At 59.3% G+C, this 57671-nt stretch carries 57 protein-coding genes and 1 riboswitch (2 of these 58 running past the window's edge); of the genes, 23 read left to right on the top strand and 34 right to left on the bottom strand.

What is annotated here, in order from left to right; translation table 11 throughout:
• Positions 1–29, top strand: the 3' portion of a protein-coding gene (locus tag AC13QY_RS14755; protein ID WP_113354586.1) for a retropepsin-like aspartic protease family protein. The gene continues 673 nt to the left of window position 1, outside the view; 29 of the gene's 702 nt are visible here — the last part of the coding sequence; the start codon falls outside the window, past its left edge; the stop codon is at positions 27–29.
• 94 nt (positions 30–123) lie between these two features.
• Entirely contained in the window at positions 124–1029 is a 906-nt protein-coding gene (locus tag AC13QY_RS14750) for a DMT family transporter (protein WP_113354585.1), read from the top strand.
• A 30-nt stretch (positions 1030–1059) separates the two neighbouring features.
• Here the strand turns inward: AC13QY_RS14750 and AC13QY_RS14745 are convergent, their stop codons facing one another.
• The 6 genes from AC13QY_RS14745 to AC13QY_RS14720 form a co-directional block, all read right to left on the bottom strand.
• Positions 1060–1584 (bottom strand): GNAT family N-acetyltransferase, encoded by a 525-nt coding sequence (locus AC13QY_RS14745; protein ID WP_113354584.1) that lies wholly within the window; start codon positions 1582–1584, stop codon positions 1060–1062.
• Positions 1585–1586: 2 nt separating this feature from the next.
• Positions 1587–2918, bottom strand: coding sequence for a bifunctional folylpolyglutamate synthase/dihydrofolate synthase (locus AC13QY_RS14740; RefSeq protein ID WP_113354583.1), 1332 nt, complete (start codon positions 2916–2918; stop codon positions 1587–1589).
• A 77-nt stretch (positions 2919–2995) separates the two neighbouring features.
• Positions 2996–3757, bottom strand: a complete 762-nt coding sequence (locus AC13QY_RS14735) for an ABC transporter permease (RefSeq protein ID WP_113333066.1) — start codon at positions 3755–3757, stop codon at positions 2996–2998.
• Complete coding sequence (locus AC13QY_RS14730; protein ID WP_113354582.1) at positions 3754–4680, bottom strand: ABC transporter ATP-binding protein; 927 nt, start codon at positions 4678–4680, stop codon at positions 3754–3756. The genes AC13QY_RS14735 and AC13QY_RS14730 overlap by 4 nt, the downstream gene beginning before the upstream one ends.
• Before the next feature lie 386 nt (positions 4681–5066).
• The gene (locus AC13QY_RS14725; protein ID WP_113333064.1) at positions 5067–5321 is read right to left on the bottom strand and encodes a hypothetical protein; all 255 of its coding nucleotides are present in this window, start codon (positions 5319–5321) and stop codon (positions 5067–5069) included.
• A gap of 106 nt (positions 5322–5427) precedes the next feature.
• Positions 5428–6621, bottom strand: coding sequence for an extensin-like domain-containing protein (locus tag AC13QY_RS14720; protein ID WP_113354581.1), 1194 nt, complete (start codon positions 6619–6621; stop codon positions 5428–5430).
• Positions 6622–6862: 241 nt separating this feature from the next.
• On the opposite strand from AC13QY_RS14720, the gene AC13QY_RS14715 reads away from it, so the two are divergent.
• The 6 genes from AC13QY_RS14715 to AC13QY_RS14690 all read left to right on the top strand — a co-directional run bounded on the left by AC13QY_RS14715 (position 6863) and on the right by AC13QY_RS14690 (position 12281).
• Complete coding sequence (locus AC13QY_RS14715; RefSeq protein ID WP_069613114.1) at positions 6863–7252, top strand: acyl-CoA thioesterase; 390 nt, start codon at positions 6863–6865, stop codon at positions 7250–7252.
• Between the two features lie 4 nt (positions 7253–7256).
• Positions 7257–7847 (top strand): hypothetical protein, encoded by a 591-nt coding sequence (locus AC13QY_RS14710; RefSeq protein ID WP_113249267.1) that lies wholly within the window; start codon positions 7257–7259, stop codon positions 7845–7847.
• Positions 7848–7969: 122 nt separating this feature from the next.
• Entirely contained in the window at positions 7970–9562 is a 1593-nt protein-coding gene (locus AC13QY_RS14705; protein ID WP_488493623.1) for an SEL1-like repeat protein, read from the top strand.
• Between the two features lie 43 nt (positions 9563–9605).
• A complete protein-coding gene (locus AC13QY_RS14700; protein ID WP_113354579.1) occupies positions 9606–10676 on the top strand; it encodes an SEL1-like repeat protein in 1071 nt (356 codons plus the stop codon).
• A gap of 151 nt (positions 10677–10827) precedes the next feature.
• Complete coding sequence (locus AC13QY_RS14695; RefSeq protein ID WP_113395355.1) at positions 10828–11664, top strand: RDD family protein; 837 nt, start codon at positions 10828–10830, stop codon at positions 11662–11664.
• A 101-nt stretch (positions 11665–11765) separates the two neighbouring features.
• Complete coding sequence (locus AC13QY_RS14690; protein WP_113333058.1) at positions 11766–12281, top strand: hypothetical protein; 516 nt, start codon at positions 11766–11768, stop codon at positions 12279–12281.
• 53 nt (positions 12282–12334) lie between these two features.
• Here AC13QY_RS14690 and AC13QY_RS14685 read toward each other — a convergent pair whose 3' ends face one another.
• A complete protein-coding gene (locus tag AC13QY_RS14685; protein ID WP_488493622.1) occupies positions 12335–13585 on the bottom strand; it encodes an MFS transporter in 1251 nt (416 codons plus the stop codon).
• A gap of 283 nt (positions 13586–13868) precedes the next feature.
• Between AC13QY_RS14685 and uvrB the strand changes: the two genes are divergently transcribed.
• The 4 genes from uvrB to AC13QY_RS14665 all read left to right on the top strand — a co-directional run bounded on the left by uvrB (position 13869) and on the right by AC13QY_RS14665 (position 19446).
• Positions 13869–16652 (top strand): excinuclease ABC subunit UvrB, encoded by a 2784-nt coding sequence (gene uvrB / locus AC13QY_RS14680; protein ID WP_113354576.1) that lies wholly within the window; start codon positions 13869–13871, stop codon positions 16650–16652.
• A 200-nt stretch (positions 16653–16852) separates the two neighbouring features.
• Positions 16853–17308, top strand: coding sequence for an SRPBCC family protein (locus tag AC13QY_RS14675; protein ID WP_113354575.1), 456 nt, complete (start codon positions 16853–16855; stop codon positions 17306–17308).
• A 158-nt stretch (positions 17309–17466) separates the two neighbouring features.
• A complete protein-coding gene (locus AC13QY_RS14670) occupies positions 17467–18525 on the top strand; it encodes an adenylate/guanylate cyclase domain-containing protein (protein ID WP_113354574.1) in 1059 nt (352 codons plus the stop codon).
• Positions 18526–18780: 255 nt separating this feature from the next.
• Positions 18781–19446, top strand: a complete 666-nt coding sequence (locus tag AC13QY_RS14665) for a sce7726 family protein (protein ID WP_145630947.1) — start codon at positions 18781–18783, stop codon at positions 19444–19446.
• On the opposite strand, the gene AC13QY_RS14660 is transcribed toward AC13QY_RS14665, so the two are convergent.
• From AC13QY_RS14660 to AC13QY_RS14650, 3 genes are read right to left on the bottom strand one after another with little or no spacing between them, the layout of a single operon-like run.
• Positions 19406–20515 carry a beta family protein gene (locus tag AC13QY_RS14660; protein ID WP_113354573.1) on the bottom strand — a complete coding sequence of 370 codons (1110 nt, stop codon included), beginning with the start codon at positions 20513–20515 and terminating at the stop codon, positions 19406–19408. The genes AC13QY_RS14665 and AC13QY_RS14660 overlap by 41 nt on opposite strands.
• Positions 20516–21016: an ImmA/IrrE family metallo-endopeptidase gene (locus AC13QY_RS14655; RefSeq protein ID WP_113354572.1), complete on the bottom strand. Its 501-nt coding sequence runs from the start codon at positions 21014–21016 to the stop codon at positions 20516–20518.
• Entirely contained in the window at positions 21013–21375 is a 363-nt protein-coding gene (locus AC13QY_RS14650; protein ID WP_162748866.1) for a hypothetical protein, read from the bottom strand. The genes AC13QY_RS14655 and AC13QY_RS14650 overlap by 4 nt, the downstream gene beginning before the upstream one ends.
• A gap of 504 nt (positions 21376–21879) precedes the next feature.
• On the opposite strand from AC13QY_RS14650, the gene AC13QY_RS14645 reads away from it, so the two are divergent.
• A complete protein-coding gene (locus AC13QY_RS14645) occupies positions 21880–22092 on the top strand; it encodes a cold-shock protein (protein ID WP_069613123.1) in 213 nt (70 codons plus the stop codon).
• Between the two features lie 363 nt (positions 22093–22455).
• On the opposite strand, the gene dusA is transcribed toward AC13QY_RS14645, so the two are convergent.
• Positions 22456–23469, bottom strand: coding sequence for a tRNA dihydrouridine(20/20a) synthase DusA (gene dusA, locus AC13QY_RS14640; RefSeq protein ID WP_113354570.1), 1014 nt, complete (start codon positions 23467–23469; stop codon positions 22456–22458).
• Positions 23470–23608: 139 nt separating this feature from the next.
• Here dusA and AC13QY_RS14635 point away from each other — a divergent pair, with 139 nt between their 5' ends.
• Both AC13QY_RS14635 and AC13QY_RS14630 read left to right on the top strand, forming a co-directional pair.
• Positions 23609–24304 carry a fumarylacetoacetate hydrolase family protein gene (locus tag AC13QY_RS14635; RefSeq protein WP_113354569.1) on the top strand — a complete coding sequence of 232 codons (696 nt, stop codon included), beginning with the start codon at positions 23609–23611 and terminating at the stop codon, positions 24302–24304.
• 16 nt (positions 24305–24320) lie between these two features.
• Entirely contained in the window at positions 24321–24851 is a 531-nt protein-coding gene (locus AC13QY_RS14630; protein ID WP_113354568.1) for a gamma carbonic anhydrase family protein, read from the top strand.
• 51 nt (positions 24852–24902) lie between these two features.
• Here AC13QY_RS14630 and AC13QY_RS14625 read toward each other — a convergent pair whose 3' ends face one another.
• The 3 genes from AC13QY_RS14625 to AC13QY_RS14615 are packed head-to-tail and all read right to left on the bottom strand — an operon-like array spanning position 24903 to position 26987.
• Positions 24903–25301, bottom strand: a complete 399-nt coding sequence (locus tag AC13QY_RS14625; protein WP_112334637.1) for a Fur family transcriptional regulator — start codon at positions 25299–25301, stop codon at positions 24903–24905.
• Positions 25298–26125 carry a zinc ABC transporter permease subunit ZnuB gene (gene znuB / locus AC13QY_RS14620; RefSeq protein ID WP_112721157.1) on the bottom strand — a complete coding sequence of 276 codons (828 nt, stop codon included), beginning with the start codon at positions 26123–26125 and terminating at the stop codon, positions 25298–25300. Before znuB ends, AC13QY_RS14625 begins: the two co-directional genes overlap by 4 nt.
• Positions 26118–26987, bottom strand: a complete 870-nt coding sequence (locus AC13QY_RS14615) for an ATP-binding cassette domain-containing protein (RefSeq protein ID WP_113354567.1) — start codon at positions 26985–26987, stop codon at positions 26118–26120. The genes znuB and AC13QY_RS14615 overlap by 8 nt, the downstream gene beginning before the upstream one ends.
• A 100-nt stretch (positions 26988–27087) precedes the next feature.
• On the opposite strand from AC13QY_RS14615, the gene znuA reads away from it, so the two are divergent.
• Together znuA and zigA are read left to right on the top strand one after the other, a co-directional pair.
• Entirely contained in the window at positions 27088–28062 is a 975-nt protein-coding gene (znuA, locus tag AC13QY_RS14610) for a zinc ABC transporter substrate-binding protein ZnuA (RefSeq protein WP_145632756.1), read from the top strand.
• Between the two features lie 82 nt (positions 28063–28144).
• Positions 28145–29350 (top strand): zinc metallochaperone GTPase ZigA, encoded by a 1206-nt coding sequence (gene zigA, locus AC13QY_RS14605; protein ID WP_113354566.1) that lies wholly within the window; start codon positions 28145–28147, stop codon positions 29348–29350.
• 187 nt (positions 29351–29537) lie between these two features.
• Here the strand turns inward: zigA and AC13QY_RS14600 are convergent, their stop codons facing one another.
• From AC13QY_RS14600 to AC13QY_RS14535, 14 genes are all read right to left on the bottom strand, one after another.
• A complete protein-coding gene (locus AC13QY_RS14600; protein WP_113333045.1) occupies positions 29538–30260 on the bottom strand; it encodes a PAS domain-containing protein in 723 nt (240 codons plus the stop codon).
• 273 nt (positions 30261–30533) lie between these two features.
• Positions 30534–31466: a lipid A biosynthesis lauroyl acyltransferase gene (locus AC13QY_RS14595; protein WP_113354564.1), complete on the bottom strand. Its 933-nt coding sequence runs from the start codon at positions 31464–31466 to the stop codon at positions 30534–30536.
• A 5-nt stretch (positions 31467–31471) separates the two neighbouring features.
• Entirely contained in the window at positions 31472–32500 is a 1029-nt protein-coding gene (locus AC13QY_RS14590; protein WP_113354563.1) for a zinc-binding dehydrogenase, read from the bottom strand.
• Positions 32501–32554: 54 nt separating this feature from the next.
• A complete protein-coding gene (locus AC13QY_RS14585; protein ID WP_113333042.1) occupies positions 32555–33835 on the bottom strand; it encodes a beta-ketoacyl-ACP synthase in 1281 nt (426 codons plus the stop codon).
• 10 nt (positions 33836–33845) lie between these two features.
• Positions 33846–35051, bottom strand: coding sequence for a beta-ketoacyl-ACP synthase (locus AC13QY_RS14580; protein WP_113354562.1), 1206 nt, complete (start codon positions 35049–35051; stop codon positions 33846–33848).
• A 43-nt stretch (positions 35052–35094) separates the two neighbouring features.
• Positions 35095–35568, bottom strand: a complete 474-nt coding sequence (locus tag AC13QY_RS14575; protein ID WP_095435134.1) for a 3-hydroxyacyl-ACP dehydratase FabZ family protein — start codon at positions 35566–35568, stop codon at positions 35095–35097.
• 122 nt (positions 35569–35690) lie between these two features.
• Positions 35691–35969, bottom strand: coding sequence for an acyl carrier protein (locus tag AC13QY_RS14570; protein ID WP_069613139.1), 279 nt, complete (start codon positions 35967–35969; stop codon positions 35691–35693).
• Between the two features lie 218 nt (positions 35970–36187).
• Complete coding sequence (locus AC13QY_RS14565; RefSeq protein WP_069613140.1) at positions 36188–36616, bottom strand: L,D-transpeptidase; 429 nt, start codon at positions 36614–36616, stop codon at positions 36188–36190.
• A gap of 118 nt (positions 36617–36734) precedes the next feature.
• Entirely contained in the window at positions 36735–37715 is a 981-nt protein-coding gene (cbiB, locus tag AC13QY_RS14560; protein ID WP_113333038.1) for an adenosylcobinamide-phosphate synthase CbiB, read from the bottom strand.
• Complete coding sequence (gene cobD / locus AC13QY_RS14555) at positions 37712–38710, bottom strand: threonine-phosphate decarboxylase CobD (protein ID WP_113354561.1); 999 nt, start codon at positions 38708–38710, stop codon at positions 37712–37714. Before cobD ends, cbiB begins: the two co-directional genes overlap by 4 nt.
• Positions 38707–40014, bottom strand: a complete 1308-nt coding sequence (locus AC13QY_RS14550) for a cobyrinic acid a,c-diamide synthase CobB (protein ID WP_152092715.1) — start codon at positions 40012–40014, stop codon at positions 38707–38709. Before AC13QY_RS14550 ends, cobD begins: the two co-directional genes overlap by 4 nt.
• Positions 40011–40859 (bottom strand): uroporphyrinogen-III C-methyltransferase, encoded by an 849-nt coding sequence (gene cobA, locus AC13QY_RS14545; RefSeq protein WP_152092714.1) that lies wholly within the window; start codon positions 40857–40859, stop codon positions 40011–40013. The genes AC13QY_RS14550 and cobA overlap by 4 nt, the downstream gene beginning before the upstream one ends.
• A gap of 285 nt (positions 40860–41144) precedes the next feature.
• A complete protein-coding gene (locus AC13QY_RS14540; RefSeq protein WP_113333034.1) occupies positions 41145–42104 on the bottom strand; it encodes a nucleoside hydrolase in 960 nt (319 codons plus the stop codon).
• A gap of 163 nt (positions 42105–42267) precedes the next feature.
• Positions 42268–42672 (bottom strand): cobalamin biosynthesis protein, encoded by a 405-nt coding sequence (locus AC13QY_RS14535; RefSeq protein ID WP_152092713.1) that lies wholly within the window; start codon positions 42670–42672, stop codon positions 42268–42270.
• A gap of 148 nt (positions 42673–42820) precedes the next feature.
• Between AC13QY_RS14535 and AC13QY_RS14530 the strand changes: the two genes are divergently transcribed.
• From AC13QY_RS14530 to AC13QY_RS14520, 3 genes are all read left to right on the top strand, one after another.
• Positions 42821–43606 (top strand): TSUP family transporter, encoded by a 786-nt coding sequence (locus AC13QY_RS14530; protein ID WP_488493621.1) that lies wholly within the window; start codon positions 42821–42823, stop codon positions 43604–43606.
• A gap of 101 nt (positions 43607–43707) precedes the next feature.
• Positions 43708–44073 carry a nuclear transport factor 2 family protein gene (locus AC13QY_RS14525; RefSeq protein WP_488493620.1) on the top strand — a complete coding sequence of 122 codons (366 nt, stop codon included), beginning with the start codon at positions 43708–43710 and terminating at the stop codon, positions 44071–44073.
• Positions 44070–44873 carry a helix-turn-helix domain-containing protein gene (locus AC13QY_RS14520; RefSeq protein WP_488493619.1) on the top strand — a complete coding sequence of 268 codons (804 nt, stop codon included), beginning with the start codon at positions 44070–44072 and terminating at the stop codon, positions 44871–44873. The genes AC13QY_RS14525 and AC13QY_RS14520 overlap by 4 nt, the downstream gene beginning before the upstream one ends.
• Positions 44874–44886: 13 nt before the next feature.
• On the opposite strand, the gene cobO is transcribed toward AC13QY_RS14520, so the two are convergent.
• Genes cobO through cobU form a run of 5 tightly spaced genes read right to left on the bottom strand, consistent with a single transcriptional unit; the run spans position 44887 to position 51702 of the window.
• Entirely contained in the window at positions 44887–45531 is a 645-nt protein-coding gene (gene cobO, locus AC13QY_RS14515) for a cob(I)yrinic acid a,c-diamide adenosyltransferase (protein WP_113333029.1), read from the bottom strand.
• Positions 45528–46127: a dimethylsulfonioproprionate lyase family protein gene (locus tag AC13QY_RS14510; protein ID WP_113333028.1), complete on the bottom strand. Its 600-nt coding sequence runs from the start codon at positions 46125–46127 to the stop codon at positions 45528–45530. Before AC13QY_RS14510 ends, cobO begins: the two co-directional genes overlap by 4 nt.
• On the bottom strand, positions 46124–50113 hold the full coding sequence (gene cobN, locus AC13QY_RS14505) for a cobaltochelatase subunit CobN (RefSeq protein WP_488493618.1): 3990 nt from the start codon (positions 50111–50113) through the stop codon (positions 46124–46126). The genes AC13QY_RS14510 and cobN overlap by 4 nt, the downstream gene beginning before the upstream one ends.
• A 9-nt stretch (positions 50114–50122) precedes the next feature.
• On the bottom strand, positions 50123–51172 hold the full coding sequence (cobW, locus tag AC13QY_RS14500; protein ID WP_113354627.1) for a cobalamin biosynthesis protein CobW: 1050 nt from the start codon (positions 51170–51172) through the stop codon (positions 50123–50125).
• A gap of 5 nt (positions 51173–51177) precedes the next feature.
• Entirely contained in the window at positions 51178–51702 is a 525-nt protein-coding gene (gene cobU / locus AC13QY_RS14495) for a bifunctional adenosylcobinamide kinase/adenosylcobinamide-phosphate guanylyltransferase (RefSeq protein ID WP_113354552.1), read from the bottom strand.
• Positions 51703–51843: 141 nt separating this feature from the next.
• Positions 51844–52243: riboswitch (cobalamin riboswitch) on the bottom strand.
• A gap of 179 nt (positions 52244–52422) precedes the next feature.
• Between cobU and AC13QY_RS14490 the strand changes: the two genes are divergently transcribed.
• The gene (locus AC13QY_RS14490) at positions 52423–54219 is read left to right on the top strand and encodes a chloride channel protein (protein WP_113390287.1); all 1797 of its coding nucleotides are present in this window, start codon (positions 52423–52425) and stop codon (positions 54217–54219) included.
• Here the strand turns inward: AC13QY_RS14490 and AC13QY_RS14485 are convergent.
• The gene (locus tag AC13QY_RS14485) at positions 54216–55670 is read right to left on the bottom strand and encodes a cobyric acid synthase (RefSeq protein WP_488493617.1); all 1455 of its coding nucleotides are present in this window, start codon (positions 55668–55670) and stop codon (positions 54216–54218) included. The two genes, AC13QY_RS14490 and AC13QY_RS14485, sit on opposite strands and share 4 nt — an antisense overlap.
• 235 nt (positions 55671–55905) lie before the next feature.
• Between AC13QY_RS14485 and AC13QY_RS14480 the strand changes: the two genes are divergently transcribed.
• On the top strand, positions 55906–56049 hold the full coding sequence (locus AC13QY_RS14480; RefSeq protein WP_173002442.1) for a hypothetical protein: 144 nt from the start codon (positions 55906–55908) through the stop codon (positions 56047–56049).
• An 811-nt stretch (positions 56050–56860) separates the two neighbouring features.
• Positions 56861–57671 carry the 5' portion of an ABC transporter substrate-binding protein gene (locus tag AC13QY_RS14475; protein WP_069613157.1) on the top strand. It continues 188 nt past the right edge of the window, so 811 of the gene's 999 nt are visible here — the first part of the coding sequence; its start codon is at positions 56861–56863; its stop codon lies off the right edge, out of view.

Raw genomic sequence — 57671 nt, 5'->3', positions numbered from 1 at the left:
AAACCGACGAGCTTCGGCTGCGTGATTGATGAACCGAACGCGATAGTTCGGTTGGGAGCGAAGCATTCGCCGGTCTCTTCGCTCTAAAAGACGGCATGTCCAAACCTTATAAGAGTGAATACGATGACGCCGGCAAGACCTAACCTGACGACCGAACTGCTTCTCCTCCTCGCCCTCGCCACCTGCTGGGGTGCCTCCTACACCTTCATCCGCATCGGCGTAGCAACCATCCCGCCGGTCACACTGATAGCGGCCCGCACCTTGATCGCCGGCCTTGTCCTGCTTGTGATTATTCGCTGGCGTGGTCTGAACCTGCCGCGCGACGCCGCCACCTGGAAGCGCTTCCTCATTCAATCCTGCCTCAACAGCGCCATCCCTTTCACGCTGATCGCCTGGGCGGAACAGACTGTCGATGCCGGCCTTGCGACCATATTGAATTCCACGACGCCGATTTTCGCCTTTCTGATTGCCGCCTTCCTGTTGCGCAGCGAACCGTTGACGGGCCGCAAGCTTTTCGGCGTGATTGCTGGCATGGCCGGTATCTGCCTGATCATCGGCCTCGATGCGCTGCATGGAATGGGCCGCCAGCTGCTGCCGCAGCTCGCCGTCGTCGCGGCATCGATCTGCTATGCCTGCGCCGCACTGTTCGGCCGAAATTTCAAGGGGCTGGACCCGATGATGCCGGCAGCCGGCTCGTTGCTTTGCGGTGCCGCTCTCCTGATCCCAGCAAGCCTGATTGTCGAACATCCCTGGCAGATTGCGCCGTCGACAGCCTCAATCCTGGCCCTGCTCGGCCTGTCGGTCGTCTCCACCGCGCTTGCCTTCAGCATCTATTTCCGGCTTATCCAGACCCTCGGCTCGGTCGGCACGACGGCACAAGCCTATCTCCGCGTCCCGATCGGCGTCACCATCGGCGTCGTCTTCCTTGGCGAACCTCTGTCTCCGACCGCAGCCATAGGTCTTGTCTGTGTCGTGGCTGGCGTCATGGCCATGACCATCGCCCCACGCAAGCGGATCGCAGCCGGATGAAATCCCCGTTCATCGGCTTGCATGGGACAATCAGATCAGAACGGACAAGTCGTCCCATGCAAAAATGAAATTGTCGGAACGCCAGACCGGACCCGGATCCGTGTACCGACCGATCAATTGCCCTCCGAGCGCACGATAAAAGGCAATCGCCGATTCATTGCCGACGACCACACCAAGCGCCGCACCCGAATAGCCCATGGATAAAAGTTCCCGCGCCAATTCTCGCATCAGACGACGGCCAAGTCCCTGGCGTTTGATGGAAGCATCGATATAGAGCGACTTAATCTCGCCTCGCCCCTTGAATATGGCATCGGACGGCGCGTTGATCGCGCCGATACCGACAAGCCGCCCGCCCTGCTCAGCCAAAAGCACGCGCTGATCCCGACGGGGATTTGCGAGTATATCCGCCCACCGCAAACGGCGGAAATCCTCGTCGAGAGCCTGATAAATCTCAGCAGACACCAGGTCGCGATAGGTGTCGCACCAGATCGCGCGATGCAGCCTCGCCATCTCGGCGACATCATTGGCAAGAGCAGGCCTGATCGTAATTTCCATCGTCACCCTACACTCCCCTGGACAGTGCCGCGCAGAGCGCCAACAAGATAGAGCGAGCCCGTCACCAGGATCCAGCCGCCGACCTCCGCAGCTTTCGCGACGGCATGATGAAGCGCTTTCTGCGGGTTGGGCTCGCCTTCGCAGGCCATACCCATCGAGATCGCCAATGCCTCCAGCTCCGTCGCCGCATGGGCGCGGCCCGATCCGGACGCTTCTGTAAAGACCGCATGGGCCACATATCGCGAGAGCACGTTCAAGAAGCCGGGAGCATCCTTGTCGGATGCAAGTGCGACAACCGCGATGCAATCGCCGCTGACGCTGGACGAGCGCGTGATATCGCGCAGGACTGCTTCGATATTGAATGGCACATGCGCGCCATCCATGATGACGGGCAAGCTCTGTCGCCCGCTTCGAAGCGTGGGTGGTAGGGCAAGGTCGAAGCGCTCCATCCGTCCCGGCAGCCGCGCCTTGTCGATAACGGCCGGTTCGAGCAGCCACGCGCCGACCGGCTGCCCTTTTTTGCTCGCTGTCTGCACGCTCTCGCCTTGTCGTCCCAGATGATCGAACACAAGGCCGGCCAGCGAGATATTCGTCTCAGCAATCGTCGCATCTTCGGGAAGATCGGTTCGCAGGACCTGGCAGCCAAGCTCATCGGCACGCTGCTGCAAGACCTTTCCCGCGGCATCGTCGATAGCAAGCGTGGTGGCAAGCGTGGCGCCGGACTTCAATATGCCGACCTTCTCACCCGCGATCGCCTCGCGCGTGACCCCAAGAATTTCCGTGTGCTCCAGCCCGATATTCGTGACGATGGCAACTTCGCCGAAGACGACATTGGTGGAATCCAACCTGCCGCCAAGGCCGACCTCGATGACGGCCCAGTCCAAGCCGACCTCTTTGAACACGAGGAATGCAGCGGCCGTAATCACATCGAACCAGGTCGCATCTTCACCCGCCGTCGCGGCCTGCTTTGCGCCCTCGTAGCCATCCAGAACCTGCATGATCGCCGCCGCCAGCGCATCATCCTCGACTTCCTGGCCAAGAATACTGACACGCTCGTTCACCCGGTCGACATGCGGTGATGCGTAGCGACCGACGCGCCAGCCGGCCCGCAGTAATCCCGCTTCGAGGAGCGCTGAAACCGATCCCTTGCCCTTGGTGCCGGCAACGTGGATGGCGCGAAAGCTGCGATGCGGATTGCCCAGGCGCTGCATGAGGTCGAGCATCGGCTCAAGACCGACCCGCATCTCCCCGCGCGGCTTGCGCTCCCAGTTGGTCAGCTGGTCGAGCCGGGAGAGTGCTTGGGGCAGCGAGGGATTGAGATGAGCCTGCGACATTGGATGCTTTCCTGGACCATTTTGTTGCGGCTGCAAAAGCCACGGGCCTTCTTAAGCTCGCCAGGCTAGCACCGCCATCAATTTCTCAAACGATATCCTGTGCGGAAAATCCATCCCAGGATGACCAGACAGACGACGAGGAAAAGCGTGATCATGGCAAGGCTCAAGCCAGGATTGACATCTGCGATGCCGTAGAAGCTCCAGCGGAAACCACTGACCAGATATAGGACCGGATTGAGATGGCTGACCGCCTGCCAGAAGGGCGGCAGCATGTTGATCGAATAGAAGCTGCCGCCGAGGAAGGTCAGCGGCGGCACGACCAGCATCGGGATGAGGTTCAGCTGCTCGAAATTTCCGGCCCAGATGCCGATCATGAAGCCGAACAGGCTGAAGGTGACTGCCGTCAGCACGAAGAACAGGATCATCATAAACGGATGCTCAATCCTGATTTCGACGAAGAAACTTGCCGTGGCGAGAATGATCAGGCCAATCAGCATCCCCTTGGTCGCCGCCGCGCCCACATAACCGAGCACGATCTCGGTCATGGCGACAGGCGCCGATAGCACCTCGTAGATGGTACCGGTGAACTTCGGGAAGTAGATGCCGAAGGAACCGTTGCTGATGCACTGCCCAAGCAAGGTCAGCATGATCAGGCCGGGCGTGATGAACGCCCCATAGGAAACGCCCTCGACCAGATTGATGCGCGAACCGATCGCGGCACCGAAGACGATGAAATAGAGCGATGTGGAAATGACTGGTGAGACGACGCTCTGCAGCAGAGTGCGGCGCGTGCGGGCCATTTCGAACGAATAGATAGACTTGATCGCTTCGAAGTTCATTTGCCTGTCTCCACCAGCGATACGAAAATATCCTCGAGCGAACTCTGGCGCGTCGAAAGATCCTTGAAGTGAATTCCCTCGGCAGCGAGTTTCGACAGCAGAGCCGCGATGCTCGACTGCTCGTGCTGTGCATCGAAATCATAAATGAGCGTCAGGCCGTTCGGCCCTAGCGAAAGCCCGTTGCCGTCGAGGGACTGCGGTACGGCGTGGAGTGGCTCGTTCAGATCGAGAATGAGCTGCTTGCGGCCCAGCTTGGCCATCAGTGCCTTCTTCTCCTCCACAAGCAGCAGCTCGCCGCCATTGATGACGCCGACGCGATCGGCAGCCTCCTCGGCCTCTTCGATGTAATGCGTCGTCAAAATGATGGTCACGCCGGATGCGCGCAGGCGCTCGACTACATGCCACATGTCCTTGCGCAACGTCACGTCGACACCGGCCGTCGGCTCGTCGAGGAAGAGGATCTCCGGCTCATGCGACAGCGCCTTGGCGATGAGCACGCGCCGCTTCATGCCGCCGGAAAGCTGGCGAAGCATGTTGTCTTTCTTCTCCCAGAGCGAGAGATCGCGCAAGATCCTCTCGATATATTCGGGGTTCGGCTTCTTGCCGTGAAGCCCGCGCGAGAAACTTACCGTATTCCAGACGGTTTCGAACTGATCGGTGGTCAACTCCTGCGGCACGAGACCGATGAGGCTGCGCGTGGCGCGGAAATCGCGCACGACGTCATAACCGCCCACGGTCACGGACCCACCGCTTGGATTGGCAATCCCGCAGACGATGGAAATCAGCGTCGTCTTGCCCGCGCCATTCGGCCCCAGCAGCGCCAGGATTTCGCCCCGCTCGATATCGAGATCAATGCCCTTCAGCGCCTGGAATCCGTTGGCATAGGTTTTCGTAAGATTGCGTATGGAAATGATCGCAGCCATAGTCAGGCAAAGTCCGGCTTTTGTGATGAATTTCGCGGCGTTTGCCCGCTATATAGCCGGTCTTGGGCTTTTACCACCCCACGGTAGTGAAACACAGCGTTCGTCTAAGCGGAATAAGCTGTCATCAAATCGTGACCTTCGTCGGGCATATAGCTCCTTAGGTGAGCAACGTTTGTCGCAACTCCGCCCAACGCCTCTTGGCGACACCGTCAGCGCCTGTTGTATTGGCCGATTTATTGCCTTCGCATTCATATTGCGTGCATCATCATTGCAACATGAAGTTCTTTTCTGGAGCCGGCGAGGATTCCCCGTCGTTGCCATGCTCCGCTCAAGCCGGCTCAGCCGGCTTTTTTCTTTTTGCCAGCTTACGATCTGGAAAACGACCGCTACCAGTTGCCATTGACGCCGCAGCCCGCCGGCGGCAGCGTCTTGTGCTCGAAGCGTGCCTTCAGCATCGCACAACCCTTGTCGCGAATGGGTCCGGGCATCATGGAGTTGAGACCGATGCCGACTTCATCGAACGGATCGTCGGCATAGGCGACATAAACGTACCAGCGGCCGCCGATGACGATAATGATGGCAATCAGTGCAGCAAGGAGCGCCCTTCCCAGGCTTTTCTTTCGTCTTGGTACGTCTTCCATGAACCCCTCTCTGGCACCCAATGCGCGCAGTTGAGCGCGATTCCGTCGAAAGGTAAATCAGCTTTCCCGTTTGACAAGTGTAGATGCTGTTCCGGCAAAGGGCCAATCAAAGGCTGCAATAGCGCCGGCCGCCCTTTCGGTCCCTGAGGTCGAAATGAAAGTGGTTCCAGTGCTCCGGATTGCTGCCCGGACCAAGCACGGTATCGAAATAGCGGCAGCTGTCGCTGCGTACCGCCTTGAGCAACCGCCCTTCCCGGAAGGAAAACAAACCCTTCTTCCGCACGTCGATCACATGGCCATTCTTCAGGATGAAGGTGCCGACATCGATCGCATTGCCATGCGCATGTTCCGACATCGGATTATAGCGTTGCCGGCTATTGTTCATCCGCCGGCAGGAATAGCCGCCGAGCGGTACGATCGTGCCGATGCCGGTCCAGTAGCGCGTGCGTGCGGCTGGAGCGAGTTCGTTCTTCACCCATTTGGCGAAGGCAAGCGTCACCTGGCAATTCAAAGTCACCGCCGGTCGGACGGCGATATTGCCGGAAAGGCCGCTCAGCGAAACCGGATAGGGAACCTGACATGCAGGACCGTTCGAGATCGCCGGCTTGTCGGTATAGACGACGCCCATGCGCTGCAATTCCTGGCGGCAGGCGATTTCCGAAGGCGGCATCATCCCAGGTGTTGATTGCGGCGCTTCGAACTGCTGATCGAGGCGCGGTATCGGATTTTCGACACGGGGCAGCATCGCAACCTGCGTTCCCGGCAACTGCCTCGGTATCCGCGACTGATTGAGCTCGGCCTGCGCGGCCGGGCGCTGCACGACCGAACGGTTGGTCTGTACCGGCGCATCGGTGCCGATGCCGTCGACCACGGGCTGGTCGGACTGACCTTCGGCAATGTTCTGCTGCTCCTCCTGCGCCAATCCGACCACCGAGGCGGATTGCGCCTCCTCACTTGGACCGACGCCAAGCTCGGCGTCCATGTTGACGCCCTGGGAGGGAATATCCGACTGCTGCGCTAAGCCGGCTTCGACATCCGTCGTGGTCACCGCCTCACCCGTTCCGCTGGAACGAACGGGACCGCCGCTTTTGTAATTGCTCGACGCGGAAACGACGGGATCCTGTACCCCTTGGTAGGCGAATTGCCTTTGCGGCACGCTGCGATGCGGCTTGATCGAGCCGACGCGCGAGGAGCTGTCGATGCCAGAAGGCGGCACGAGGCTATCTGCCGTACAGGCGACCAGCGCCGACGACAACAGCAATGGCAGCGCGACCCGCCGTAGAATGGGTAAAATGGCCATAGTCCTGATCCGCTGCCCCAGCCACGGTCGGTAACGATTACAAATCCTAAATGGGAAGGGTGAACGAAAGCTTACCGCAGGGGTCCCGCTGTTTTACAACGGTACCGCGTGAGCATGGAATCGCCTGAAGCAAAGCGCGTGACCCACATGAGTCCTCCATGGAAATGCCAGCATGGCTTTTCCATCGCGGCAGGATTGCATAGGCTGATTGCCGGAATCGACCGTGAACAGGAGCAGAAGAATGAATGACAGCGTCAAACCGAGAGGCGAGCTGACATTGCGCACGCTCGCCATGCCCGCCGACGCCAATCCTGCCGGCGATATTTTCGGCGGCTGGGTCATGGCGCAGATGGATTTGGCAAGCGGCATCCGCGCAGCCGAGCGGGCGCGTGGACGCGTGGTCACGGCAGCGGTCAAGGAGATGGCCTTCGAACTGCCGGTCAAGATCGGCGATACGTTGAGCGTCTTCACCGATATCGAACGCGTCGGCCGTACCTCGATCACGCTGAGCGTCGAAGCATGGGCACACCGCGCCCGTTATAACAGCCTGGAGAAAGTCACGGCTGCGACCTTCATCATGGTCGCGCTCGATGAAAGCGGCTTGCCGAAGGCTGTACCAGAGGAGAGCTGACGCGATGGATTCCGCGCACACACCGGAAGTCTACGTCTATATCAGGACGGTCATGAGCATGGTGATCGGCCTTTCGCTCGCCCAGCTTCTGACCCGGCTTGCCGGATTCGTGCAGGCGCCGGGCAAGAACAAGATTTATCTCGTCCATATCGGCTGGGTATTGTCCATGTTCCTTTTCATCATCCATTTCTGGTGGTGGGAGTATCGGCTGCAATCCGTCGCGCAGATCAATTTCGGCGTCTACCTCTTTCTCATCTGCTTCTGCTGCCTCTTCTATTTCCTCTGCGTATTGCTCAATCCGCCCTCGGTCGAGGACTATGGCGGCTTCGAGGAATATTTCATCTCCCGCCGCCATTGGTTCTTCGGCCTGCTCGCCGTCACCTACGCCGTCGATCTCATCGACACATTGCTGAAGGGAGAGGCCTATTTTCGTTCTCTCGGCTGGGAATATCCAATACGCAATGTCGTTTATGTCATCCTGTGCATCATTGCCTCGATCACCGCCAACCGGCGCTTCCAGGCGGCATTCGTGATCGTCGGGCTGATCTATCAGATCACATGGATCTTCCGCCTCTACGACGTGCTTCCGGTATAGCGATCCCATCGTCCGGGGGCATTAAATCCACTGCTATTTGGGTTCCTGCGATCCCTTGACCAATACATCGCCATATTGTTCAGATCGATTACGGTCTGGGACGCAGGTGGGAGACTGAAGCCTTGAAGACAAAGAGCTACGCATTGGGGTTGGCGCTCGCTCTTTCGCTACCCTGGCTTGCTCACGCCGAGGATCCCGCCCCTGGCCCCGCCAATACGAAGATCGACCTGAAATATTGGGTGGAATTCGCAAAACAGGGCAACGCGGCGGCCCAATATGGTCTCGGCTATCGCTACGCCAATGGTGAGGGCGTAGAGCAGGATGATGCTGAGGCCGTCGATTGGTATCGAAAATCGGCGGACCAAGGCAATGCGCAGGCCCAATATGCATTGGCCTACATGTATGCCAGCGGCCGGGGCGTCGACACCGATCTGAAACAGGCAAATGACTGGTATTTGAAGGCGGCGCAAAACGGCAATGCCGATGCTCAATATGCCATCGGCTATTCCTATGCCAATGGCCGCGGTATGGCTGTCAGTAATGAAAACGCCGTCACCTGGTACCAGAAATCCGCCGCTCAGGGACAGGCGCAGGCGCAATATGCGCTCGGCTACATGTATGCCAATGGCCTCGGCGTGCGTCAGGACGAGGCGATCGCACTCGGCTGGTATCGCAAAGCGGCCGACCAAGGCCGGCCCGATGCCCAGTACGCCATCGGCTATATGTACGATAACGGCCAAGGCACGGAGGAAAACCAGGAGCAGGCCGTCGCCTGGTATAAAAAGGCCGGCGACCAAGGAAGCGCGCAAGGCCTGTATGCGGTCGGCTATGCCTATGCCGATGGCAAGGGTGTCGAACGGAATGATGCCGAAGCCTATTCCTGGTATATGAAGGCAGCGATAAAAGGACGCGCTGACGCGCAATACGCCGTCGGCTACAGTCTTGCAAACGGGATAGGCGTCGCCCGGGACTACAGGCAGGCACTGCAATGGTATCGCAAAGCTGCCGATCAGGGCCGCCCCGACGCCCAATATGCCCTCGGCTACCTCTATGCCAACGGCCAGGGCGTGAAGACCGACGATGACAGCGCGGCGAGATGGTATCGCAAGGCCGCCGAACAAGGCGACGCACAGGGTCAATATGCCCTCGCCTACATGTATGCGGCCGGCCGCGGCATTGGCAGGGACTATGGCAAGGCCTTTGACTGGTTCCAGAAAGCCGCCAGCCAGGGTCATGCTGACGCCCAATACGCACTTGGCTACATGTATGAAAACGGTCAGGGGACGACAGCTGACAAATCGGCCGCCGCAAGCTGGTACCGCAAGGCGGCCGACCAGAACAATTCACAGGGCGAATATGCCCTCGCCTACCTCTATTATCAGGGCGCCGGCGTTCCCAAGGACTATGGCCAAACGGCCGCTCTCTTTCGCAAAGCAGCCGATCACGGCGACGCCCGGGCAGAATACGGTCTTGGATATCTGTATTATAAAGGCTATGGCGTGCCTAAGGACTCTAAGATTGGTGCGGACTGGTTCAACAAGGCGGCGGCTAAGGGATTGCCGGAAGCGCAGCATGGACTCAGCTACATGGAAGCCAATGGCGACGGTCCGATCAAGGATCTTGGACCGCTTGGACAAGGGGCCGCCGGCAAAAAGGGCTCGGGCGTCAGCACGGGTTGGCTCTTGTTTCATTTGCTGATGGTGCTCGTGCCTTAGAGCTCGGCATCTTATTCAACGAATTTCGATTGAGGGGTAAATCGTGAATTGGAAGAAGGGGGCAGCAGGTTTGCTCTTCGCGCTGGCGTCCATGGGAACGGCACAAGCTGATGTCGGACGAAACAGCTACGATCGCGGCGATATCAAATCGGGCTTGGATTACTGGCGCCCCCTGGCAAACAAGGGCAACGTTGCCGCACAGCTGAAGCTCGGACAAATGTACGAGGACGGCAACGGCGTCGAAAAGAATCTTACGCTCGCCCTCAGCTGGTACAAGAAGGCCGCCGATCAGGGCAATGCCGAAGCGCAGTTCAACGTCGGCACCATGTACGACCAGGGCGAAGGCGTCACCGCCGACAAGAGCCAAGCCATTGTCTGGTACAAGAAGGCTGCGGCACAGGGATACCTTAATGCACAATATAATCTCGGTGTCGTCTACGACACGGGCCAAGGCGTAGCGCAGGACAAGCCGCAGGCCTTTGCCTGGTACAGCAAGGCCGCCGAACAGGGCGATGCCGATGCGCAGTTCAATGTCGGCACCATGTACGACCAGGGCGACGGCACGGACAAGGACAAGAGCAAGGCCGTCATCTGGTATCGCAAGGCGGCCGAGCAGGGAAAAGTCGAGGCGCAATACAATCTGGGCATCATGTATCGCGACGGCGAAGGCGTCACCAAGGATGGCGCTGCGGCCTTCTCCTGGTTCAAGAAGGCCGCCGAACAGGGCGATGCGAGCGCGCAGTTCAATATCGGTGCAATGTATGCCGATGGCGACGGGATCAGGCAGGATGAGGCCCAGGCAATCGTATGGTTCCTGAAAGCGGCGGCGCAGAATGATGTCGAAGCCGAATACAATCTCGGCGTCATGTTCCGCGATGGTGAAGGCGTCACCAAGAACGGTCCGAAGGCGATCTACTGGTTCGAGCGGGCAGCCGAACATCGCTATGCCGATGCCGCCTACAATCTAGCCATGATGTACCGTGACGGCGATGGCGTCGCTGCGGATGCGGGCAAGGCGGCCGAATGGTTCCGCAAGGCAAAGCGCCTGGGCTATGACGGCAACGCGGACGGCGAACAGGATGAGCCATCCGGCGAGCAAACCATTCCGATATGAATGAATGCGATGGACGATCGGTATCGCTGGGGCCTATCCGTCACCTGCCTTCGCTCCCAGCGAATCGCAGCAAAACATGCTAATGCGCTCAACTTGAAGTGAGTGATGCGACGTGGTGGGCGTCGTGACACGCGCTAAGCCGGGGGGAACCATGAGTTTTGCTGCTTCCGATCATCAAATGAGCTCTCCGCCGCGTCGCCATTTTTGGCGGCGGCTCGGCGCCTACACGGTCGATATCGTCATTTTCCAAGTCGCTTTTACCCTGCTGTTTCTCGTGCTGTCGGCGGCCACGCCGTGGGACTTGACCTTGCCGCTTCTTCAGAAGCAACAATGCGAAGAAGCAACTTCGGCGCCTCTCGTTGCGAAAGTGGAGGCCGAATGGCCGCTGCAGCCAGGCGAAGTGAGGAGCAACCAGCTTTGCCGCATCTCCTGGCTGGGCAGCGATGGATACACGGTCTTCCTTTCAATCGTCGCATCGCAGCAGGGATCGGCCACATTGAAGCGCGCCTTTTCCATACCCGTCGACGGCAACGGCAATCCGGTCGATCCGAATATCGCCGCAAGGCCGACCTCGAGCGTCGTTCTGCTGTTCCTTCCCTTCGCCTTCGCCCTTTGCTCCATCGGCGGCAAGCGGACGCCAGGCAAGCGATTGACCTCGCTGCGCGTGACAACGGTGGAAGGCGGCACCCTGCCCTTCGGGCTTGCCGCCAAACGGGAAATATTCAAGTTTCTGCCATTGATGCTGGTCGCCACAGTCAATCTGGTCGGCCTGTTTCTGCTGCCCTCATATCAGCCTCCGATCGATCAGCTGATTCAGCAGGCGCGCGATACCAACCTTCTCAGTGCCATCGGCTTCTTCGCCTTGACGGGAGCGTTGGCGCCGCTTCTGTTCGTATTCGCGCTCATCTGGTGGGCCTTCCCATTCATCGTGTGGCGCGGCCAGACTTTCTACGACCGCTTCTGCGACACCATGGTCGTCAAGGCGTAACCATCAAAATCGGGGGGATTGCCTTGACGGACGAAGAGATGGAAGACTGTCGCCGCGCCAGGCCTGATTTGCTGCTTCTTCTTTTCAGAGGATAGATCGCCGTGAACCTGAAATATCTCATGCCCCCCTTCTCGCTTCTGCCGCCGCTTCGCATGGTTTTGCTGGCCTCGGCGGTCGTGTTGCCGCTCTCTCCGCTTCCGATAGCGGCGACACCGGCAGAGGCCGCGCCAGGCTCGTGCTGGTCGCTGCTGCAGAGCAAATTTGGGCCGCAGATCGAGAAGTCGGTGAACGAGGCAGATCCCTGCAAGAAGCTGCCCGGCGTCGATCACAAGGACAAGTTCGAGGTGAAGTCGCTCGATGTCTGCGACGGCCCGAACGGTGGCGTCCAGATCAATGCCCATGCCGAGATGGCCTGCAAATCGCATGGCGTATTGAAGACGACGATCAAGGGTGAGCTCGACGCCTCCATGACCGTCGACGTCGGCGCATGCCACATCACCGACCTGCACCTCGGCATCAACGGCCCGATCGGCGAACTGATATCCTCGGTCGGCGGGCTGCAGGAGCTCGCCCGCGGCTTCGCCCAGGCCAAGATCTCGGAAATTTGCGGAAAATAAACGAAAGGGCCGACGATATCAGCCGGCCCTCGCGACCTTGATGGCGAGTCTGTTCAGGCCCTTATGGCGCTATCCGCTTGGCCTTCATCCTTCCCGCCGAACCGAATACCCTTCTTCTCGAAACCAAAGCCGGCGAAAACAGCGACGACCACGGCGACGATGCAGGCCACGATCAACAGCGCCAGCGCATAGTCGCCGTTCCATTGCTTGGCCAGCCCCGCCTGGATCGAGGCATTGCCCGAAGCCAGCAGATTGCCGAGCTGATAGGCAAATCCGGGGAAGGTGCCGCGCACCTCATCCGGCGACAATTCGTTGAGATGCACGGGAATGATGCCCCAGGCGCCCTGGACGAACAGCTGCATCAGGAAGGCGCCAATTGCGAGCATGACCGGCCCCTGACCCCACACCCAGAGCGGAGCGACGGGTATGGCCAGCAATGCCGCGATAACGATCGTCCGCCGCCTGCCCCAACGCTGCGACAGGGAACCGAAGGTCAGGCCGCCGACAATCGCACCGATATTGTAGACGATGGCAATGGCGCCGACCGTATAGGAATCATATTGCCGCTGGGTTTCCAGGAAGGTCGGATAGAGGTCCTGGGTGCCGTGACTGAAGAAATTGAACGCAGTCATCAAAAGCACTGCCCAGATGAACAGCGGAATATTCTCGCGCAGGACGGTGAGGAACGGCCGTTGCGGCTTGGCCTGCCGCTGAAGGAAAGCCGGAGATTCTTCCACATTGCGCCTGATATAGAGCACCAACAGCGCCGGCACCGCGCCGACGAAGAACATGCCGCGCCAGCCGATGATTGGGAACAGCAAAAAGAAGACGATCGAAGCGAGCAGATAGCCCGAGGGATAACCAGCCTGCAGGATACCGGACACAAGGCCGCGCGAGTCCTCGGGTATGGTTTCCATCACGAGCGACGCACCCACACCCCACTCCCCGCCCATGGCGACGCCGAAGAGCGCGCGCAGCACGAGGAACATCGTCAAGCCGGTCGAAAAGCCGGTCAGGAATTCGAAGACGGAATAAAGCAGCACGTCGACCATCAGGGTCGTGCGCCGCCCGAAGCGGTCCGCTGCGAGCCCGAAAATCAGGGCGCCCACCGGCCGCATGGCAAGGGTGAGCAAGATCGCCACGGCAACCGCGGGGACATCTGTGTGAAATTCCTCGGCTATATGCTTGAGAACGAAAACCAAAATGAAGAAATCGAAAGCGTCCAATGTCCAGCCCAGATAGGCCGCGATCACGGTGTTTCGTTGCTGGGGGGACAAGGAACGTAAGCTATCCAATGCGGTCATCATGATCCTCCGACCGGATGGCGGCGGCGAGGCGGGCAATACCGGATGCCGTCGAAGCTGGGGGAACCCGGCACTGGCCGGGCATGTCGACGTTGCGGCTGGCTCCTCCCTTGGCGCCTGCGAGGATCGCGCTATGCGGACTTTGGATCAGCGATAACGCATCGGCCGCCCTTGGGTTGTAACATATTTGACATCGCCGGCGAATGGAAAAATCCGCTATTTTGTTTCCCTTTTGTACTCTTTACCCCTTCACATCCGCGCGATCTGTCGCCATATTCGCCCCATGGCCAAATCATCGAAAAAATCCCCCGCCCCGACCGGTTTCGAAGAGGCGCCGCAGGCACCGTTTGAAGGCGCGCCGCTCAGCGGCAGCGTTGCCGACTGGGTGAAGCAGCTCGAAGCCGATGCGGAAGCATCGAGCGTCGAAACCCAGCGCGAGATTGCCTCGAAAGCCGGCAAGCACCGCAAGAAGGTGGAGATCACCGCCGGCAAGACCGCGCGTGGCGTCTCCATGGGTGGGTCGACCGACCCCAAAACGCGCGCCGCCGCAGGCCTCAATCCAGTCTCCGGCCTCGATATCGCGCTCGAAGATGCCGACAAGATTTCGACGAGCGGCGTAACGGCGACGGTAGAAGCCCTTTCCAAGCTGATCGAGAGCGGCAACCCGCTGCATAAGAACGGCAAGATCTGGACTCCGCACCGCCCTGCCCGCCCGGAAAAATCCGAAGGCGGCATCGAGATCCGCATGGCCTCGGAATACCAGCCGGCTGGCGACCAGCCGACGGCGATCCGCGATCTCGTCGAAGGGCTGCAAAACGGCGACCGAAATCAGGTGCTGCTCGGCGTCACCGGCTCCGGCAAGACCTTCACCATGGCCAAGGTGATCGAGGCGACGCAGCGCCCGGCCGTCATCCTCGCGCCGAACAAGACGCTGGCGGCCCAGCTTTATTCCGAATTCAAGAACTTCTTCCCGGACAACGCGGTCGAGTATTTCGTCTCCTACTACGATTACTACCAGCCGGAAGCCTATGTGCCGCGCTCGGACACCTATATCGAGAAGGAGAGCTCGATCAACGAGCAGATCGACCGCATGCGCCACTCGGCGACGCGTTCACTTCTGGAACGTGACGACTGTATCATCGTCGCCTCGGTCTCGTGCATCTACGGTATCGGCTCGGTCGAGACCTACACCGCCATGACCTTCCAGATGAATGTCGGCGACCGGCTCGATCAGCGGCAGCTGCTGGCCGACCTCGTGGCGCAGCAATACAAGCGCCGCGATATCGACTTCACGCGCGGCTCCTTCCGTGTACGCGGCGACACGATCGAAATCTTTCCGGCCCACCTGGAGGATGCCGCCTGGCGCATTTCCATGTTCGGCGACGAGATCGACGCCATCACCGAATTCGACCCCCTCACCGGCCAAAAGACCGGTGACCTGAAATCGGTGAAGATCTACGCCAATTCGCACTATGTAACACCGCGCCCGACGCTGAACGGCGCCATCAAGGCGATCAAGGAAGAGCTGAAACTGCGCCTTGCCGAGCTGGAAAAGGCTGGCCGCCTGCTGGAAGCACAGCGCCTGGAGCAGCGTACCCGCTATGACGTCGAGATGCTGGAGGCCACCGGCTCCTGCCAGGGCATCGAAAACTATTCACGTTACCTTACCGGTCGCAATCCCGGCGAGCCGCCGCCGACGCTGTTCGAATACATTCCCGACAACGCCATCATCTTCATCGATGAAAGCCACGTCACTGTGCCGCAGATCGGCGGCATGTACCGAGGCGACTTCCGCCGCAAGGCGACGCTGGCCGAATACGGCTTCCGCCTGCCCTCTTGCATGGATAACCGTCCGCTGCGCTTCGAGGAATGGGACGCCATGCGCCCGGACACGATCGCGGTATCGGCAACACCTGGCGGGTGGGAGATGGAGCAATCCGGCGGTGTCTTCGCCGAACAGGTCATCCGCCCGACCGGCCTCATCGACCCGCCTGTCGAGGTCCGTTCGGCCCGCACGCAGGTTGACGACGTGCTTGGCGAAATCCGCGAAACGGCTGCCAAGGGCTATCGCACGCTCTGCACCGTGCTAACCAAGCGCATGGCCGAGGATCTGACGGAATATCTGCACGAACAGGGCGTGCGTGTGCGCTACATGCACTCCGACATCGACACGCTGGAGCGCATCGAGATCATCCGCGATCTTCGCCTCGGCGCCTTCGACGTGCTCGTCGGCATCAACCTGCTGCGCGAGGGTCTGGATATTCCCGAATGCGGCTTCGTCGCCATTCTCGATGCCGACAAGGAAGGCTTCCTTCGCTCGGAGACGTCGCTGATTCAAACGATCGGCCGCGCCGCGCGTAACGTCGACGGCAAGGTCATCCTTTACGCCGACAACATTACCGGCTCGATGCAGCGGGCGATGGACGAGACCAATCGCCGGCGCGAAAAGCAGATGGCCTACAACAAGGAACACGGCATCACGCCGGAATCGGTCAAGGCGAAGATTTCCGACATCCTCGACAGCGTCTACGAGAAGGACCATGTCCGCGCCGATATCGGCGGTGCCTCCGGCAAGGGCTTTGCCGATGGCGGCCATCTCGTCGGCAACAATCTGCAGGCCCATCTCAACGCGCTGGAAAAATCCATGCGCGATGCCGCCGCCGACCTGGACTTCGAAAAGGCGGCAAGGCTGCGCGACGAGATCAAGCGCCTCAAAGCCGTCGAGCTCGCCGCCATGGACGATCCGCTGGCCCGCGAGGAGGCGAAGAGCCTCGAAAGCCGCGGTTCCGCAACGGGCAAGCGTGCGCCAGCGCCGGATTCCCGATCCTACTTCGCCAAGCCTAACCTCGACGAAATGGGTCCGGGCGGCGATGCCGGCACGCCGCTCTTCCGCAAGAATACGCTGGACGAAATGACCGTCGGCCGCACCGAAAAGCCCGTCACGGGCAAGGTACCGGACAAGCCGATCACCCGGGCAAAGCCGGGGGTCGGCTCCTATGAGGATCGGGTGGACGAGAAGCAGCGCAAAGGACGGACAAAAGGCAAGACGGGGCGACCGGGGCGATAAAGCGACCTAGATTATCGGATATCTGCGCCCGACGCTGCCGATTTGCGAAGGCTGAGAGGCCTGCGAACATGGCAATGCCTTGCTGACGAGGCCGCGGCCGCTACATGCCATCATCTGAAGAGGCCCACGGGGGAGACGGAAGGCGCTTGAGCGCATATCGGGCCGGTGGGAAGCGATAGCAAACCTGGGGAGAAAGACTGATGTCCGAGCCTTTGATCGTCCGTCGCGAGACCCATGTCTCGGCGCCGCCTGCAGCCATATTCGCATTGCTGACCGATCCCGAAAAGATCCTGCGCTGGATGGGCACGGAAGCGCGGACGGAGCCGCAGCCCGGCGGCATCTATCTCGTCAACGTCACCGGCGCCCGCGTCGCGCGCGGCTCCTTCCGCGAGGTCGTGCCGGTGCACCGCCTCGCCTATAGCTTCGGCTGGGAAGGCAGCGAGGAAGTGCCTCCCGAATCGACCCTCGTGGAGATCGACCTGATAGAGCAGCCGGATGGAACGCTGGTGCGTCTCACCCATACCGGCCTGCCAACGGTTGAACAATGCGAAGCGCACGCAAAGGGTTGGGCGCATTATCTTGACCGCATGGCCACGGTAGCCGCAGGGCGCGATCCCGGCCCCGATGTCATGCGCGGTCATGATGGCAGGAGCTGACGCGACTTTGGACGCGGCGTCATCGGGCTAGATGCTCGATGGCAGCAATATCACCGACCGGCGACAGCGATCGCCTGTGTCGTTTTGCTTTTCAACGCGATCGGCATAGCCGCACCGGCACGGATGACAGCCGACAAGCGCCATGGCATGATCGCCGCATGGATTTGCCCGCCTCCCTTGCCTGGCTGGTCGACGAAGCCGGCACCTCGCCCAGCCCCGAACGCTTCCTGGCCGATCTGGGTGGACACCTGTTGGCTGCCGGTCTCCCGCTTGCCGGCAGTGCCCTGACGCTTGCCGCACCACATCCGATCATCACGCAGCATACATGGCTCTGGCGCGCCGAAACCGGCGCGGTGACTGAAGCTCTCGGCTTCGCTGGCACGACGCTCGGACAGGCCGGCCGCGATTGGCTGGGCGATCTCGGCCCGATATGCGAGGAAACGATCGGGATTGCGCCCGGCAATTCTGTGCTTGCCTGGGCCGGCACCCGGCCCTTCACCGCCTTCGAGGCGGAAAACCTGCGCGAGATCGCCCGCTTTGCCGCTGCCCCCTTGGCGGGGTTGGCCGCTCGCGCCACTTTATCGACCCTGCTCGAAGCCTATCTTGGCCGCCGAAGTGCGGCGCGGGTGCAGGCCGGTGCACTCAGCCGCAATAGCGGCGAGACCATCCGAGCCGCCCTGCTCTGCGCCGATCTGCGGGATTTCACCGCCCTTTCCGAAGCGACGGAACCGAGCGTCATGATCGCGGCACTCGATGCCTGGTTCGACCGCGTCGCCGGCGCCGTGCATGCCTTCGGCGGCGAAGTGCTGAAATTCATGGGCGATGGCGTACTGGCGATCTTCCCCGTGAGCGGGACCCCGAAGGAAGCCTGTGAAGCGGCCTTGCGCGCCGCCACCGCCATACGCGCCGGCATGGCCCATCTCGACGCGACGCGGGCGAGCCAGGGCCTGCCGCCACTTCCGTTTGGTGTCGCGCTGCATTTCGGCGACATGCTCTGGGGCAACATCGGCGCCGCCGACCGGCTGGACTTCACCGCGATCGGCCCCGCCGTCAACCTCGTCAGCCGGCTGGAGGGCCTCTGCAAGCCGCTCGGACACAATATCCTCGTTTCGGGGTCGGTCGCAGCCGAGACGACGATGCCGCTGCTGGCCTTGGGAGACTATGAATTACGCGGGATTGCCGAACTTTGCACGGTGTTTACGCTGGCGGACAAGTAAGCTTCGGATAAAATGTTATCCTCGGCAAGAGCACCGTTAGCGATGCGGAAAGTTGACCGCCTAAGTTACTGAACGACCTATTTCGGGGTAAAGCCGATATCGCGTTCTCTAAGAATATTGTAGATAAGAATCCGCGCACACATGACCAGAAGGGGGAAGCGCGCTTATCGGGAATGTAAGCGGATTTTTATTTGCTGATAAGAGACTGCAAGGATAATCCCCCAGCATAACATCGATTCTACAGAGATAAATGAGATGGCATCGGTTGAATCTGAGCTCAAAACCTCAACCATAAATTACATTACGAGAAGGCATCGCCTTTTAGCCGATACAATCCTTATACATGAGTTTAGCAATGGAAAATGCGGGGCTCGTGCAGATATAGCGCTACGTAGCAACAACCTGTTGTATGCCTTCGAAATTAAAAGTGCTCGCGATTCACTTCGTCGAATAGGCAAACAAATAGAAATATACAAAAAGTACTTCGATCATGTGATTATTGTTGCAGACGAGATACACATCAACAATGCAATAGAAATTTGCGAAGCCAATCAAGCAACGTTGCTTCGTTACAAAGAAAACAGAATTACAACTATAATAAAAGGAAAAACCATACGCATATCCAATAATTTTATTAAAAACAACATGATTCCTTCAAGCTTGAATACAGACAACATCAAAGAAAATGCAAGAAATATACTAAATGAAATTATAGACCGTAGATATCATGGCAACTATGATCTTACGAGAAAAATTTTCGAGAGAAAAAAAATAGAACGCAATGAATTACTTCTTTTGAACCCCCATTTTGTAGATAGAGCAGAAAAAAGAAGGCTGTCGGAACTAAGAGAAAATAAATGGAATCTTTTTGCGAAAGATGTCACAAGTCGTCAGACCAATCATCCTCTGTCAGTTTATTGATATCGCCATCATAACCAAAAAAAGCTTGGCGAAATAAATGAATATTTATCCTAGCTGCCGTTGCTCTGACAGGTGCATTTATTGCATAGCTTGCGCCGATCTGAGTTAACTTAATTAGTTGTGTACCCCAAATATTGAGTTTTGGGTCCCAAACTGCATCAGCAATTGCTCGCTCCGCCGCTGATTGATAACCAGCTTCCCTTTGTTCGGCCGTTACTTTACGCTTACCAAAAACAATTTGCCCCACCTCTTCGCGGAAGAAACTCCAAGCAGTCGAACTAGGGAGATCAATCCTCGGCATCGGAGTTCCGCCGCCACCAAGCCTCTCGGCGCGAGCGCTTCCGCGATCACTATAAATTAGCTTTGCCGAAGGATTCTGCCTGACCATCTCAGAAAAAAATTCACGCTCAAAAATAGCTTGCTTGTTCACCTCAGCAAATTCAAATGGAAAGGTTGTTGCTGAAATTACAATTGATGCTTCTGGAAAACGAGCAGTTATAGCATCGCATTGAGCTTTGGCCGTTATGTATTGCGTTAGTATTCTACTGTCCGTTTGGCCGAAATCAAGGATAAACAGCACTTCATCGTAATTTGATTGATAAAGAAAGTCGACAAACATAGGTATTGCGTGAAATGCATGCACCGGAAACCGAACCACGGCACCTCGACCGAGCTCTTTCACCGCTACTATCTGTTTTTCGACTGCTGTGCTGTCTCCGCTTACCTGTAAGGCGGGAATAGCAACGTCATCTATTCGCGAAACAAACCTTATCCAGTTCGCGAATCCTTTACTTGGGTCCTGAAGCGATCGCATCTCTTGCCAAGCGGGACTTTCGCTCGCATGGTCAATGTCATCATCTAGCTCGATTATCCAAGGCCGCTTGCTGTACGCGTGCCGGATCTTGTCAATAGATTTTTTAAGCTCATTTGAATTAAGCCACGGCCGCAGAATAATGTGTGGAAGGATACGATCTTTGGCCAAGTCAGGAAGCTCACGTAAAGCTACCATCTCGGCGGGGCGCACCGTTAAAATAGGAACATACGTTAGTTCCCCAGGACTTATCAGCATCTATTTAAGCCCGAGCCTAATCGACATCGCATCTTCGGAAACGCCGAAGAGCTCCGCTAAAGGATGAACCCATTCTCGCTTTGCCAGACCTTTTTTTTCCCTTCGCCATTCTGAGATGACCGCCTCCGGCATTAAAATATCAGCAGCAAGCCTATTTGCCTCTGCCTCATACTTATCCGAAAGCGTCGAGCGATAGAGAATGTTGTCCATTATTCCATTACCTATGCGATCCCTGTGGAGCAAAAAATGAGCGATCTCATGAGCTAGCGTAAATCTTTGCCTCGTCTTCACCTCATGCCTGTTTATACGAATTTTGAAAGCACCAGCGACATCGGGATCGGGAGCTATCTCACCTGAAATTCCAACGTCCAGCGTTGCAGCTTTTACGGTAAGTCCTAAGTCATGTGCCAATTCACCCAGCTTAACTGGTATGGACTGCTGATGTTTTTCTAACAGAGCACATATCTCAGGTGCCAAACTTTGCCATTCCGCACTGGTCATGAAATTGCCTCACCGTATTCATCGTTTTCATCACCCCAATCGTCCGGCTTAATTTCTTGTTTGGCATAGTTTGCGACCATTGCATCAACTCTTCTTTCCAGAAGCGATCTTAAGTTTCCTCCGGTTGCAAGCTCCTTTTCCACATGCCTAATAGCGGCTTCCGCCGCATTTTGCTTCAATTGTTGGAAGCCAAAAATACCCAATATAGCAAGAACAATACTGACACATGTGATAACAACAGTTACACACGTTAATACTATCGTCACTACATCAGCGTATTGCATAGATGGACTTTCTATATTTTCATTAGGTCTGATGTGTTCAGCAAAAATAAAAAGTGATAATATAGAACCAGACAAGATTCCGCAGGCGAACGATCCAAATATATCATCACACTTGCGCAATTAAGATAACTCTTCTCGATTTGTGCATTAATGCGGTAACTAGCGTCACAATTACGTCTCTCTGGCTGCCGCGACTCCAGCTACACGAATATTATATCGTATCCGCAAAGTTGAAAAGTGGGCATAACTTTACAATCAAAGGAAATGCTTTTCGTAAGCTTGCCTAGCTCCAACCCCTTGAAATTCCCACCCAATCCTACCCGTTTCCCACCCTGCCCTGATATTGCCCCTTGCCTTTTTCCACAAACCCTGTCACCCATATGCATGCTCGGGCATTTGCATGCCGGTGACTGGACTGATTTGGTGATCCGCTTGCGACAGGCAGTGGTTGGGTCTTTTGACCCGCGCAGACGTTCTTTCCCCGTACGTGACTTCTCGACTGGCTTTCGCATGTTGCGGAAGCAAAGCCGTCCGGTCTATCCGGATAAACTAAGACTGATGGGTAAAGGACTATCCCCCATGGCCACCAAGGGCACCGTAAAATTCTTCAACCAGGACAAGGGTTTTGGTTTCATCACTCCTGACGGCGGCGCAAAGGACGTTTTCGTCCACATCTCCGCTCTTCAGGCTTCCGGCATCCAGTCGCTGCGCGAAGGCCAGCAGGTCACCTTCGACACCGAGCCGGATCGCATGGGCAAGGGCCCGAAGGCTGTCAACATCCAGGCTGCTTAAGCCTCTGGTGACTGCCTGAACAAGGTTTCGAACGGCGCGGTGAAAACCGCGCCGTTTTTTGTGAGGAGAGCACCCTCGTCCTGAAGCAAGCTTGGCTATGCCCCTCACCGCAAGTCCGTTGTCTGCCCCGGAACATCCTAACATTCCGTCATCCTCGGGCTTGACCCGAGGATCCAGGCACAGGCCCCATCGCCTCCTCTGGCGAAAAGGGATACGCTGCCAAAGCGAAACCAGCACTCTTGTCGATTTAAACGCACCAATGTGCTTGGGCGTGGATCCTCGGGTCAAGCCCGAGGATGACGGGTGTGAGGTGGTAGCGAAAGCTGCGCTCGAAGGAAGAAGGTAGTGGGGATCAGTATCCCCTCAAGCGCTCACCCGCTCACGTTCACCCGCAAAGTCCACCGCCGCGAAGGCGGCGGCAATCACTTCCGGCCCCGCCCCCGGTTTGTTGGCGTCGGTCGAAAGGATCTGGCGGTAACGGCGCGAGCCCGGCAAGCCGGTGAAGAGGCCGACCATGTGGCGCGCGACATGCTGCAGGCGGCCGCCATTTTCGATGTGGCGCTCCGCATAATCCATCATCCGGTCGCGCAGCCCGTTCCAGTCAGCCTCGGCGGCCGGTTCGCCAAAGAAGCGATGGTCAACGTCGGCGAGAATGGCGGCATTCTGATAGGCGGCGCGGCCGAGCATCACGCCATCGACGTGGGCCAAATGCGCCTCAGCCTGATCCAGCGTCTGGATGCCGCCATTGATGCCGATGAAGACCTCGGGCCAGCGCTGCTTCATGCGGTAGACGATATCGTAGTCCAGCGGCGGTATTTCGCGGTTTTCCTTCGGTGATAGACCTTTCAGCCAGGCCTTGCGGGCATGAATCCAGATCGCATCGGCGCCGGCATCGAGCACGCGCGTCATCAGTTCGGGCAGCGCCTCTTCGGGTTCCTGCTCATCGACGCCGATGCGGCATTTCACCGTGACGGGTGCCTTCGAGATCGCCTTCATCGCCGCAATGCAGGATGCGACCGTCTCCGGCGTCAGCATCAGGCAGGCGCCGAAGGTGCCGGACTGCACGCGATCCGAGGGGCAGCCGACATTGAGATTGATCTCGTCATAATGATACGCTTCGGCAATCCGCAGCGCCTCGGCAAGCTTGGCCGGATCGGAGCCGCCAAGCTGCAGCGCGACGGGATGTTCGGCAGCATCATGCCCCAGCAGCCGGTCGCGCGGCCCGTGAATGATCGCATCCGCCACCACCATCTCGGTATAGAGAAGCGCATGCCGGCTGATCTGCCGATGCAGGTATCTGCAATGGCGATCCGTCCAGTCGATCATGGGGGCAACCGCAAAGATCTTGCGGCCAGTTTTCAGTGCGTCGCTATACATGGGAAACCTTTCTGATCCGCGCTCTACACCAAATCCCTCAAAAACGCCAGTTTTCGCGGCTGTAACAATAATGCTAGCTTGCCCGAAGGAGTCGGACGGCAGCAGCCCTCTGAAAAAGATGAGAGTTTCGAAAGCGCATATGAACGCCCCACTAACGACAGTCATTCCACTACCTGCCCCTGTCCTTCTGCCGATCGAAGGTGAGACCGAGTTTTTTCCTGTGCGTCGCGTCTATTGCGTCGGCCGCAACTATGCCGACCACGCCATAGAGATGGGTCATGACCCCACCCGCGAACCGCCTTTCTTCTTTCAGAAGAACCCGGACAATCTGCTTGTCTCGAGCGATTTCCCCTATCCTTCGCTGTCAGCGGACGTGCATCACGAAGTGGAGCTAGTCGTGGCGCTGCGCGGCGGTGGCGCGGACATCCCGGTCGAACAGGCACTGGATTGCGTCTATGGTTACGGCGTCGGCATCGATTTCACCCGCCGTGACCTGCAGGGTGAAGCCAAGAAGCTCGGCCGCCCCTGGGAAATCGGCAAGGCCTTCGATCACTCGGCTCCGGTTTCCGCATTGGTTCCAGCCACCCGCGTCGGCCATCCCGACAAGGGCGGCATCTGGCTGATGCGCAATGGCGAGTCCGCCCAGAGAGGCGATCTCTCTCAGATGATCTGGAAGGTGCCGGAAATCATCGCCGAACTCTCTAAGCTATTCACGCTGGCCCCGGGCGATATCATCATGACAGGTACGCCCGCCGGCGTCGGTCCCGTTGTCCGCGGCGACCGGATCAGCTGCGCCGTCGATGGCGTCGCAAACCTGGTACTGAACGTCGTCTGATCGAGGAGGATCGACCATGCCGCTCTACGCCCTTGCCGGCCTCACACCGAAAACGCCAGGCCCCGACCGATACTGGATCGCGCCAGACGCAAGCGTGATCGGCAAGGTCGAGATCGGCGAGGATGTCGGCATCTGGTTCGGCTCGGTCCTGCGCGGCGACAATGAGCTGATCGCCATAGGCAAGGCGACGAATATTCAGGAAGGCACGATGATCCACACCGATCCGGCCTTTCCGGTTTCGATCGGCGAAGGCTGCACCATTGGTCATCACGCCATCATCCATGGCTGCACCATCGGCAACAATTCGCTGATCGGCATGGGCGCCACCGTGCTGAACGGCGCGAAGATCGGCAATAATTGCCTCGTCGGCGCCAATGCGCTCGTCACGGAAGGCAAGGAATTTCCGGATGACTCGCTGATCGTCGGCGCACCGGCAAGAGCCATCCGCACCCTGGACGAAGCTACGATAGAAGGCCTGCGCCGCTCAGCTCAGCATTATGTCGCCAACTGGCAGCGCTTCGCGCGTGACCTTAAAAGATTGGATTAGAATTTTCTTATAAGTAATTGATGGAACGCTGAATACGTTGCCGCCCGTAGCTCAAGCCGCGCAATTGGCGCAATGACCGCGAATTTCGATGGTCGACTTCTCCGCCTTGAACTTCTGCGATTTCAGCCAGTCCATCAGCCGATGATCCACTTCGTGATCGTGAAACTCGATCACCTGGCCGCAGCTTTCGCAGATGGCAAAGGCAACGAGGCCATGGCTATGGCAATCTTCGTGCGGATGCGCGCAAGCGACGAAGGAGTTGATGCTCTCGAGCCGATGCACGACGCCATATTCCAGCAGCTTGTCGAGCGCCCGATAGACCTGCAGCGGCGCCCGAAAACCTTGATCGCGCAGCTTGTCCAGGATGGTATAGGCGCTGAGCGGCGCTTCCGCCTTGGTCAGAATATCGAAAACGAGAGACTGGTTCTTGGTGAGCATCGGAGTGGTCATGATGACTGTCCTCTCTGTTGCGCCGCTGGCGTGCCGCTCCTGCGAACGAGGGGCAGCAGACTGATGATAAATAGAACGAGCGCCGCAACCACGATCGACGGGCCGGACGGCGTATCATAGCGCAGCGATCCGAAAAGCCCGCCGACAACGGCGATGGCGCCAAGCAGCGAAGCAAAGATCGCCATTGTTTCCGGCGTTGAGGCAAAGCGGCGTGCGGTGGCCGCGGGAATGATCAGCAACGCGGTGATAAGCAGGATACCGACGATTTTCATAGCGATCGCGATCACCACGGCCATCAGCAGCATGAAGAGAAGCCGCGCGCGCTCCGGCCGCAATCCTTCTGCCTCGGCAAGCTCGGGATTGACAGTCGAGGCCAGCAGCGGCCGCCAGAGCCAGGCAATCGCCGCCAGAACGAGGATGCCGCCGCCCCAGATCACCGCGATATCGGACTGGCTGACGGCCAAAATGTCGCCGAAGAGGAAGGCGATGAGATCGATCCGCACCCAGCTCATGAAGGCGACGATGACAAGGCCGATGGCCAGTGTCGCATGCGAGAGAATGCCGAGCAGCGCATCCGCCGACAGCGCCTGCCGCCGCTGCAGGAACAGAAGCAGGATCGATACGAGAGCTGCAACCGCGAAGACGGAGAGCGTCAGATTGAGCTGAAAAAGTAGCGAGAGGGCCACGCCGAGCAATGCCGAATGCGAGATCGTGTCGCCGAAATAGGCCATACGTCGCCAGATGATGAAGCAGCCGAGCGGCCCGGTCGTCAGCGCCAGCCCGACGCCGGCGACGACGGCGCGCAGGAAGAAATCGTCAAACATGGCGCTCCCCCTCGGCATGGTCATGGCCGTGATGATGATCATCGTGATCGTGGCCATGATGATGGCCATCATCGGCATGGCAATGGTCCGTAATCGAACCGTCCGCATGCTGCACGCGACCGTCAGGCAGATGCGTATGATCGTGATGGTGGCTGTAGATCGCCAGGGATTGTGCCGCCCGCGTACCGAACAGCTTCACATATTCCGGGCTCTGGCTGACGGTCTGTGGCGTGCCGCGGCAGCAGACGTGGCCATTCAGGCAGACCACAGTATCCGTCGCCGCCATCACGACATGCAGATCATGCGAGATCAGCAGGATACCGCAGCCCTGCGAATTGCGGATCGACTTGATGAGATCGTAAAGCGCGATCTCACCGCTGAAATCGACCCCCTGCACGGGCTCGTCCAGCACAAGCAGATCGGGCTTGCGGGCGATGGCGCGCGCCAGCAGCGCCCGCTGGAATTCGCCGCCGGAAAGATGCTGCACCTCGGCTTTCGCGAGATGCGCGATGCCGACGGCTTCAAGAGCAGCAACCAGCTCGCGCTCCGGCAAAGGCCCGGTCAGCGTCATCAATCGCTGCACGCTAAGCGGCAAGGTCCAGTCGATCGCAAGCTTCTGCGGCACGTAGCCGACCTTCAGATTGGCTATGCGGTCGACACGTCCTTCGTCCGGCTTCAGCACGCCGATCGCCGTCTTGGCGCTGGTCGATTTACCGGAACCGTTCGGGCCGATCAGGGTGACGATCTCGCCGCGACTGACGGAGAAATCCACGCCACGCACCAGCCAGCGTCCGTCGCGGCGGACGCCGACATCATGAAGCGACACCAGCGGCCGGCTCTTGCTGTCGATGGAAGAAAGCATGAAATTTCCAATTGCACTATTGCGCCATGCTATCGCACACGTTATAGCATAACGCAATTGATGTAATAACATAACAGACCCATTCAAGGGCATTTCTGGCATGAACGCAGCAAAAACTCTTCTTCCCCTCGCCGCCTCCCTTCTCCTTTCCGGCCTGCTCGTCAGCACAACCGCAACTGCAGCCGATGCGCCGAAAGTCGTCGTCTCCATCAAGCCGATCCACTCGCTGGTCGCAGCTGTCATGCAGGGCGTCGGCACCCCGGATCTGATCGTCGATGGTGCTGCTTCGCCGCATACCTATGCGCTCAAGCCGTCGAATGCGCGCAGCCTTCAGGAGGCGAAAGTAGTCTTCTGGGTTGGGCCGGGCATGGAAGCTTTTCTGCAGAAGCCGCTTGCCGCACTTGGTACCAATGCCACCGTCGTCGAGCTTGACGACGCACCCGGCATCGCCAAACTGAAGTTCCGCGAAGGCGGCGCCTTCGAACCGCATGACGATGGCGACGAACACGAAGCCAGCGATGATCATGCACATGATCACGACCACGATCATGGCGAGTTCGACACTCACCTTTGGCTCGATCCGCACAATGCCAAGGCGATGGTCGCCGAAATCACGACGTCGCTGGTCGCGGCCGATCCCGCCAACGCCCTCACCTACGAGGCAAATCAGAAGACCTTGGACGACAAGCTCGATGCGCTTGATGCGGAAATCGCTTCGACGCTCGCCCCCGTGAAGGACAAGCCTTTCATCGTCTTTCATGATGCCTACCAGTATTTTGAGCATCGCTATGGCGTGCGTGTCTCAGGCTCGATCACGGTCAGCCCGGAAACCATCCCGGGCGCGCAGCGCGTCGCCGAGATCCGTAGCAAGGTCGCCGATCTCGGCGCGACCTGCGTCTTCGCCGAGCCGCAATTCGAACCGAAGCTGGTCAATGTGGTCCTGGAAGGCACGGCGGCAAAATCTGGTGTTCTGGACCCGGAAGCCGCAACGCTGCCGCAAGGACCGGATCTCTATTTCGACCTGATGCGCGGCATCGCAAGCTCCCTGAAAACCTGCCTTTCAGCACAAGGCTGAACATCGCCGAAGGAAGCGAGCGCATGGCTCGCTTTTTTCACCACAGTAAATGTAATGATATTACATTACAAAAGAGGTTGTCATGAACAAGAAGCTCCCGGTTACCGTCCTCTCCGGTTTTCTCGGCGCCGGCAAGACGACGCTGCTCAATCATATCCTCAACAATCGCGAGGGCCTGCGGGTCGCTGTCATCGTCAACGACATGAGCGAGGTGAATATCGATGCGGCTCTGGTGCGCGATGGCGGCGCTAATCTCTCCCGCACAGAGGAACAGCTCGTCGAGATGACCAATGGCTGCATCTGTTGCACGCTGCGCGACGACCTGCTGAAGGAAGTCCGTCAGCTCGCGGAGCAGGATCGCTTCGATTACCTCCTAATCGAATCCACAGGCATTGCCGAGCCCCTGCCCGTTGCAACCACCTTTGAATTCCGTGACGAAGACGGACGCAGTCTTTCCGACGTTGCCCGGCTAGATACGATGGTGACGGTCGTCGATGCGGCCAATCTTCTTGCCGACTATGGATCGACGGATTTCCTCGCCGATCGCGGTGAAACCACAGGTGAAGGCGATAACCGGACCATTGTCGACCTGCTGGTCGAGCAGATCGAATTTGCCGATGTCGTCATTCTCAACAAGGTCGGTTCGGCAACGGTTGAACAACGCGACGCCGCCCGCAAGATCATCGTCGGCCTCAACCCCGATGCGCGTCTCATCGAAGCGGATTTCGGTGCAGTCGAACCGGTGGAGGTTCTCGGCACCGGACGCTTCGATATCGATCGCGCCGAAACGCATCCGCTCTGGTACAAGGAATTGCACGGTTTCAAGGATCATGTTCCCGAAACGGAAGAATATGGCATTCGCTCCTTCGTCTACCGCGCGAAGAAACCATTCGACCCCGCGAAATTCCAAGCCTTCCTCAATCGCTCGTGGCCGGGCGTTGTCAGAGCCAAGGGCTTCTTCTGGTTGGCGACGCGGCCCTATTATGTCGGCGAAATGAGCCAGGCGGGTGCGCTCGTCCGCACGGGCAAAATGGGCCTCTGGTGGGCTGCCGTGCCGCAGGATCAATGGCCGCGCGATCCCGGCTTCCAGCGGGCGCTGGCACCCTATCTCGATCCGATCTGGGGCGACCGCCGCCAGGAGCTGGTGTTCATCGGCGCCGACCCGATGAGCGAAAAACAGATTACCGCCGAACTGGATGCCTGCCTCGTCAAGGCGGACCGCTTCACGCCCGAGCGTTGGCGCAATCTGCCCGATCCCTTTGCAAGCTGGAACAGGTTACCGGCATGAAACAGCCGAAAGTGATCCGGTTCCGCTGCTACTGCTTCGAATGCAGCGGCGATAACGAAGAGACGAGCGATCGATCGCGGTCCGATACGGTCAAAGCGGATCGAGACAGCACTAAATCAAGCGAACACAATCTTCGCCTGATACCGGACATGATTGGAAAACTGCTGTTTGGGGCCTGAACGCGAGTTCAGGCCACCAGCATGCCTGCGGGAACGGCGATGATCTCGTGCATGACGAGCAATGCGCCGATCACTTCCGCCTTTGCCCGCAACGGCGTCATCGTGCAGTGGAATACCTTGCCAGGTTCGATCTGGCGATAGGAGGGATAAAGGCACTCCACCTTCTCCCCGGTAAAGCAGGCATCAAGCTTCGCCTTGAGGCTGTTTTCGAAATCTTCCGCACCGACAAATTCCGAGATATGACGTCCCACGAGTTCCATCGGCTTCGACTTCAGAAACTCCGAATTGGCGGCGTTGCTGTAGAGGTAGCGATAGTCCCGCGTCACGACGGCAACGCGATCCGGCAGGCTGTCCAGAATGACATCATTGAGAACGCTGCTTTCTTCGAAGCCGAACGCATCGTCCCGATCGATCTTCTCGCTTGAAAATGCCCGAAGAACTTCGCCTGCTGCTTCGCTTGCACCGCCGAAGTAGCGATCGATCAATACCGACAGCGATGCGGAGTTGCGCATGACGCGCGAGCGATCGTCCGATTCTTCTCGGATGAGATTGTTCATAAACTGGAGCTGCATGTAAATTTCAAGCAGGCTCGTAGCCTTATAGGCCAGGATAGCCGCGATAAGTGGCTCCAATTCGCGATCGAGTGACGCTACAAGCTCGTCATCGCCAAGTTTTATCGCACGCTGAATCTGGTTACATTTCGTGGAGAAGGCATGAAAGAGTGCCAGCAAAATTGCCCTCCTGTCCCCGCACACAGCAGGACGCAGGGGCCTCGTTTCCCGGCGTTACCATGCCCAAGGATATTCAGCTTGGTGTCCGCATTCTCACCAAACTTTCTGCATTGTGAATTAACATGACTTATCCCTACTTTCAATCCGGATGAGCGGAAGTTCTCGGGAAAGGAGAACTTTCTGAAATGCAAGGCTTACCTGGCGTAATGACTGCATGAAGACCGGATGCGAATATACAATGCAAAACTGTCGCTAACGGGCCGGAATGGATGCCTAGAAAACGCTCTTCTTGATATTCCAGCGATCATGATACCACAGCCATTGCTCAGGGTTTTCCCGCACCCAGCTCTCAACCTTGTCGTTCAGCATCTGCGCCGTTGCGGTCAGATCGAGACCGCCGGCTTCGTTGCGCGGCATCTCGAGCTTCGGCTCGATCTCCAGCCGGTAGCGATTGCCGGGCAGGCGGATGCAGCGGGCCGGATAGACCTCGCAATTGAACTGGCGCACCAGCTTCGGCAGCAGCGGATTCGTCTTTACGTCCCTGCCGAAGAACGACGTCTTCAAACCCTTGCGAAATTTCTGGTCGACCAGCACGCCGACGCCGCGACCCGCTTCCAGCTCCCGCGCAAGGCTGAACGAGGAGCCGGCGTGGGAGGGAACGAGGTTGCCCATACGTTTAGCCCGGAAGTCGAAAACCTTCTGAGCGACATAGGGATTGTTCGGCGGTCGGAAGAGTACGGTCACGGTCAGGCCAAAGGCCGCCCCCGCGACCGGCAGTAGTTCGAAATTGCCGGTATGTCCGGTAAAAACGATGAACGGGCGCGGATTGTCCCTCAGATCGAGAAAGATCGGAATACCGGAAACTTCGATGCGGCCAGGCTTGTCGCTGAAGGGATCGAAATCGAAAAGCCGGTCGAGAAACACATATTCTGCTGCCAGGCGCCCCATATTGCCCCAGCTTGCACGCGCAATTTCCTCGATCTCCGCCTCGCTCTTTTCGGGAAAGGCATTGCGCAGATTGGTCAGCATCAATTGATGCCGGCGCATGCGCGGACCGATCTTGCGGGTTAGCCAATCGGCGAAGTTGATGCCTGCATCCGCCGGAAACAGCTTCAGGAAATTCAGGAAGCCGAAAATGACCTGCGCCACCAGCCACTGCCGGAAATTTCTGAGCGCAAGGACGATCCGGGTGATGAAGAGCTTCACGCTGCTCAGTCCATCTTCAGGATGATCTTGCCGAAGATCTGGCGCGATTCCATCCGCTCCAGCGCCCGGTCGATGTCATTGAAGCCGACTTCGGTATCGATCACGGGATGAACCAGTCCGCGCGCCATCTTCTGCATCGCATCGGCCATGTTCTCCATGCGGCAGCCGAAGGAGCCAAGCAGCTTCAACTGCTGCTGGAACAGCATCATCAGGTTCATTTCGGTCGAAACGCCCGAAGTCGAACCGCAGGTGACGAGACGGCCGCCGCGCTTCATGCAGAGCATGGAGCCGGCCCAGGTGTCCTTGCCGACATGCTCGAAAACCACGTCGACACCCTTTTTCTTCGTCAGCTTGCGCACAACGCCCTCGAAGCGGTCGGTGCGATAATTGATGACGTGATCGGCGCCGAGCGCCTTCGCCTTCTCGATCTTGTCGTCGGAACCGACCGTCGTGATCACGGTGCAGCCGATCTTCTTGGCAAGCTGGATCGCGGCGGTACCGATACCCGAGCCGCCCGCGTGAACGAGGATCGTTTCGCCCGGTTCAAGCTTGGCATTGTCGAACAGCATGTGCTCGACGGTACCGAAAGTCACCGGAGCAAGCGCGGCACCCACCGCATCGACGCCGGGAGGCGCCGGAACGAGCAGGCGAGCCGGAAGATTGACCTTCTCCTGCGCGAAACCATCGAGATGGAAACCGTGGACGCCACCGACATGTTCGCACAGATTGTCACGTCCTTCGCGGCAATGGCGGCAAAGACCGCAGGTGCGCGCGCCGTAGATCGATACGAGCTGACCCGGCAGGACATTGGCAACACCCGGGCCGATCGCTTCGACCACGCCGGCAGCCTCAGCACCGATGACCAGCGGCATCTTGCGCTTGGCAAAGGCCATGCCGCGCCAGCCCCACACATCGATGTGATTGAGAGCGACGGCCTTGACGCGCAAGGTCACCTCACCCGCGCCCGGCGCATCCGGCTCCGGCAGATCGGTGATCTCAAGTTTGCGGTCGTCGATCAGTTGCAAAGCACGCATGGCAAAGTCCCTCGCCTCTCGGGCGCAGTTGTATCCTGTTTTTCAGAAGTCCGATTAAGCCGGTTCAAGCGCCATGACAAGGCTGGCATTCTGGCCGCCGAACCCGAAAGAGTTCGAAAGAACGGCACTTACCTGCTTTTCACGCTTCTTGTTCGGCACCACGTCGAGGATGATCGACGGATCGGGATTGTTGTAGTTGATGGTCGGCGGCAGCGTGCCGGTCAGCATCGTCTGCAGCGAGAACACCGCTTCGACCGCACCCGCAGCCGTCAGCGTATGGCCGATCATCGACTTGTTCGAGGAAACCGGAATGGTCGGAAGCCGCTCGCCGAAGACGGCCGACATCGCGCCATATTCCATCTTGTCGTTTTCCGGCGTCGAGGTGCCGTGCGCATTGATATAGCCGATATCGGTCTCGGCCATGCCGGCATCGGCCAGTGCCGCGCGGATCGTCGCGATCGCCGGGCCGCCATCCGGTGACGACCGAGTGCGATGGAAGGAATCGGCCTTGTCGCCCGCACCCTTCATGATGCCGAGGATCTTGGCGCCGCGCGCGACCGCTGCCTCCAGCGATTCCAGCACCAGTGTCGCAGCGCCTTCTGCGATGACGAAGCCGTCACGATCCTTGCTGAAGGGCTTGGAAGCCTTGGTCGGCGGATCGTTCTGAGTCGACAGCGCTGACAACAGCGAGAAGCGGATCAGCGCCTCGGCGCTAAGCGAACCGTCGGTAGCAACAGTCAGTGCTCGCGTGGTGCGTCCCTGACGGATCGCCTCAATACCGAGCTGTATTGCCGTCACGCCCGATGCACAGGCCGTCGACAGCGTTACCGGCAAGCCGCGCGTACCGAAGCGGTCGGCAAGGCGCTCGGAAATGGCGCCGAAGAGAGCCGCTTCATGGAAGGCCGGATCGGGACGCTGGCGCATGGCGGCGAGAAAGCGTTCATATGCATCGCCCTCATGATCTGCCGGAGGAGAGCGGTCGGCCAGTTCGAAACGGGCGCTCCATTCGGGTTCGATCGGCGGCGCAGCCAGGAACAGCGGCGCGTCGAAATCGCCAGAAATCCCGGCTTGAGCCAGAGCTTCAATGGTTGTTTCGCGGGCGAAAGCATAGGAGCGCTCGACAGCGTTCGGAGCCGGAATATCGATGAAATCCACGGTGCCGGCAATGCGCGTCGAAAGGCCGTCCGTCGGGAAGCGGGTAATGCCGTGAATGCCGGAAGTGCCAGACGACAATGCATTCCAATTGTCCTGCAGGCCCTGCCCCAGCGACGTGATGATCCCCATGCCGGTAACGGCAACGATCGGGCGTCCGAGATGATCCTTGTAAGCGGTCATATCCTGCTCCTCACGCTTCAGCTGACAATACGGCAATGCCTTCGCCGCGCACATGGCCGACGGTCGTGACCACAGCCTTGCGGGCACCCGCCGTCATCGGCTTTTCATGCGCAGCATCAAACGGCGGCACCTTGGCCTGGTTGGCGACGGCCAATGCCGCGAAGGCGAGCCCGAGCGGAAATTGGCTTTCCAGCCCATGGCCAGAAACACCGGAATAGGCGCGAATGGCCGAGCCCGGAAGCTGGGCATCGAGCACTGCCTTTTCTCGCTGGGCAAGATCGGGGATCGCTGTCGTGCCGGAAAAGACGACGGTCGCATCGCCGGACGTCTGCTTGGCTGGCGCGAGCATGCGCTCCAGTCGCGTCTCGAACTTGCCCTCGTCGCGCCGGCCGCGATCGCCCTCGACGGCATCGATGGTCGCATAGATACGGGCGCCGCGACCTTCGGCATGCGCACGCGATTCAAGAACGAGGAAGGCGCTGAGCGAACCCATGATCATGCCGCCGCCGTCTTCTGGCTTGCGCGACCAGATGGGATGCCAGTCACCAGTGGCATGCGCGTTGATCGATTCGATCAGCAGGATCATGTCGAGCCGCTCGGCGGAAAATGCGCCGCCTACGAGAGCATGGCTCGATTCACCGGACTTGATGCGGTGGAACGCGGTCTCCACTGCCGAAATGCCGGAGGCCTCTTCGCCCATGAAAGTGCGCGACGAGCCCGTGACCTTATGCACGATCGAGATGTTGCCGGCGAGCAGGTTCGAAAGCTGCGCCAGGAACAGCGTCGGCCGCAATTCGGTCGTCAGCTTCTCGTTCAGCAGCAGCTCGCGGTCGTTGCGCTTCAGGCCCTCATTGACAATCAGCGTATCGACATTGATGTCGCGCTCGCCGCCGCCGGCCGCCACGATCATGTCCATGGTGCCGCAGGCTTCCAGATCATCCTTGAAGCCGGCATCGTCGAGCGCCAAACCGGCGGTGAACACGCCGATGCGCTGCCAGTTTTCCATCTGGCGCTGATCACCACGCTTCGGGATCTGTTGCGACCAGTCTATTTCGGGCAGTGGATGCACGGGATAGGGCTTGAACTTCTCGGTTTCGACGATGGTCGCCGGCGCCTTGTCCGCGGTCAGCAAGGCGACATGCGCGTCCTTGCCAACGCCCTGGCAGGTAACGATGCCGATACCTGTGATCACCACATCATTCTGAGCCTTGCTCATTCATCAATCCTCTTCGAATGCGGCGCCGAACAAGTCGGCAGCATCAACCGTTGGCGGCGATGGCGTCGAGAAGCCCGACCTCGCCTGCCCGCTTGCGCACGATATCGCCGAGCGGCACCTCATTAAACGGCATGGTGCGCAGCTTCAACTGCGCATCGCAAACCTTCTTTCCGGCAATGGTAATACGCGCCTTGGTGACGGCGAAGCCCGAACCCTCGTGTTCCAAATCTGCTTCGATATCGAGTTCAGCTTCCGGCTCGACGAAGGTTCGCATCTTCGCGCCATCGACCGACATCAGGAACGGCATGTAGGCAAAATTCGTCGCAGCAAGCACCAGCATGCCCGAGGCCTGCGCCATCGTCTCGATAAGAAGAACGCCAGGCACCAGGGGCATGCCCGGGAAATGGCCTTCGAAAACAGGGCTTTTCGCCGGAACGACGGAATGAGCCTTCAACTGGCCCTTGGACAGATCGACGGACTCGACCCTGTCGATCATCTGGAAATATTCCAGCAGCATCAACGCCTCCGATCCAACCCGGCAATGCAGGACGCGCCGGGCGGGATACGCTATTTAAGAATGAAACCGCCCGGCCGCCATATTCAAAGGCGGCTGGGCGTCAAAAAATGCAAGGATGTCGCTCAGCCCTTGGCAGCGCGCAACTCATCGATCTTGGCACAGAGATTCTTCAGGACGAAGTATTCTTCGGTCGAGACCTTGCCTTCGTTGACTTCCTGCGTCCATTGCTCGAGCGGGATCTTGATGCCGAATTCCTTGTCGATCGCGAAAACGATATCCAGGAAGTCCAGGCTGTCGATGCCGAGGTCGTCGATCGTGTGGCTATCCGGGGTGATGGTGTCACGGTCGATTTCGCTGGTTTCAGCGATGATGTCGGCAACTTTGTCAAATGTAGCAGTCACTGCCCATACCTCTTGAAATAATAATTCATCCCCCTCATAGGGAAATCCATTCCAAAAGCCAATGGTTTCCACCAGAAACCCCGGCAATTTGGCAAGACAGTGTTGCGCAAACAGCAAAATGACTGCCGCGTCATACCTGTGAAATCACGCGCGACATGGACGCGAGATGCGGCAGCATTGCGGCCGAACCGCATGACAAAGCGCTTGTTGGCGAAAGATCACTCGCTGATCACGATGCGGGTGTTGTGGAGCCCGGCATCCGATGTCATCGCAAAGAAAGTGGCGGCATTGCGGGTATCGAGCCGCACGCAGCCATGCGACGCCGGCCGGCCGAGCCGCCGCACCTCATAGGTGCCGTGAATGGCATAGCCGCCGTTGAAGAACACGGCGTAAGGCATCGGCGCATCGTCATATTTTTTCGAGCGGTGATCCCTGGACAGCCATTTGGCCGTGTAGGAGCCGGTCGGCGTCACATACCCCCTGCGCGCCGTCGACACTCGCCAGCGATACTTCAGAGCTCCATCCTCCGAAACGGTCATTGTTTGCGATCGAAGATCGACCACTGCAAGAACAGTCCCGGCATGGGCCGAAACGGTGTGGAATTGCATGCACAGGCATGCCGTTACTGCGAACGCGATACGCCTCATCTTGCCCCTCCGACTGTTTGCTTCCTTATGAAGCAATTCAGACGATGGGAGAGTCTATCGCTATGCTGATTATACCAAATTAATACATATAGTGAGCGATTGCTTAATTTCGGAACGCTCACAAGAGCAGCAGAAAACCCAGGAAAGCGAGAAGCGTCAGCATCGTGCAGGCGGAATAGAATATGGAAATGCCGGCTTCGATGTCGTTGACCGTAGCAGTGTCGCGGCCGGAGCCGTTGATCATCGGCTCGCGCACGAGCTCACCGCCATAGATTCGCGGACCTGCGAGCTGGATATCGAGCGCGCCGGCCATAGCCGCCTCGGGCCGGCCGGAGTTGGGTGAACGATGCAGCCCGCCATCGCGGACGGCGATGCGGATCGCATTTCCAAGCGCGGAGATGCCACGTTTGATCAGAGCGCCGGCAGCAATCAACAGGATGGAGAGTCTTGCCGCCGGCCAATTGGCGATATCGTCGAGGCGCGCGGCAGCGCGGCCAAAATCGACATAGGTCTCGGATTTATGGCCGATCATCGAATCGGCAGTGTTGAGCATCTTGTAGAAGAAGAGGCCCGGCAGGCCGAAAACGCCGTACCACAGCGCCGGTGCGACGACACCGTCGGAAAAATTCTCGGCAAGGCTTTCGATGGCGGCACGGCAGATACCCGGCTCATCCAGCGTCTCGGGATCCCGGCCGACGATGCGCGACACGGCGAGACGCCCGCCTTCCAGACCATCGGCACGCAATGCCCGCGAAACTTGCTCGACATGATCGGCCAGGCTCTTCTGCGCCATGAAAACCGCCACAAGCCCCGCCTCGACCAGGATACCGAGCCAGCCGAAGAAGGCGAGAAATCCATGAATGGCCCAGCCGGCGATAACGGCGCCCATGAGCAGCGCGACGATCGACATCAGTCCGTTGCGGCGGCGAAGGACGCCCGGCAAATGTTTTGCATTGAACCGCTGGTCGAAGGATGAAATCGCCTTGCCGAACAGCACGACCGGATGCGGAAAGCGCTGCCACAACCAGTCGGGATCGCCGACGAGGCGGTCAAGCAACAAGGCCAGGACCAGAATGAGCAAATGTTCGTCGGCGGTCATGTCGAATAATCCTCTAATACCCCGGCGAGTCTTTGATCCGCTTCTTCATCTGGAGCGAGCCCGACGCGCAGCCAATTGCGGGCGTAATCGAACTTGCGGACCAGAATATGATGACGGCAGAGATGCGTATATATGCCCTCGGCGCGGTCGTCCGCAACCAGTGCAAACAGGGCCGTGCCTCCCGCAATATGCAGCCTCGAGCGGCGAAGAACCGTCTGCAGCGCCGAATGTCGTTGAAGAATGCGGTTTCGGATGGCGCTTGTGTCGCCTTCCATGAGCGACGCGGCAATCGAGAGAGCCGGTCCGGAAACCGCCCATGGACCGAGCCAATCCTCGAAACGGGTTAGGATCGCGGCCTCAGCAATCACGAACCCAAGCCGAAGGCCAGCCAGTCCGAAAAACTTTCCGAACGAACGGAAGATGACGAGGTTGGGCATCGAGGCGGCAAAGGGCGCCACGCTCGCTGCCGGCTCCATATCGCCAAAGGCCTCGTCGACAAGAAGGATCCCACCTTGGCTCCGTAACCTGTCGTGCAAGTCCCGCAACTGCTCAATGGGTAACCTCCGCCCATCAGGATTGTTGGGATTGACGGCAACCACGAGCCTGTCGTCGGCGGTAAGTTCGGCAGGCGTCGAAACCTGGCGGACCTGCAGCCCCGCCAGCGTGAAGGCTCTTGCATATTCGCCATAGGTCGGCGAGAGGATTGCGGCGCTGCCACCGGGCACCAGCCTCGGAAGCAATTGAATGACGGACTGCGTGCCGGGAACCGGCAAGGGCAGAATATCGCCGCTCCGGTAATAGTTCCTCGCCGCTTCCCGCGCCCGCTCCTGCAAATGCTGGTCAGGCAGCCTATGCCATGCCGCAACGGGGATTTCCGGCAGCGTCACCGGATTGGGATTGATGCCGGTCGACAGATCCAGCCATTCCTCCGGACGCCCGCCATATTGGCGTGCCGCAGCCGTGATGCCGCCTCCATGGACAATCCTGCTGGTCATGCGGCGTCACCGGCGAGATCGATCAAATGCATGTAGGAGCCGGCAACATTGCCACGCTGCAAGCCAGCGGCACCAAGATCGTTATTGAGCGCATCCCTCACGGCAAACAGACGGTCCGCCTCACCTTCCGATACGATGGTCGAATAATGAAACTCGTGCGCCGTCATCGGCTTGTCGAAGAAGGAGCCGGCAAGCGGCACCACACGCCGATAGCCAAGATGGCGCTGTCGTTTCTCGTAGCTGGTAACAACGGGCAAGAGGCCTAGCATTTCATGGCGCGCACCTGCCGCATCGACAAGCCCCTCACCGAGCACCATATAGCCGCCGCACTCGCCATAGATGCGCACCCCGCGCGCCGCGGCAGTCTTTACGCCCTCTTGGAACCGCTGGGCAGCGGCAAGCTTTCCGGCGTGTAATTCCGGATAGCCGCCCGGCAGATAGACGGCGTCGGCATCGACCGACGGCGCCTCGTCCGCAAGTGGGGAGAAGAAGGAGATTTCGGCGCCGCGCCGCTTCCAGCCAAGCAGCATATGTTCGTAGCAGAAGGCGAAGGCAATATCCCGCGCCACGGCAATGCGCTGGCCGAACGGCATAAGCCGCGCGATATTGGCCGCTGACGTGCGAACGAGATGCTGGTGTGCTGCGCGCAAGAGCAGATCGAAATCGCAGGCTTTCGAGACGACCTCGGCAGCCGCCTCGATAAACTGCTCGAGTGCACCGTGCTCTCCCGCCTGCACAAGACCGAGATGCCTCTCCGGCAATGCCAGGCTGGTATCACTGCGGATAACGGCGACAACAGGCATGCGCACTGCGTCCAACGCCTGGCGCAGCATTTTCTCATGCCTGTCGCTGGCGACGCGATTGAGCACGACGCCGGCAATGCGGATATCGGCCCGGAAATTAGCAAAGCCGCTGACGACCGCTGCAACCGATTGCGACATACGCGAGCAGTCGACGACGAGCACGACGGAAAGGCCAAGCAGGGCGGCAAGATCGGCCGGAGTTCCAGTGCCATCGGCAGCACCGTCGAACAGGCCCATCATCCCCTCGATCACGAGCATCCGTCCGCCGGCACGATGAAGCGCGGCATTGGCGGAAATCAGTTCGGCGCGCATGGCCCAGGGATCGAAGTTGAGACAGGAGGATCCGAGCGCTGCTGCGTGAAAGGCAGGATCGATATAATCCGGCCCGGCCTTGCCGGACGCGACCGCAACATCCCTGTTTCGCAGTGCCCGCAGCAGACCGAGCGTGAATGTGGTCTTGCCGGAGCCTGATGAGGGTGCCGCGATCAGAAGCCCGCTCATGCTGACACCTTGCGTCCGCTTTCCCCCGGGCTTTCAGTTGCTGGCAGCAATATGCGGCCGGAAAGCGCGCCCAGCCAATCGAGCGACGGCCGCAATTTCACCACCTCGCCGACGACGACTATGGCGGGCGGCTCGAGGCCCGAGGCTTCGACATCGTCGGGCGCGCGCCCGAGCGTCGTCTCCAAAACGTGCTGCGAGGATGTCGCGGCATTGCAGACGAAGGCAACAGGTTCGTCCGCCGATCGGCCGGCGGCAATAAGATTCGCGCTGATCTGGGCAATGTGCTTCATCGCCATATACATGACGATAACGGGCGATCCCTTGCCGATCGCGTCCCAATCGATCGCGTCCGGTACGACGCCGGAGGAGTCATGACCAGTCAGGAAGGTGACGGCATGGTTGACGTCGCGATGGGTAACGGGAATGCCGGCATAGGCCAGACCACCGATCCCAGCCGTGATGCCGGGCACGATGCGGAAGGGAATGCCGTGCTGGACAAGCGTCAGCGCTTCCTCGCCGCCGCGCCCGAAAACGAAGGGATCGCCGCCCTTCAAACGCAGAACGCGCTTGCCGGCCCGCGCCAGTTCCACCAGGCGCAGCGAGATATCCCGCTGCTTGGCGGAAGGCTTGCCGCCGCGCTTGCCGGCATATTCCAGCACCGCGCCAGAGCGGGCGAGTTTAAAGCAATCTTCATTGACAAGCGCATCGTGCACAATGACATCCGCCTCGGCCAATCCCTTGGCGGCCAGCAGGGTCAAAAGCCCCGGATCGCCCGGCCCGGCACCGACGAGCCAGACGGACCCCGGCTCCAGGGCCGGCAGATTGGAAAAGGCGGTATCGTTCATCCCATGTGTCCTATGCCCGGATGGGCGAAATTGCAATGTTGAGAACGGGATAAGGCGATCTCCGTTCGACATCGCTCCCATTGCGGACATTACGTCATGCATCTCTTCGACATGAGCGACAGCACGCTATGAGCTTTTCCAACGGCGACAGGACACGGAAAACACGTCGATCGATCACTGCGTCCCGGACTCGATATATCCGGACACTCAGATAGGCTCTTAATAGAACTGGAGAATGGTCTTCAGCGAATTGTGAAGGGGGCGCCATGCCCCCCTTCACGGGGTTTAATGCTTCACCTTGCCCAGAATCACGTCGCGGATCAGGTCGAGAACCTGCTGCGAGCGGATGCCGGTGCAGGCGATCTGGCTCGGCAGATTGTCCCAATCGCCGGGCGGGAAGCGGCGGCCGTCCTGCTTGATAATCGTCTGGCCGTCGGCAATACCGCCGCAGACGACGCGGATCGATCCCTCGATCGTGTCGAACAGCTCTGGTGCCACGACGTAGACGCAAGCGCAGCTATCATGGACCATCATGCCGTCTTCGACCGCATGCTTGTAGAAATCGATGTAGGACTGCGAGAGGTCGGCTAAAAGCTGCACCGAAGGGCCGCCTGCCTTGGCCATGTCTGCCAGATAGCCGCGGCTCATGGTCGTCACCGAGGTCACGTCCAGACCGACCACGACGACTTTCCAGGCTGCTGTCATGACGAAATCGGCCGCTTCCGGATCGCCGTGAATATTGGCCTCCGCGACCGGAGAGACATTGCCTGGTACGTAAAAATTGCCGCCCATGATGACGACACCTTTCACGAGCTTGGCGATATCTGGATCATGCTTCAGCGCCAGAGCCAGATTGGTCATGCGGCCGACGGCAACTAGGGTAACCTCCCCCGGATGCGCGCGAACCGTGTCGATGATAAACTGATAGGCTGGCCGGGGATCGGTCGGCAGATCGATCGTGTCAGGCACGTCGATGTCGCCGAGACCGTTATGACCGTGAACCATTGTCGGCCATGGCCGCTCATGCCGCGAAGGATCGAAAGTGACGCTGGCGCCGCGCGCAACCGGGCACGGAATATTCCACTCGCGCTTCAGGAACAGCGCGTTGCGGGTCGTCGTGTCGACCGAAGCATTGCCGAAAACCGTCGTCACGCCAAGAAGGTCGATATTCGGGTGACGATGCAGGAAGAGAAGCGCCATGGCGTCGTCAACGCCCGGATCCGTATCATAAATGACCTTTTGCATGATTTTTCCTTATCAACATACTGAATAAGCTTGATCTTCCGGAAATTTCCTCCCGTCGCGGATCATGCTTGACCCATCGGCATACACGAGAACCGCCGGTGGCGGAATGCCATGACGATGTCCCTATGGAGCATTTGTGAGATTTGCGTGGCGAATTCGCTCTTCAAGCGATCCTGGCGATCGCTGCCGTGGCGAAGCTGGACTTGATCTTGGGCAGCACCAGCTCCGAATCCGAGCCGGCGGCCGCAAGCGCAGCAGCCTCGGCAACACCGTGGCAACCGACATGCGCAAAAACAATCTCGGACGGGTTCTTCAGCCTGGGTGTCTCCCGCTCCAGTGCAGCTGCCTTGAAGAAGCGCGCCGGGAGGCGAAAATGCGTGGCGGTCTCCAGGATCGCCGGTTCATCCATGCGCGTGTCGATCGACACGACGGCCAGAACCTGCTCGCTTACGATCCCAGCCTCCTGAAAGGCTCTTTCCGCAAGCATCCGCACCTCATTCCAGTCCGTGCCGCGCTCGCAGCCAAGACCCAGAAGATAGCGGCGGGTGGAATTGGCGTAGATCGTCATAGTCGCTCCCAACAGCATCGACCGAGATGACAGCTGTAGCGGGCACGTTTCGACGCGTCAATTTCGCCTGATATGCCCTGATAGCAATTGCCTTGCGGCGATCGAAGTGCCAGAAGGCCGTTTAATTCCCGCCTCAGAGTTCCCCACCTTGCCAGACATCACATTTCAACTGCTGCTTTTGCTCTTTGCCGCCGCGTTCTTCGCTGGTTTCGTCGATTCGATCGCCGGCGGCGGTGGGCTGATTACCGTGCCTGCCATGCTGCTGGCCGGTATTCCGCCGCTGCAGACCCTCGGCACCAACAAGGTGCAGTCCATCTGCGGCGCAGCCTCCGCAACGATCGCCTATGCCCGGCAAGGACACGTGCAACTTCGCGAACAGCTTCCGATGGCGGCGATGGCTGTGATCGGAGGCATGCTCGGTGCATTGCTGGCGACCATCATGCCGAGCCAGGTTCTGCGCATCATCCTGCCCTTCCTGCTGATCGCAATTGCGTTCTATTTCGCCCTGAAACCCAATCTCGGCGATATCGAAAAGCATCGGCGCATGAGCGCCGGACTCTTCGGCGTAACGTTCGTGCCGCTGATCGGCTTCTATGACGGCGCCTTCGGCCCTGGAACCGGCTCGTTCCTGATGCTCGCCTTCGTGACTCTCGCCGGCTTCGGCCTCTTGAAGGCGACGGCGCATACGAAGCTGCTCAATTTCGGCTCCAATCTCGGTGGCCTGATCGTCTTCATCTCCTCCGGCGCCATCCTCTGGAAAGTCGGTCTGACGATGGGGCTCGGCCAATTCCTCGGCGCCCAGCTTGGTTCGCGACTCGCCATGCGCATCGGTGCGAAACTGATCAAGCCGCTGCTCGTGATCGTCTGCATAGCCTTTGCGATCAAGCTGCTGGCGGATCCCACCCATCCCGTCAGGATCTGGCTGGGACTGTAAGAAACGCACCTTTGATTACCTCCGACGTAATTGATAGTGCTTCGGTACGCGCCGATGATCGCTCTGCCTGAACGGTTCAGGCGATCCAAAGGAGTTGACCGATGACTGATGCGAACACCATCGCAGACCGCTATATCGCCATCTGGAATGAGGCCGATACCGACCGCCGGCATGCGCTCATCGCCGAGGTATGGACGGAAGACTGCAGCTATGTCGACCCGATGATGCGCGCGCGCAATCGCGAAGAGATTCACGCGCTGGTTACGGCGGCGCACGAGCGCTTCCCGGGCTTTCGCTTCACCCTCCTCACGAACGGTGATCGCTACGGCGACCATCTCCGCTTCTCGTGGGGTTTCGGCCCGGCCGATGCCGAGCCGCTGATCAAGGGCACGGATTTCGCAATTCTAGAAGGCGAACAGCTGAAGTCCGTTCACGGCTTCATCGACCAGCTGCCGGCCGCCGCATGATGAACCCGGCCCGCTCTCTCGGCGACCACCTGCGCGAATGGCGGCAGCGCCGCCACCTGAGCCAGCTCGAGTTCGCCCTTGAAGCCGATATATCGCAACGGCATCTGAGCTTCATCGAGAGCGGGCGGGCGCTCCCAAGCCGCGAGATGCTGATGCATCTCGCCGAACGGCTCGGCGTTCCCTTGCGCGAACGCAATCCGATGCTCCTGGCGGCTGGATTTGCGCCGGTCTTTCCGGAGCGCAAACTGGACGACCCCGCGCTTGCTCCGGCACGCCATGCCATCGACATGCTGCTGAAGGGGCACGAGCCCTTCCCAGCTCTGGCCGTCGACCGGCATTGGACGCTGATCGCTGCCAATGCCGCCGTGGCACCATTGCTTGCCGGCGTAACGGATACCTCGCTGACCGAAGGGCCGATCAATGTCCTGCGGCTGAGCCTACATCCGCATGGCCTGGCGCCTCGGATCGCCAATCTCTCCGAATGGCGTGCGCATCTGCTGGAGCGCCTGCGCCAGCAGATATCGGCAACCGGCGATCCCGTGTTGACAAAACTGCTGGCGGAATTATCCACCTATCCCGCACCGGCTGCGCCAAAATCGACGGCTCCGGAACGGGATTTCGCCGGCATTGTCGTGCCGCTGGAGCTTGTCACCGATACGGGACATCTCTCGTTTCTGTCCACAACGACCGTCTTCGGAACGCCTGTCGATGTCACCCTGTCGGAGCTGGCGATCGAATCCTTCTTTCCCGCAAACCCGCAGACGGCGGAAAAACTGAAGACGATGCTGCCGGGCGGTTGACAGCCGCCCGCGATCAGAACTCGACGCCCGGCTGCCCTTTGATACCCGAGCGGAAAGGATGCTTGATCAATTCCATCTCGGTCACGAGATCGGCAATCTCGATCAGCTCTTCCTTGGCGTTGCGGCCCGTCAAGACGACATGGGTCATGTAAGGCTTTTCGTTCTTGAGGAACTCCAGCACCTCGTTGATGTCGAGGTAATCGTAACGAAGCGCGATATTGATCTCATCCAGCAGCACCATGGAGTTGCGCTCATCGCGGATCAGTTCCTTGGCCTTTTCCCAGGCAGCCGTGGCCGCCGCAACGTCGCGGGCGCGATCCTGCGTCTCCCAGGTAAAGCCTTCACCCATCGTATGGAACTGGCAGAGGTCGGAGAAATGCTTTTCGATCAGGTCGCGCTCGCCGGTCCACATGGCGCCCTTGATGAACTGCACCACCGCGCTCGGCTTTCCATGGGCGATGTGGCGGAAGATCATACCGAAGGCGGAGGAGGATTTTCCCTTGCCCTTACCTGTATGGACAATGATCAAGCCCTTCTCGTCGGTCTTGGTCGCCATGATTTTGTCGCGCGCGGCCTTCTTCTTGGCCATCTTGTCGGCGTGACGGGCATCGTCGTTCTTCGGCACGCCCGCACCGGTTTCGGCCAATTCGTCGCTCATTGCATTCTCCCTGATATTATCGATTTCTGTGCCAGCGGCCCGCCACGCCAGATGTAGAGCGCGACAAGCGGCTGATCTTCCGTGCGCATCGCGTGGCGGATATTCGAGGGGTGATGGATGATCTCACCCGACCAGCGCGGCAGGAACAGTTGGGCATCCTTGCTCCACAGCGAGCCGTCGGTCAGAGGAATATAGATTTCCTCCGCCTCGTGATGATGATCCGGATAGTGCACGCCGGGACCAAGCAAGAGAAAACCGCCGGCCATTTCTTTGTTTGTGAAATGCCCGCGCGTGCCAAAAAGCTCGACCCAGCCGTATCTCTCGAGGAAATCCGCGCCGAAATCGGTGATGCTGTAGGTCTGTGCCCAATGCAGTTCGTCCGCGGCTTGAAAGAGCCTGCCAAGCAGCACGCCTTCGGCCCCATCGCGAGACCGATCATGTTTTCGAAGATAATCGACGACGGGCAAGTCCTGCGGCACGAGCAAGCGCTTCTTCATCGACCAGTCGAAGCCTTCAATGAAATGCCGTAGCACTGGATCACTGCGCGATTGCAGATAATCCCGAAAGGCAGTCAGAAGCTCGCCGACCGTACTCATACCGCCGCCTCCCGGCCCTCCTTCAGGCTTTCCAAATCGAACCGCGCCGAATTGCTTCTCGGTGTCCAAAGCTGGCGATCGATCGCCTCGAGCAGACGTTCTCGCATCTCCCTGAGTGCAGCCGGATTCTTCTCTGCCATGAAATCACGCACGCGCTGATCGATAACGAAGGCCTGATAGACGGCCTCGAAATGATGATTGCGGACCGCACCGGTCGTCGCTGCGAAGGCAAAGAGATAATCTACCGTTGCCGCAATTTCGAAGGCGCCCTTGTAGCCATGGCGCATGATGCCCTCGATCCACTTGGAGTTGACGACGCGCCCGCGCACCACCCGACCGATCTCCTCTTCAAGCGAGCGGATTACAGGCTTTTCCGGCCTCGAATGGTCGTTATGATAGATCGAGGGACGCGCGCCGCCAAGCTGCTCGGCCGCGGCTGCCATGCCGCCCTCGAACTGATAATAATCGTCGCTGTCGAGCAGATCGTGCTCGCGATTGTCCTGGTTCTGCACGACCGCCTGGATCGAACGCAAACGCTCTTCGAAGACGCCCCGCTCCGCCCTGCCCTCCTCGCCGGCGCCATAGGCATAGCTGCCCCAGACGAGATAGGCCTCCGCCAGATCCGCGCGCCGCTCCCAGCCTTTCTCATCGATCAGCGCCTGCAGACCAGCTCCATAAGCGCCGGGTTTCGACCCGAAGATGCGATAGCCCGCACGACGACTGGCAGACGCGGTGTCCAACCCGGCGACCTCAAGCCGCGCGATCTCGCCGCGCATACGCGCCGCAATCGGATTATCCGTTGCATCCTCATCGAGCATGCCGACCGCGCGGACTGCCCTATCGAACAAGGCGATCTGCTCGGGAAACGCATCACGGAAAAAGCCGGAGATGCGCAGTGTGACATCGACTCGCGGCCGCCGGAGCATGGCAGGCGGGATGATCTCATAGCCGGTGACGCGGCGTGAGGTCATGTCCCAGACCGGCTTGACACCAATCAACGCCAGCGCCTGCGCGATATCGTCGCCACCCGTGCGCATGTTCGATGTGCCCCAGGCTGTCATGCCGAAGGAAACGGGCCATTCGCCATGATCCTGAACATAGCGGCGGATGAGCAATTCGGCCGATTTCCTGCCGAGCTCGTAGGCAGCCGGCGTCGGAACCGCACGGCTGTCGACCGAATAGAAATTGCGCCCCGTCGGCAGAACATCCGGCCGGCCACGGGTCGGTGCGCCGGATGGGCCGGGAGGTACGAAACGACCGTCGAGGCCTTTGAGCAGAGCTGCGATTTCCGCGTCGCCGCAAGCGAGGATGGAAGGCTGGAGCTTCGAGCCAATCTCGCCGAGAACCATGCGAGTGTTGGGCCAGTTCTCCGGGCAGGCCGTTTCGCCATTCACGAGCTTTGCGGCCAGGAGTTCGATGCGTTCGACGGTATCGCCTTGGGTACGCCAGGAGGCACCCGAGACATCTTGGAGGATTGTGGGACGCGAGCCGGTCCATTCGGCGGCCATGTCGCAATCCAAGGGGTCGAATGGCTTGTTCGGAGGGATACCCCCCTCTGTCAGCTTCGCTGACATCTCCCCCACAAGGGGGGAGATTGGTGGGAGTATGCCGCCCGTCTCTCCTGCCCCTTTATCGACAACATCAGCGGATTCGATCTTGGTTTGATCCGAGGAAGCTCCGCGGACCACCGATCTCCCCCCTTGTGGGGGAGATGTCGCGAAAGCGACAGAGGGGGGTGCCGCACCCTCCCTATGCTCTGCACCCACGAACGCATCTCGAGCAATCGCCCGCTGCAGACTCTGATCGCCACCCTCGCCCAGCCCGCGCGGCACCCTTGCCAGCGCCACCGTCAAATCCGTCAACAACCGCCCAGCGGGCGAGACGCCGAAAATGTGCAACCCATCGCGGATCTGCATTTCCTTGAGGTCGCAGAGATAGGCATCGAGCTTGCGCAAGGCCTCGTCTTCGCCCTCGCCCTTGGCGATGCCGGCATCCTGATCTAGCCCGATATCGGCGACGAGATCGAGGATCTGTTTACGCAGCAGACGGATGCGGCGGGGATCGCCGCCGGAAGCCTCGTAATATTCGTCGACCAGCGCTTCCAGATCCTTCAGCGGGCCATAGCTTTCGGCACGCGTCAGCGGCGGCGTCAGGTGATCGATGATGACGGCGCTCGTGCGGCGCTTGGCCTGCGTGCCCTCGCCGGGATCGTTGACGATGAAGGGATAGAGGTTCGGCAGTGGTCCGAGGATTGCTTCCGGATAGCAATTTTCCGACAGCGCCAACGCCTTGCCCGGCAGCCATTCGAGATTGCCGTGCTTGCCCATGTGAATGACCGCATGCGCATCGAAAGAGCGGCGCAGGAAGGCATAGAAGGCAAGATAGCCGTGCGGCGGCACGAGATCGGGAGAATGGTAGCTCTCCTTCGGATCGATATTGTAGCCGCGCGCCGGCTGGATACCGATAAGCACGTCGCCGAAGCGGGCGAACGGCAGAGCAAAGCCGTCACCAATCGCGTAAGGATCCGCCGCCGGCCCGCCCCAGCGCGCCGTAATCTCATCCTGAATCTGTTTAGGAAGCGACGAGAAGAAATCCTCGTAATCGCTGAAGGAAAGCCTCTCGCGGACCATGCGGCCGTCATGCCCCGAATTTGTCGGCCCTTCCGCTAGGTGCCGCATCAGCGCGTCGCCATCGGCAGGCAGATCGGCAACGCCGTAACCGGCCGCCCGCATCGCCTTCAGCACTTCGATCGTGCCGGCCGGCGTATCGAGCCCGACGCCATTGCCCAGGCGACCATCGCGATTGGGATAGTTCGCCATGACAAGCGCAACACGGCGATCGCCGGGCGGCGTATTGCGCAGCCGCGCCCAATTGGCCGCAAGCCGCGCCGTATAGCGCATGCGATCCTGAAGTGGCTCGCTGGCAACGATATTGGCCTCGACCCTTTCATCATAGCGGGCCGCAGCCTTGAAGGACACGGCGCGGGCGAGAACGCGCCCGTCGACCTCGGGGAGCGCCACGTTCATGCCGAGATCGCGCGCCGAAAGCCCCTGCGAAGATTCCTCCCACGCCTCCTTCGGCGACGCCGAGAAGATGGCTTGCAGAACGACGGCATCGCCCGTTTCCAGCACCGTCGCCTGACGATCTGCACCGGGTGCCGAAACGGCAAAGCCCGTGGCATTGATGACCACGCCCGGTTTCAGCTCGGTAAAGACACTTTCGAGAATACCGACCGACACGGCGTCCTTGAGGCTATAGGCAAAGACCGGCAACGGCCGCATGCCCTCAGCGATAAGCGCCTCTATCATGGCTTCGACAGGTCTGGTTTCACCGCTCTGAACCAACGCCCGATAGAAGGAAATCGCGACGGTCGGAGGTTCGAATCCTGCAGGGATCACCATCTCCGCTTTGGAGACTCTCCTCCACTCCTCGACGCCGATCACGCCCCGCCCTGGCCACCAGATCCCGGCCTTCATCAAGGGTACGGCGGGCATCGGCTTCTCGGCGCCTGAGAGCATCGCCTCGGCATAGGCGAGAAACGCCCGCGAATTCGCCTCGCCGCCCTCGATCAGATAGGACCAGAGCGCATTGAGATCATCGAGTGCGACGTTGGAAAATGGCGTTAGCCCGGGATCGGGTTTCGAATCTCCCGGCAGCACCGCGATCAAGGCACCCTGGCGCGCTGCACAGGCATGCAGCGCTTCCAGCGCATAGTGGAAGTAGCTTGCTCCTCCGAGCGCCCGCACGATGATGAGCTTCGCATACCGCGCCGTTCTGTCAATATAGGTATCGACGGACATCGGATGCTTGAGGCTCATCAGGCTTGCAAGCCGAAGGGAACGGCCGCCCTCTCCGTGGGCTGCGGCAATCGCCGCAAGCTCGGTATCGGCGGCCGACAGAAAGAGGATATCGCCGGGCGACTGCCCAAGGTCGATCGCCTCCTCTCCGTCGCTGATGGTTCCCTTTTGGGCTAGAAGGAGGTGCATGGACGTCCCTTAGACCAATGCTTCGATCGCCTTGCGAACGATCGTCTCGTCCATCTCGTGCAGGCCGATCACGACAAGCCGGGTCGCGCGGGCTTCACCCGGCGTCCAGGCGCGATCGAAATAGGTGTCGATGCGGCTGCCGACGGCCTGAAGCTGCAGGCGCATGGGCTTGCCGGGGACATCGACGAAGCCCTTGAGGCGCAGCACATCATGCTCCGCAATCACGCCCTTCAGCGCATCGACGAAGGCGGCCGGATCGGCAATCGGGCCGAGTTCGACGACGAAGCTGTCGAACTCGTCGTGGTCATGCGGCGTGCCATCCTCGTGCTCCAACTCGTGGTGAGATTTGCGGTTGACGATATCGTCTTCCGTGCCGATCCCGAGGCCGAGCAGGACAGTGGCGGGCACATCGCCGTTCTTGGCCTCGATGATTGTCGGCTTGCGGGCGGTGCGCGAGGCTACTTCGGCGCGGACGCGGCCGAGACCATCAGTGTCGATCAGATCGGTCTTGTTGAGCACGATCAGATCGGCGCAGGTCAGCTGATCCTCGAACAGTTCCTCGATCGGGCTTTCGTGATCAAGCGAGTCGTCCTCGACGCGAGCAGCCTCTACGGCGTCGTGATCGTCGGCGAAACGGCCGGCGGCAACAGCCGCGCTGTCGACCACCGTGATGACGCCGTCGACGGTGACATGGGTGCGAATGTCAGGCCAGTTGAAGGCGGCAACCAGCGGCTGCGGCAGGGCAAGGCCTGATGTTTCGATGACGATATGATCCGGGCGCGCATCGCGCTCCAGAAGCTTCGTCATCGTCGGGATGAAGTCGTCGGCGACGGTGCAGCAGATGCAGCCATTGGTCAGCTCGATGATGTCATCTTCCGTGCAGTTCTCCGCACCGCAGCCCTTCAGCACGTCGCCATCAACGCCGAGGTCGCCGAACTCGTTGATGATCAGCGCGATCTTCTTGCCGCCGGCATTCTGCAGGAGGTTGCGGATCATCGTCGTCTTGCCGGCTCCCAGGAAGCCAGTGATGACGGTGGCGGGAATCTTTTCCTGGTTCATATGGATCAGCCCTTCATTTTCAGCGGCAAGCCCGCTGCGATAAAATAAACTTCGGCACTCGCCGCCGCGACCATCTGGTGCAGGCGGCCGGCATGATCGCGAAATTCGCGCGCCATGCGATTTTCTGGTACGATTCCCAAGCCCACCTCGTTGGAGACGAGAACGAGCCTTGATCGCGCAGTCGGCAGAAATGCAGTGAGAGCGGCAAATTCTGCCGCCATATCCCGCTCGGCCATCATCAGATTGGTCACCCAGAGCGTCAGGCAGTCGATAAGCACCGCCCGCCCCTCCGCGTCGATAGCGGCAAGCTGCCCGACGAGATCCATAGGCTCCTCATGCGTCTGCCATAGATCGCCGCGATCGGCACGATGCTTGGCGATGCGCTCGCGCATCTCGTCATCCCACGCCCGCCCTGTCGCCACATAGTGACATTCGAGGCCGGTATCCGACACCAGCGATTCTGCAAACCTGGATTTGCCGGAGCGCGCGCCGCCAAGAACGAAGACCGCTTGGGAAATCGAAGACGACATGCGTTATGCCCGCTCTCGAGCAAAAGCGAGGGTCGGCAGCACGTCGCTGGAACCGGGAAACAGGCGCCTACACGCCGAAAACTCGTCTTGCGCCATGACAACCTCCGTGCTGGCAGCGGAACTCGCGTCCCAAAACAGGCTCTGCGCCCGGCACGCATGGCAGGTCTCCTGGCTCGCGGATGAGGCGACGCGACGGGGGCGGACCGAAACCGGTCGCCCCCGATCGTGCGCCAGCGGATCTTTCTCACCTTCCCGGCAATGCATCATGAAAAGGCGGACGATTCGTAGAATAAGAGGCGTCCAGCCCCGGTTAATCATGATGCCACACCAGTGGCTTTTTCGATTTGCGCCTGCCTCGCCCCCGTTCGCCCCATGCGAACCATCGACGAAATAGACTTCAAACCGAACGAAAGACCCTGACCGCTCTACAGTCGCGGGGTCGGCTGTGATGAGAACGCCCGGATTGGGTCCGCCCCTTCACATTCCCTTTTCATCCCATGCGGCAGATCGCCGCTCAGGAACCATTCGTTATGCCGCAATGATTAGGCTTTCACTGAGTTCAAGTCAATCAAGGGCATGGATGCGACCTGCGCCATCCTGATTGCGAATTCGGTTGAAAATTCCCATAAAACCAGCGGCTTTTTTGCCGTATTTCTTTGATGTTAGGAGTTTATAGAAGGTAAGCCCTCACATTCGAGCAAAACGTATCGTCCGCTTCCAATGCTGCAGAAATTCCAACCGCGACGTCTCGGCGTCTTCTCGGTCCTATTCGATCTCGGTCGCTTCAGGGCATTGCTGCGCCGTGGCGAGCTGGGACTTGTTTTTGCCGGCGCGCTGGTGGGAATAGCGTCCGGCTGTGCCGTCACCGCGATGAGCTATATCTCGCGCAAGCTTCACAGCGTCATCTACGGTATAACCGACTACGAACGCTTGAGTTCGGCAGCAATGGCGATTCCCGACAAATCGGTGTTGTTCATCGCACCGATCGCAGGCGGCATCATTCTCGGCATATTGCTCTACATATTGTCGCGCACGCGCAAGAAGCCGATGGTCGACCCGATCGAAGCCAATGCGCTGCATGGCGGCCGGATGTCGCTTACCGACAGCATCATCGTCGCCGTGCAGAACCTGATCTCGAATGGATTCGGCGCGTCCGTCGGGCTTGAAGCGGGTTACACGCAGCTCGCGGCCGGCATTGCCTCCAAATTCGGCTATAAGATGCAGATGCGCCGCGCAGACCTGCGCATGCTCGTCGGCTGCGGTGCTGCGGGTGCTATTGCCGCAGCATTCAATGCGCCGCTCACCGGTGCCTTCTATGCCTTTGAGCTCATCATCGGCAGCTATTCGATCCTGACGCTAACCCCTGTCGTCGTCTCGGCACTGATATCGACGATGATTGCAAGACTGCTTGCCGGCGATGACTTCGCCATCGATATCGATCATTTCGGGGCGATCGTTCCGGCGGATTATCTTCCAGCCATCCTGCTTGGTGCCTTCTGCGCCGGTATCGGCATCCTGATCATGCAGGGCGTCGCCTGGGTCGAAGAATTGGCACGCAAGAGTTCCATCGCGCCGCCTTTCCGGCCCGCGCTCGGCGGGCTCGTCGTCGGAACACTGGCGCTGATTTCGCCGCAGGTCCTGTCTGCCGGGCATGGCGCGCTGCATCTCAATCTGTCTACGGACGTGACGCTGGGCGCCTTGCTGGGTCTATTCCTACTGAAATCGCTCGCCTCCGCAATATCGATCGGCTCCGGCTTCAGAGGCGGCCTCTTCTTCGCTTCGCTGTTCATGGGCGCGCTGCTCGGCAAGATCTTCGCTTATTGTGCACCCTATTTCGATCATGCCACGCTGACGCCGGTCGTCTATGCCGTCGTCGGCATGAGCTCGCTGGCCGTTGCCATCATCGGCGGCCCGCTGACCATGACCTTCCTGGCGCTTGAAATCACCGGGGACTTTCCGATCACTGCCCTGGTGCTGGCCGCCGTCATCACCTCGTCGCTGGTGGTGCGCACGACCTTCGGCTACTCCTTCGCCACATGGCGCTTCCATTTGCGCGGCGAGAGCATCCGCAGCGCCCACGATGTCGGCTGGATCCGCAATCTGACGGTCGCCCGCATGATGCGCCCCGACGTGCACACGGGCAGCATCGACATGAGCATCGAGGAATTCCGCAAGAATTTTCCGATCGGCTCGGCGCAGCGCGTCATCCTGATCGACAAGAACGAGAAATATTCCGGAATGGTTCTCGTGCCCGACGTCTATGCGAGCCCGATCGAAAAGGACGACGAGGAGCACGGCCTTTCCGATTTCATCCGGCTGCGTAACGAATTCCTGCAGCCGCAAATGAACGCCAAGCAGGCAGCCGCGATGTTCGACCAGACGAAGAGCGAAGCGCTCGTTGTGGTCAACGATTTGATCGAGCGTAAGGTCATCGGTCTGCTGACGGAGAGCTATACGCTGCGCCGCTACAGCGAAGAACTCGACCGCCGGCGGCGGGAAGTGTCGGGGGAACTTTAGGCGACCAGACCGTCGAGCCAGGCGGGATCGAGTACACTTTCCAGCTCTGCCGCAACTTCGTCCAGCGCCGCATCGACGCTGGCGCGATAGTTCATGCGCTCGCCGGAAAGACCGAAGCTTGCCAGCAGCTTCGCCCGGTAAGCATCGCTGCCGAAAAGACCATGCAGGTAAGTGCCCATAACACGGCCATCCGGCGATATGGCTCCATCGGGCCGCCCGTCGATCAAGGTCGATGGCCGCTCGCAGTCCGGACCCCGCGTCACGCCAAGATGGATTTCATAGCCCGATAGCGGCACATCATATTCCTTGGAAACGGCAGTGCTATTCCGTACCGTCTTTTCCGGAGCCATTTCCGTCTCGATATCCAAAAGACCCAATCCGGGCGTCTCGGTCACCGATCCCTCGATACCGAGCGGATCGTAAACGGTATGGCCGAGCATCTGATAGCCGCCGCAAATACCGATGACGCGACCGCCGCGGCGCACATGGGCAGCAATATCGCGATCCCACCCATGCTCACGCAGATCGAGGAGGTCACCGATCGTAGACTTCGAGCCAGGTAGCACCACAAGCCCTGCATCGGCGGGCAAACGCTCTCCAGCGCGAACGAAAACCAGATCGACATCGGGCTCGGCTCGCAGCGGGTCAAGATCGTCGAAATTGGCAATCCGCGACAGCACCGGCACGGCGACCTTGAGCGCGCCGGAGGAGCCACGAGCAAGCCGCTCCAGCACAACGGAATCCTCCGCCGGCAGACGCGCCGCCGCCTTCAGCCACGGCACGACGCCATGGCATTGCCAGCCAGTGAAGCCGCCGATGGCCTCTATGCCCTCACCGAACAAGGAGACATCGCCACGGAACTTGTTGATCAGATAGCCACGGATCATCCGCCGGTCTTCCTCCGGCAATATATGATACGTGCCGACCAGTGACGCGATCACGCCGCCGCGATCTATGTCGCCGACCAGCACGACGGGGACATTGGCGCGTGTCGCAAAGCCCATATTGGCGATATCGCCGCGTCGAAGATTGATCTCGGCAGGAGAACCCGCTCCCTCGACGACAACGAGATCGGTTCCTGCCCGCATCGTGGCGAAGCTTTCGAGTACGGCACCGAGCAGCTGCGGCTTCAGCGCCTGATAGTCCCTGCCCTTGGCATGGCCCCAAACCTTGCCCTGCACGATGATCTGGCTGCCGGTTTCCGATTGCGGCTTCAACAGCACCGGATTCATGTGAACCGATGATGGCACCCGCGCCGCAAGCGACTGCAGCCATTGGGCGCGCCCGATCTCGCCGCCATCCTCCGCAACGGCGGCATTGTTGGACATATTCTGCGGCTTGAACGGGCGCACCCTCACGCCTCTGTTTGCGAACAGCCGACACAGACCTGCGACTAATACCGTTTTTCCGACATCGGAGCCGGTTCCCTGCAGCATGATCGCTCTTGTCATTCCCCACCACCTCGATGCGCCACAGCCACTGAAAACGCTAGATTCCGCCTTGATTCTGCCGCGATCCCGGGCCTCCGGAAAGAGCGAGCACGATACAAAAATGCACCACCCCCAAACATGCTCTGTTTGCGACATTGGATGACGATTTCATCCATTGTGAGTTACGCGGAAGAGGATTATCTCCATCGCGAAAACAAACAACGAAACCGGCCGGTCCGGGTCGGAGGATACCCCAATGCTCTTCATCTTCAACAGACAGAATTCCATCCAGATCGCCTGGAATGGCAAGCTTCCGGTTCGCCGCCCGGAGAGCCGCCTGCAGCAGCTCGATACGCGCTTCGGCACGGTTGGCTTCATCCGCACCTATAATGTTGGCTAATAGCGCGTCAAGCCGCTAGCCGACACATGAGAAGCCGCCATGCGATAGCATCGGCGGCTTTATTTTTGATCGTTATCGAGATGGAACGGGTGCCGCTTCGGGCAGATCAAACTGCCTCGTAAAGGCACCCTCTCAAGCGCGAAAACCGCGCGATCCGGAGATCGACGCGGTTTGCCAAAAACGCCGGCTTCCCTGCACATACACCGCAAGGTTCGCTTTCCCCGGTACGCAATACCTGATCCAGGGAAGCAGCGGTATGTCCCCCGCCACGCATCGATTGATAAACGGACATCGTTACTGGAGGGTTATTAAGTGCTTAAATTAGAGTGAATCTGAAAATTTTTTGAAAATTTTCCTCTTTGCGTTGAGAAAGCGTAAACGGCGCAAATAAGATATAAAACGTCTTCCAGGGACGCGAGATTTAAGCGCCATTCAAATCCGTCTGAGCAACAGAGCTTTGAGGAAGCCATGTAATGGACGTTTTGCAGCCACGAATGGCAGAAAACAGGCTAATTCAGGCGCTTATTTAAGCTTCTCCAAGAGGCACGATAACGTCCATTACCCGATGGGCTGTTGATTTCTTCATCCAAATCCTTACGCTGATTGATGTCGATGCAAAGAATGCCCGGCCGCGACAGAATTCGGCGGTCGCAAAAAGACCAAATGCACGACAGCAGCAAAGGGGACCGTACGGGCGTCGTCAGCGGCGTATGAACGGTTGCAATCAGACCGCGCTGACAGGGGATCGACAGAAATCGAACGCGTTGGAGTCGATTTCCGCAACGTAACGAAAAATTGGGAGACGATATCAATGAAGAAGCTTCTCGCTTCAGCCATTTTTGCATTCGGCGCCTATGCTTTGGCTGGCTCGGCGCAGGCCGCAGATTGCGGCAGCGTATCCATCGCTGAAATGAACTGGGCATCCGCAGGCGTTGCCGCGCAGGTCGACAAGATCATCCTGCAGAACGGTTACGGCTGCAATGTCACCCTGGTAACCGGCGATACACAGCCGACCTTTACCTCCATGAACGAAAAAGGTCAGCCTGACGTCGCACCCGAGCTTTGGGTCAATGCCGTGCGCACCGCGCTCGACAAGGCCGTATCGGAAGGCCGTCTGATCGTGGCTGCACCGCTTTTGAGCGATGGCGGCGTCGAAGGCTGGTGGATTCCGAAGTTCGTCGCCGACGCGCATCCCGACATCAAGACCGTTCAGGACGCGCTGAAGCATCCTGAACTTTTCCCGGCCCCGGAAGATCCATCCAAGGGCGCCGTCTATGACTGCCCGGCAGGCTGGAACTGCCAGATCTCCACGACCAACCTTTACAAGGCTCTCGGCGCCGACAAGCTCGGCTTTACTCTCGTCGACACCGGCTCGGCCGCAGGTTTGGACGGTTCGATCGCCAACGCCTTCGAAAAGAAGACCGGCTGGCTCGGCTACTACTGGGCCCCGACCGCGATCCTCGGCAAGTACGACATGGTTCGTCTGAGCTTCAACGTGCCGCACGACAAGAAGGAATGGGATGCCTGCACGTCGCAGCAGGACTGCGCCAATCCGAAGGTGAACTCCTATCCGGTTTCGGATGTCTACACCGTCGTCACCAAGGACTTTGCGGCCAAGGCCG

Source organism: Martinezella sp. CNPSo 3795 (assembly GCF_057784475.1).
Note: the sequence above shows the minus strand (reverse complement) of the source record. Positions and strands in the feature narration are given on the sequence as shown.

Coding starts and splice junctions, on each gene's coding strand:
- AC13QY_RS14750 (WP_113354585.1), top strand. CDS start 124: ATGACGCCGGCAAGACCTAACCTGACGACCGAACTGCTTCTCCTCCTC.
- AC13QY_RS14745 (WP_113354584.1), bottom strand. CDS start 1,584: ATGGAAATTACGATCAGGCCTGCTCTTGCCAATGATGTCGCCGAGATG.
- AC13QY_RS14740 (WP_113354583.1), bottom strand. CDS start 2,918: ATGTCGCAGGCTCATCTCAATCCCTCGCTGCCCCAAGCACTCTCCCGG.
- AC13QY_RS14735 (WP_113333066.1), bottom strand. CDS start 3,757: ATGAACTTCGAAGCGATCAAGTCTATCTATTCGTTCGAAATGGCCCGC.
- AC13QY_RS14730 (WP_113354582.1), bottom strand. CDS start 4,680: ATGGCTGCGATCATTTCCATACGCAATCTTACGAAAACCTATGCCAAC.
- AC13QY_RS14725 (WP_113333064.1), bottom strand. CDS start 5,321: ATGGAAGACGTACCAAGACGAAAGAAAAGCCTGGGAAGGGCGCTCCTT.
- AC13QY_RS14720 (WP_113354581.1), bottom strand. CDS start 6,621: ATGGCCATTTTACCCATTCTACGGCGGGTCGCGCTGCCATTGCTGTTG.
- AC13QY_RS14715 (WP_069613114.1), top strand. CDS start 6,863: ATGAATGACAGCGTCAAACCGAGAGGCGAGCTGACATTGCGCACGCTC.
- AC13QY_RS14710 (WP_113249267.1), top strand. CDS start 7,257: ATGGATTCCGCGCACACACCGGAAGTCTACGTCTATATCAGGACGGTC.
- AC13QY_RS14695 (WP_113395355.1), top strand. CDS start 10,828: ATGAGTTTTGCTGCTTCCGATCATCAAATGAGCTCTCCGCCGCGTCGC.
- AC13QY_RS14685 (WP_488493622.1), bottom strand. CDS start 13,585: ATGACCGCATTGGATAGCTTACGTTCCTTGTCCCCCCAGCAACGAAAC.
- uvrB (WP_113354576.1), top strand. CDS start 13,869: ATGGCCAAATCATCGAAAAAATCCCCCGCCCCGACCGGTTTCGAAGAG.
- AC13QY_RS14675 (WP_113354575.1), top strand. CDS start 16,853: ATGTCCGAGCCTTTGATCGTCCGTCGCGAGACCCATGTCTCGGCGCCG.
- AC13QY_RS14670 (WP_113354574.1), top strand. CDS start 17,467: ATGGATTTGCCCGCCTCCCTTGCCTGGCTGGTCGACGAAGCCGGCACC.
- AC13QY_RS14665 (WP_145630947.1), top strand. CDS start 18,781: ATGGCATCGGTTGAATCTGAGCTCAAAACCTCAACCATAAATTACATT.
- AC13QY_RS14660 (WP_113354573.1), bottom strand. CDS start 20,515: ATGCTGATAAGTCCTGGGGAACTAACGTATGTTCCTATTTTAACGGTG.
- AC13QY_RS14655 (WP_113354572.1), bottom strand. CDS start 21,016: ATGACCAGTGCGGAATGGCAAAGTTTGGCACCTGAGATATGTGCTCTG.
- AC13QY_RS14645 (WP_069613123.1), top strand. CDS start 21,880: ATGGCCACCAAGGGCACCGTAAAATTCTTCAACCAGGACAAGGGTTTT.
- dusA (WP_113354570.1), bottom strand. CDS start 23,469: ATGTATAGCGACGCACTGAAAACTGGCCGCAAGATCTTTGCGGTTGCC.
- AC13QY_RS14635 (WP_113354569.1), top strand. CDS start 23,609: ATGAACGCCCCACTAACGACAGTCATTCCACTACCTGCCCCTGTCCTT.
- AC13QY_RS14630 (WP_113354568.1), top strand. CDS start 24,321: ATGCCGCTCTACGCCCTTGCCGGCCTCACACCGAAAACGCCAGGCCCC.
- AC13QY_RS14625 (WP_112334637.1), bottom strand. CDS start 25,301: ATGACCACTCCGATGCTCACCAAGAACCAGTCTCTCGTTTTCGATATT.
- znuB (WP_112721157.1), bottom strand. CDS start 26,125: ATGTTTGACGATTTCTTCCTGCGCGCCGTCGTCGCCGGCGTCGGGCTG.
- AC13QY_RS14615 (WP_113354567.1), bottom strand. CDS start 26,987: ATGCTTTCTTCCATCGACAGCAAGAGCCGGCCGCTGGTGTCGCTTCAT.
- znuA (WP_145632756.1), top strand. CDS start 27,088: ATGAACGCAGCAAAAACTCTTCTTCCCCTCGCCGCCTCCCTTCTCCTT.
- zigA (WP_113354566.1), top strand. CDS start 28,145: ATGAACAAGAAGCTCCCGGTTACCGTCCTCTCCGGTTTTCTCGGCGCC.
- AC13QY_RS14590 (WP_113354563.1), bottom strand. CDS start 32,500: ATGCGTGCTTTGCAACTGATCGACGACCGCAAACTTGAGATCACCGAT.
- AC13QY_RS14585 (WP_113333042.1), bottom strand. CDS start 33,835: ATGACCGCTTACAAGGATCATCTCGGACGCCCGATCGTTGCCGTTACC.
- AC13QY_RS14580 (WP_113354562.1), bottom strand. CDS start 35,051: ATGAGCAAGGCTCAGAATGATGTGGTGATCACAGGTATCGGCATCGTT.
- AC13QY_RS14575 (WP_095435134.1), bottom strand. CDS start 35,568: ATGCTGCTGGAATATTTCCAGATGATCGACAGGGTCGAGTCCGTCGAT.
- AC13QY_RS14565 (WP_069613140.1), bottom strand. CDS start 36,616: ATGAGGCGTATCGCGTTCGCAGTAACGGCATGCCTGTGCATGCAATTC.
- cbiB (WP_113333038.1), bottom strand. CDS start 37,715: ATGACCGCCGACGAACATTTGCTCATTCTGGTCCTGGCCTTGTTGCTT.
- cobD (WP_113354561.1), bottom strand. CDS start 38,710: ATGACCAGCAGGATTGTCCATGGAGGCGGCATCACGGCTGCGGCACGC.
- AC13QY_RS14550 (WP_152092715.1), bottom strand. CDS start 40,014: ATGAGCGGGCTTCTGATCGCGGCACCCTCATCAGGCTCCGGCAAGACC.
- cobA (WP_152092714.1), bottom strand. CDS start 40,859: ATGAACGATACCGCCTTTTCCAATCTGCCGGCCCTGGAGCCGGGGTCC.
- AC13QY_RS14540 (WP_113333034.1), bottom strand. CDS start 42,104: ATGCAAAAGGTCATTTATGATACGGATCCGGGCGTTGACGACGCCATG.
- AC13QY_RS14535 (WP_152092713.1), bottom strand. CDS start 42,672: ATGACGATCTACGCCAATTCCACCCGCCGCTATCTTCTGGGTCTTGGC.
- AC13QY_RS14525 (WP_488493620.1), top strand. CDS start 43,708: ATGACTGATGCGAACACCATCGCAGACCGCTATATCGCCATCTGGAAT.
- AC13QY_RS14520 (WP_488493619.1), top strand. CDS start 44,070: ATGATGAACCCGGCCCGCTCTCTCGGCGACCACCTGCGCGAATGGCGG.
- cobO (WP_113333029.1), bottom strand. CDS start 45,531: ATGAGCGACGAATTGGCCGAAACCGGTGCGGGCGTGCCGAAGAACGAC.
- AC13QY_RS14510 (WP_113333028.1), bottom strand. CDS start 46,127: ATGAGTACGGTCGGCGAGCTTCTGACTGCCTTTCGGGATTATCTGCAA.
- cobN (WP_488493618.1), bottom strand. CDS start 50,113: ATGCACCTCCTTCTAGCCCAAAAGGGAACCATCAGCGACGGAGAGGAG.
- cobW (WP_113354627.1), bottom strand. CDS start 51,172: ATGAACCAGGAAAAGATTCCCGCCACCGTCATCACTGGCTTCCTGGGA.
- cobU (WP_113354552.1), bottom strand. CDS start 51,702: ATGTCGTCTTCGATTTCCCAAGCGGTCTTCGTTCTTGGCGGCGCGCGC.
- AC13QY_RS14490 (WP_113390287.1), top strand. CDS start 52,423: ATGCTGCAGAAATTCCAACCGCGACGTCTCGGCGTCTTCTCGGTCCTA.
- AC13QY_RS14485 (WP_488493617.1), bottom strand. CDS start 55,670: ATGACAAGAGCGATCATGCTGCAGGGAACCGGCTCCGATGTCGGAAAA.
- AC13QY_RS14480 (WP_173002442.1), top strand. CDS start 55,906: ATGCTCTTCATCTTCAACAGACAGAATTCCATCCAGATCGCCTGGAAT.